Source organism: Saccharothrix deserti, from assembly GCF_009769385.1.
GTDB lineage: Bacteria > Actinomycetota > Actinomycetes > Mycobacteriales > Pseudonocardiaceae > Actinosynnema > Actinosynnema deserti.
This window is the reverse complement of record NZ_VKAB01000040.1, coordinates 1-57,671: the sequence shown is the minus strand read 5'-3', so window position 1 is coordinate 57,671 and position 57,671 is coordinate 1. Positions and strand designations below refer to the sequence as shown.

Sequence of the window (57,671 nt, the reverse complement as noted above, 5' to 3'; positions counted from 1 at the left end):
ACGGTCATCGCCCGGCGCGCCACTCGTGATCGTGCGCCTACGGGGTTCGTGCCACCAACTGGCGGCGAGGTAGTCAATGGCCAGCGACGCGGCCGCAACCCCGGCCAGCGAACAGCACCGCCTATCGAGAGGAGAACGGCGAACAGTCGCGACCACCACATCGACCTCGTGGGATCCCACTTGCCGGCTGAGCCTGTCCAGCAGGGCGTCCACTGTCGGCTCTATCCCGAGCGCATCCCGCACACCTTCAGCGGCCGTCGCCCTCACGCTGGAACGGTCCGTACCCACGACTTCAGACTATCCGAAGGCTGCGCCCAAACCCGCTTATCGGCGGAGGAGTCGGCACGCCGCCGGCCCCGTTCATCCCCACCGACGGCGACCACCGCCCTTGCAGGCGTCGTGGACCCGGATGGGCACCTCGGACCGGTCGAAGTCACCGGTGTCCGCAGCGCCCTCGGCTGCCTTCGCGATGGCGTCGGCACGGTGGTCGACAGCGCGGACGGCAATTGCCGCGAACTCCGCGCTTTTGTCGCGGCGTGCGCCCGCCGACCACCCGGAACGGGTTGTCCTATCGCCCAGGACGTTCGCGGGCGTCACTGCTTGTAGCCGCTCTGCTCCGATCGGGCCGGCGTTCCTGAAGGATCGGACGAGACCGGCGTCTCCCCGGCATCATGGCGGAGTGAAACACGAACCCATCACGCAGCCGTCCGAGACAGCAGGCCCTACCCGTTCGATCGGGACAGTCCTTCTCTCGTTCTTGGCCGGATCCGTGTTCCTGCCCCTGCTTGAAGGCATGGCGGGGAAGGTCGGAGAGGATCTCTACGCGTGGTTACGCAGGATCCTGCCGGGAGGGAAAGCCAAGACCGCCGAGGAGAAGCTGTTGGACGACGGCCAGGTCGTCCTGGTCGACACGGTGCGTCGCGTGATCTTCCAATTGCCCGCCGATCTGACGGCCGCGCAGGCGACGGCCATTCTCAACCTGCGGCTTCCGATCGACGACGACGCGTGGCTGCTGGTCCGGAAGGATTACGCTCGTGGCGCCTGGGTGATCGAGCCGGTAGCCGATCCGCCCACGGGGAGCATCGAGGCGACGACCGACGATCTCCCCGAGGAGGGCATCGGTAGATGACACGGGACGAGGCTGTCGCCCGGGTCGTGCTGCTCATCGAGCAGTACCAACGGCTTCTCGCCGAGCCGAACCAGGGTGCCGTCGGCGAGTTCGTTCGGGCGCTGTTCTCGACCGAGACCGACATCGCGCGCAACCATCTCGCCGGCCATACAGGGCTGGATCACCCCGGAGAGGGACGGGAGGTACTCCTCGACGACCTCGACCTGGAGGTGATCACCGCCTTCGGGTGGCTCCAGTTCATGCGAGCCGAAGTCCTGCCCGAGGAGTCGGGCGGCGCCGAACGCGGGCTGGCCATGTACTTCCTGTTTCTGACATACCAGTCCGATCCTGCCTCCGTCCCGCACATGACCCTGCGGACGTTCATCGAAGCCTCCCCCGACCTCGCTCTCGACCACGGCTCTCGGAAGCTCGACCACTACCACCGGACCAGTGATCCCGAGTCGCTCTTCCTGGCCGTCGATCTGCTGGAAGGCGCAGCAGCAGTTCCTACCGACCCCGCAGACCTCGACCGAGAGGAACTGCTGCACCACCTCGTGGCCGCGCATTCGGCTCTCTCCTTTCACCATTTGATGGCGTACATGCAGATCCGGGAGGCCGAGCAACTTGAAGGGGCAATCGCGGCGGCACGTCTGGCCGTGGCCAACAGCCCTGCGGAGGACTGGCCGACTCTTGCCGACCAGCTGTCGGATTGCCTACGGGTGAAGGCAGAGGCAGACGGGGACGTGGAGGCGATCGAGGAGGCGGTGACCCTCAGCCGAGAAGCGATCGCGGCCGCTGCCACGGGCGGACGAATCGACCCCCGGTTCCTGTCCCGGCTGTCGGTGGCCCTGAGGGTCGCCGACGGGCTCTCCCCGGATATCAAGCGCCTCGACGAGGCCGTCCACTACGGACGTCAGGCCGTCGGGCAGACGCAGGCGGACGACGTGAACTGGCCCGCGCGGGTGGGGAACCTCGCCTCAGCCCTGACACAGCGCTTCCGCGTGACGGCCCGGACGAAAGACATCGACGAAGCGATCGAGCTGCACACGCTCGCCGCGGCCCGGCAGCGCCCCGAGGACCCCGATCCGGGAATGGCCTACTCGAACCTCTGCGAAGCCCTGAGACTGCGGTTCCTGCCGACCACTGACGCGACCGGGCACGAACGGGCGGTCGAGGCCGCGCGGCGCGCCGTCGCGGTGACCCCGGCGCAGCACGTCCACTACGGGATGTACTGCGGGAACCTGGCCGTGGCCCTGACCGCCCTCATGGATCTGACCGGCGACGAGAACCACGTCGAAGAAGCCGTCCGCATGGCGCGGACGGCTTTCGCGGTGACACCTCCGGGGCACCCCGAGCACCACACCCGCCTCGGGGGCCTGTTGGGTGTGCTGCGGAAGAGCTACCGCGCCGGCGACATCGGGGCTCTCGACGAGTGCCTGACGCTATCGCGTCGCGGTCTTGCCGATCTGTCGCCGTCCCACCCGGCATACCCGAGCGTCCTCGCCAATCACGCGGGTTTGCTCGTCGAGTGCCACCGGCTCACCGACAGCCCGGACCTTCTGACGGAGGCCGTGGACTCGCTGAGAAAGGCCGGCGAGGCCGTCACCCCGGATCGCTTCGGCAAGGCGAGGATCCTGCGCGCCCTGGTCAACTCGTGGAAGGAGGCGATCGCGGTAGGCGAGGCGTCCCCCGACGACCTCGCGCGGCTCATCCCCGTGATCCGCGAGGTCCTGAAGACGGCCGAACCCACGTCAGCCGAGCACAGCGAACTTCTCGTCGCCCTGGTGGACGGGTTGACTTTCCTCGTCCAACTCGACCCGCGCCCGGACCTGCTGGACGAGGCCGTCGCCGCCGCATCCGAACTCACCCGCTCCGGAACAGACCACCACGTCCACGTCACCGAGTACCTGATCGCCATATCGGAGCCGTTCTTACGGCTGTTCGAGACCTACAGCGACCACACCGCGCTCGACGAGGCGATCCGCGCGTTGCGACGCGCCCACGAACTCCTTGGCGGGCTCGACCAGAGCAGGGCGGACGTCGCGCACCGGCTCTGCGTCATGCTGATCGCCGCAAAGGGCTTCCGCGGCCCGACCGCGCTGACGGACGCCATCAGGTTCGCGCGGCAGGCCGTCGAACTCCTCCCACCCGGCAGCCCCAGGCAGCTCAACGCGCGGACAGCCCTGAGCAGCGCGCTTCAGGATCACGCGATCATGACCGGGAACATGCGTCATCTTCGCGAGTCGTTGGAGATCTCCCGCGCACTGGTCGAACAGACACCGGAAGGAACGGACGAACTCGACAGCTACCGGTTCGACCTGGCACTGGGCCTACAGATACTGGCCGACCGCGAGGGGGAACCACAGCACCTGGACGAAGCCATCCGGATCTTCCGCGCCCTCGCCGCGGACCGGGCGGTCGATGACGTCAAACGCTCTCGACGCCTGTTCCACCTCGGTCGTCTCCACCTCGACCGCTACCGGGCAACCGCCAACGCCGCCGATCACAGGGCCGCCATCGCGGCCTTCGCCGAGGCCGCGCGCTTGCCGAACGCCTCTCCGCTGCAACGGCTGACCGCCGCACGCAGCAGCGGGCAACTGAACCACGAGCGCCGAGACTGGGCCGCTGCCACGAGTGACTACGCCCTGGCCGTCGACCAACTGCCGTTCGCCGTCGGCCCGCGCCTGACCGACGAAGCCCGGGAAACGATGCTGTCGGACACGACCGGCATCGCGATCGCGGCAGCGTCCTGCGCGTTGGAGTCGGGTGATCCGCTCCGGGCGGTGCAGTTGCTCGAAGCGGGTCGCGCCACACTCATCACCCAGGCGCTCGACCTGCGCGGCCTGCTCTCGGCCGTGCGTGAACATGCTCCCCACCTCGCAGCCCAGTGGCAGCAACTGTGGGGAGCCTCGGCGGCCTCGGCGGACGAGACGCTGACCCGACGCCATCGTCGCGCCGCATGGTGGAACGGGCTGCGCAAAGACCTGCTCGCCCTACCCGGCGTCGAACGTCTCCTCGCGCAGCCGTCCCGCCAAGCGCTCACCGATGCCGCCGCCGACGGGCCACTCGTCGTCATCAACTCCTATGGATCACGCACCGACGCGATCGTCATTACCGAGAACGACGTCGATGCGCTCAGGCTTCCTCTGTCCGAAGAGGACGCCGCACACGCCGTCAACACACTGTTGCGCATGGAATCAGACGTCAACATCAAGGACCGCGCGGCGGGGAAGCTGTTCGAGATCCTGGAATGGCTGTGGGACTGCACAGCTCAACCTGTGCTGCGCACCTTGGGCATGGGGAACCCGCACAGCCCTGCGGAGGCCCCCCGGCTGTGGTGGTGCCCGACCGGGGTGTTCACCTTCCTGCCCTTGGCCGCGGCCGGCCACCACGGCACCACCGACACGGTGCTCGACCACGTGGTCTCGTCGTTCACGCCCACGATCCGCGCGCTCGTCCACGCCAGAAGTCGACGGCCCGCGCGCACCGATACCTTCCTGGGCGTGGCCGTGCCCGACGCTCGCGGGTGGCCCTCCCTGCCCGGCGTCAAGCGCGAAACCGAGTTCCTCCGCGGCATCTTCCCCGATGGCGTCTTTCTGGCCGACACCGACGCCGCTCGACATCAAGTCCTGACACAGCTGACCGACGCCGATCGCGTGCACTTCGCCTGCCACGGCGTAACCGACCCTTACCGCCCGTCGTCCAGCCGCCTGATCCTCCACAGCGGCGCCGAACTACGAGTGGGCGACATCAGCCAACTCGAACTGAACGCCGACCTGGCTTTCCTGTCCGCATGCAGCACCGCACAAGGCGGTTACACCTTGCCGGACGAAGCCATCACCATCGCCTCGGCGTTCCTGCTGGCCGGTTACCGAAACGCCGTCGCCACCCTCTGGCCCATCTACGACACCGAAGCCCCGCGCACCACCCAGGACTTCTACCAAGCGCTCACCTCGACCACCGAGCCTGCCCGAGCACTCCACCAGGCACTCCACCGCGCTCGTACCCGCAACCCCGACCGCCCCGACACCTGGTCCTCCTACGTCCACTATGGAGCCTGACCCCGCTCAACGGGCCGTCGCTCAGCCCGTGCGGTGCCAAATCAGCCACAGCGAGGGCGTCACGCAGCCAGTGGCGCACTGAACGCCGACGCGTCGCTGGCTGCACTGGCGCTCTACGCCGCATGACAGCGCATGGTGGCACCGACATACCGCGGGATGCGGCGGCGAGACGGCCAGTTCCTTGAGGAACTGAACCGATCAGCACGGCGCGTTCTCTTGCTTGGTGCCGAGAAGCCCGTTGAAGGCCAAGGGCTACCCGTTGGATACGTGGCGCTCGGCCGAGATCGGCGCTGCCCCTTGCGTCCACGCCATCGGTTTCAACGCCCTGTGGGGTGCCAGAACTCTGCGCTGGGTCGTTGAGCTGCGGTGATCGTGCACCATGGGCCATAGGGCACGATCGTGAAGCGTGGCGTTACGACTGCTGTATCTGATCTTCGTCCGGCTCGTCGGCTGGTTGGTTCTGGTCGGCCGGTCCTCCGCGGCCAAGGACATCGAGCTGCTGGTGCTGCGACGTGAGGTCGCCGTGCTGCGCCGGGCCAATCCCCGCCACGGCCGGATTGGGCTGATCGCGCGGTGCTCGCCGCGTTGGTGCGCCGACTGCCTCGTCTGCTGCGCGGGCACCGGTTGGTGACACCGGGCACCGTCCTGCGATGGCATCGGCGTCTGGTCGCGGGGAAGTGGACCTGCCCGAGCCGGACCGGGCGCCCGCCGGTCGACGATGCCGTGGTGGCGTTGATCGAGCGCACGGCGCGGGAGAACAGCGGTTGGGGCTACCGCCGGATCCAGGGCGAGCTGCTCAAGCTCGGCCACCGGGTAGCCGCCTCAACCATCCTCCAATCGAGCCTGACAACCAGGGTGAAGCGTCCGGTATGCGACCGTTACTCTCCAGGCAAACCGATCAACAGGGGGAGGCTCGGGGTGGCCGACGCAGAGCTCTACGACGAGATCGGCACGGGATACTCGCTGGGACGGCGTACCGACCCGCGGTGGATGGCAGCCATCCTCGCCGCTCTCGGCGACTCGCGCTCCATCATCGATGTGGGCGCGGGCACAGGCTCATACGAGCCAGATGACCGAACAGTGCTGGCCATCGAACCTTCCGTGGAGATGATCCGTCAACGACCGCATGGCACAAGCCCCGTCGTTCGCGCGGTCGCCGAGGCCCTACCAGTCCGCGATCACGCGGTCGACGCCGCGCTGGCCGTGCTCACCGTCCATCATTGGACCGACTGGCGACGCGGGCTCGCCGAGCTACGTCGGGTAGCGCCACGCCAAGTCGTCCTCGCCTACGACACTCGTCGACACACCGAATTCTGGTTCGTCCGCGAGTACGTGCCCGAAATCGCCGACCTGGAACTCACGCGGCCCTCCGCGGCCGACATCGCGAACGAACTGGGCGCCGACAGCGTCACTCAGCTGCCGCTGCCCTGGGATTTCACCGACGGGGTATTCCCCGCGTATTGGCGGCGCCCAGCCGCCTACCTCGATCCCCGCGTCCGGCGCGCCTGTTCCGCCCTGGCACAAACAGATCCCGATGCCGTCGAGCGGGGCATCCGCCGCCTGCGTAAAGACCTGCACAGCGGCCGATGGCACGAACAACACCAAGATCTTCTCAACCTCGACCACTGGGACGCCGGCTTCCGCCTCGTCGTGTCGTACAACCGAGCGCAGGCGGGTTGACCATCAGTGCTCGTGAGGTGGGCACTCGGGGCGCTGCTCGGGTTTCGGCAGGGGTTCTACGGGTGCCTGACCGCGCGGGCCGATGCGTTGTTCGAACTGGCGGACGCGGCGCTGTGCACCGACGGTCCGGTCGCTGGTGGAGTTGTCGCTGGCACCGAGCATAGGCGTGGGCACGGCGCTCTCTACGACACGGTGAACTCCGGCCGGGTCGACATCGCACGCTTGCGGAACCTTGTTGCAACACAACAGTTACCGAAGTCGGCAGATGACCGCATCGTGCTGGCGGTGGATGTGTCGCCGTGGCTGAGGCCAGACGCCAACACCTCACCGGGGCGCTCGTTCTGGCCATTGGGGCGTAAGTGCTTGTGGTCGAGCACCAGAGGTGCCGTCAAACGCACGGTAACGGCAAATTACGGCTTCGCGCCTCTTGTCGGTCGAGGGGCCATCCGACCGGCACGCCTGCGGCCCCGGTGACGGGCCGCGAGCACGATCGGGTCCACAGCGGATTCCGCGGCAGGTTCCCCGGTGGACTTCACGGCGTCCCGGCCACTGATGTGGGCGGCCAGTGCGCGGATCGACGGATGGGCGAACAGGTCGAGCACGGTCAACGCGGGCGCACGGGTCGCGCGCAGCTCGCGATGTGCCTTGACCAGCAGCAGCGAGGTGGCGCCCAGTTCGAAGAACGTCCGCGTCCGGTCCAGTCGCTGTGCGGGCACGTCCAGCAGCCCGCCGAGCACCTCCGCCACCGCGGCTTCCACCGCCGGGTCACCGTGCTGCGCGAGCCGTGCGGGCACCGGCCGGCGCGGCACCGGGGCACGTGCGGTCAGCGCGCGGGCGGCCAGGCCCGCCGGATCGACCGTCTCCCACGCCGCCGGCTCCGCGAGCGTGGTCGCCAGGTCGAGGTAGGCGGTGAAGAGATGGTCCAGGTAGCCATCGGGGAAGGCGGCGTCCACGCAGTCCCAGTTGATCCGCAGGGTACCGTCCTGCTCGAAGACCTGGCAGTCCAGCAGCACGTGCGGGGTCTGGCTGATCGCGTAGGCGGTGCGGCCGAAGCCGGCCAGCAGCTCCGAGGCGTCCGCCGTCGTGCTGCCCAGCCCGCTCGAGAACACCGCAGGCAGCAGGACCTGCCCGCCCCTGTGGGTGGCGAGCTCGCGCAGCACCTCGTTGCCGTGCACACCGGCGCTGTGATCCAGGTCAGTCCAGAGCCGCTGTTGAAGTGCCTGCGCGCGGTCGGCGAACGAGCCCGCGCCGGCACGCACGTCCAGCAGCAACGTCGAGGTGTAGTCGCCGATGACGCCCACGTGCTCGGCTGGCCGGTCGAACGCCGTCATCACCAGGGTGAAGCGGTCGCCACAGCCGCCCGCGCGCAGAACGTCCCCGAACGCGGTGACGAGCAGCCCGGCCGGGGTCACGCCGCGGGCGCGGGCGTGCCGGCGCAACGCCGCCCAGGCGCGCTCGTCCAGGACGGCGCGACGGCGGGTGAACCGGACCGCACCGGGGCCCGGCGGCAGGGCGGGTAGCGCGGGGCCGTCGGCCATCTCCGCCGCGGCACTGCGCCAGTACTGGAGTGCCCGCTCGGCGGCGGGGCGCCGTGACGTGACCCACTGCTCGAACGTCACGGCCGGTGCGGCGGGCAACCCCGCCGGATCGCGGTAGGCCGTCATCAACTCCTGCGCGAGCACGACCGCGCTCTGCGCGTCGCAGAAGAGCAGATCCAGTCCGAAGTGGACACGCCAGGTGCGCTCGGTCAACCTGCTCGCCACCACGTGCAGCATCGGGCACCGGGCCGGGTCGAGCACCCGGTGCGAGCGCTCCTCGCGCAGCCGCAGCAACGTTCGTTCCCGACTCGTCTCGTCGTGCGCACGCAGGTCGAGCACGTCGATCCGGGGAGCGGGCACCTCGCCGTGCACCTGTTGCAGCGTCTCGGGAGTCACGGTCGCGCGCAGCATCGGATGCCGGGTCACGACGGTCCGCAGCGCGTCCGCGAGCCGGTCGACGTCGAGGTCGTCCACATCGACCTCGGTGTAGTAGTGCGGTGCCACGGCGTCACCGAGCCACGTGTCGGCTCGTCCCACCAGGTAAGCGAGCTGCATCTCGGTGAGGTGGAACGGTCCCGGCGTGGCGGCCGGAACCTCCGGACGGGTCTGCCGCGCCCAGCCGTGCAGCTCGCGCAACCACCGCGCGGCCTCGGTGAGCGCGTCCGCGAGGTGCAGCGCCGCGTCCGGCACCGGGAACGGGCCGACCGGCGCGGGTGAGACCGGCGCGGCGGGCTGGAGTTCGGCAGGGCGGGCGGCCGGTGCGGACAACGAGCGCACCAGCGCGTCGATCGAGGAGTGCGCGACCAGGTCGAGGAACGACGGTCGGACGCCGGTCATGTCCTCGACGGCGTTGGCGATGCGCACCACGTCCAAGGACGTCGCACCGGCGGTGATCAGTCCGGTGGAGAAGTCGGCCTCCTGGCCGAGCACCTCCCGCAGCACGGCTTCGATCGGGTGGACGGGTGCCGACGGCGACGGCGTCTGCCGTGGCGCGGACCGGAAGGGGTTGGGCAGTGCCTTGTGGTCCACCTTCCCGTTCTCGGTGACGGGCAGGGCGTCGTGCCACACGAACCTCGACGGGACCATGTAGTCCGGCAGTCGCTTGCCCAGTGCCTCGGTCAGCACGCGGTCGGCGTTCGCCAGCGGCGCCACGAGCGCCACGTGGGCGATCAGTCGCGGCCGGTCGTCCGGGCCCGGCACCGCCGCGGCGACCGCTTGGCGGACCTCGGGTAGGCGGTCGAGCGCCGACTCGACGTCACCGAGCTCGATGCGGTGGCCCCTCACCTTGACCTGGCGATCGGTGCGACCCAGGAACTGGATGGTGCCGTCGTACCGCCACTTGCCGAGGTCGCCGGTCCGGTAGAGCCGATCGCCGAGCACCGGGTGGACGGCGAACCGCGCGGCGGTCTGCGCCTCGTCGCCGAGGTAGCCCCGCGCCACGCCGGCACCGCCGATGAACAGCTCACCCGGCTCGCCGACGGGACAGGGCCGTCCCTCGTCGTCCAGCACGTGGAAGCTCTGGTCGCGCAGCGCCCGGCCGTACGGGATGCTCGACCAGTCCGGGTCGACCTCCCCGATCGGGAACGTGATGGACCAGATCGACGCCTCGGTCGCGCCGCCGAGGCTCATCACCTCGACGCCGGGCACCAGCGCGCGCAACCGGTCGGGCAGGCTCACCGGAATCCAGTCGCCCGAGAGCATCGCGAGGCGCAGCGACGACAGCTGCGCGGCGGCGACCGGATCGGCCTCGGCGTACTCGACGAGGATCTCCAGCAGTGCGGGCGCGGTGTTCCACACGGTCACCCGGTGCGTGCCGATCAGCTCGCACCAGTGCTGGGGGTCGCGCTGCCGTGCGGAGTCGGGCACCACCACGGCGCCACCGGTGCCGAGCACGCCGAAGACGTCGTAGACGGAGAGGTCGAAGCTCAGCGCGGACAACGCGAGCACCCGGTCCTCGCCGGTGATCGCGAACCGGTCGGTGACGTCGTCCACGGTCGTGCGCGCCTGGCGGTGCTCGATGGCCACGCCCTTCGGCACACCGGTGGAGCCCGACGTGAAAATGACGTAGGCCAAGTCTGCGGGGTCTGGCGCGCCGAGCCCGACCGTGCCGGGCCGGGCCGCGCCGGTCGCGAGCACCGTGGGCGCGCCCCGTTCGTCCACTTCGGACACTTGGATGTCGTCGGGCAGTGCCGGGCGGTGCCCTGCCGCCACCACGGCGTGCCTGATCCCGGCACGCTCGCAGACCGCCTCGATGCGGGCGGCGGGCCAGCTCGGGTCCACCGGTACGTATCCGGCGCCGCAGCGGTGCACGCCGAGCACGGCGACCAGCTGCGCCGGGCTCTTGGGCAAGGCGACCAGCACCAAGTCCCCCACCCCTACGCCGGACGCGGCCAGGTGCCCGCCGAGCACACCGGCGCGGTCGGAGAGCTCGGCGTGGGTGACCGCACCTGCGGCGGACAGCAGCGCGGGTGCGGTCGGCACGCGCATCGCCGCCTGCCGCACCGGCGCGTCCAGCAGCGGACCGCAGTTGCCGAACGGCGTCACGTCCAGCGGTTCTCCACGCGCGAAGGACGGATCCCAGCCGAGGTCGACCGCCGTCCACAGCGACGCGTCGCGGGCGAGCGAGCGCAGCAGCGTGCACTGCGCTTCGGCCAAGCCGTCGACGAACCCGGCGGGGAACGCCGCCTCGACCGCGTCCCACACCAGCCGGAGCGTGCCGTCCTCCTCCCAGACGAGGTGGTCGAGCAGCACCTGTGGCGTCTGGGAGACACCGAAGACCTCGGTGCCGAGCCAGGCGGCGGGCGGTGCGCCGTCGCCGATGCCCACGCCAGAGGTGAACACAACCGGGTAGGTGCCCGCGGCGAGCACGTCGCCTCGCCGCGCGGCGAGTTCGCGCAGGACCTCGACCCCCGCGAACGCGCGGTGGTCGATGGCCGTCCACAGCTCGACGTTGACCTGCTTGGCGAACGACGCGAAACCCGACCACCCCAACGGGTCCAGCCCGGACATCCCGACCAGCGCCGTGGTGGTGAAGTCGCCGACGACGTGCTCGACGCCGGGCACGTCCTCGGGCCGGTCGAACAGCGTCGCGTTGAGACCGAACCGGTCACCGGCGCCCCACCTGGACAGCACGAGGCCGTATGCGGCGAGCAACACCGCGGTCGGGCTGACCCCGTGCTCGGCCGCACGCGTGCGCAGGTTCGCCCACTCCTGATCGGTGAGCCGGTGGGAGCGCCTGCCGAACCGCGGCGCGCCGGTGAACTCGACGACCGGCAGCCGCGGCCCGTCCGGGAGCTCGTCCAGCTTGGCGAGCCAGTGGGAGCGGTCGCGAGCCCGCCGCTCGCGGTACGCGGGATCCACCTCGCGGTGCGCCACGATGTCGAGGAATTCCGCGGACGAGGTGGGCAGCTGCGCGGTTGCGTCGGCGAGGAGTTCCCCCCACTGCCGCATCAGCAGCCGCCAGCTCGCGAAGTCCAGCACCAGCACGTCGAACCCGACGAACAGCCGGGTGCGGCCGTCCGGGAGCAGCGCGGCGTGCAGGTCGAACAACGGCCACTCGTGCGCGGGACGCACCTGGTGGGAGCGTTCCTCCCGGAGCCGGTCCGCGTCGGCGACGTCGCGCAGCTCGGTTCGGCCGATCCGGTAGGGCGGGACCGAGGCCGGCTCCCGCTGCCTGCCGTCCCTGCCGATGGTGGTGCGCAGCATCGGGTGGTGCGCGACGAGCCGGTTCCAGGCCGCTTCCAGCACGTCCAGGTCGACGCCGGGGGCGAGGTCGTACTCGTGGTACCAGAACGTCGCCACGCCACCGAGCGCGAAGTCGGCACCGCGGCCGGCCCAGTAAGCCGCCTGCACAGGGGTGAGCGGAACCGGTTCCCCCGCCGTCACGGACGGGATCTCGACGGCGGCCTGCCGAACCCCCGCCGGGGTGTTCGCGAGCTCGGCGACGACGTCGTACGCCGGGCGGTCGCCCAGGAAGCACGTCAGCGGGAGCTCGACGCCCGTGCGCGTCGCCACCAGCCTGCGCAACCGCAGCGCCTCCAGTGACTCCACACCCAGCTCGGCGAACCGCCGGGTGAGGTCGACCTCGTGCGGCGGCAGACCGACCAGATCGGCAACGGATTCCCGGACCAGCGCCTCAACGGAGAGCATCACAACTCCAGAACGTGAAGAACTTCCCCACCCGATCGGGCGTCCCTTCACCCTTGTCGACATTGATAACGATTGTCAACTAGGCTGGGCGACATGATCCTGATACGGCCGGTGCACGGCCGGTTGATCACTGGAATCGCCTGTCAGGCGCTGGCCGCGCTGGCAGGCGTCGTCCCCTTCGTCGCCGTGGCCGAAGTCGGTCGAGCACTGCTCAGCGGTGGCCCGTGGTGGCACCACGTGATGCTCGGCGTCGCCGCGCTCCCCGTTCGGGTGGTCCTGCTCACTGCCGCCACGACGCTCACCCACCTCGCGGACAACGACCTGCAGCTGCACCTGCGCCGCAAGCTCGCCGCCCATCTCGGCCGACTGCCGCTCGGCTGGTTCTCCGCACGGGGTTCAGGCGCGGTGAAGCGAGCGGTCCACGACGACGTCGCGGCGCTGCACCACCTGGTGGCGCACTCGCTGCTCGACCTCGTCACCGCTGTCGTCGTGCCGGTGACTTCAATGCTCTACCTGCTCGCGATCGACCCGCTGATGACGGTGATCACCCTGTTGCCGCTGGGCGCGGGGCTGCTGCTGCACGCCCGCGCCATGCGCGACGTGACCGCGCGCATGGCGGAGTACCACCAGGCGACCCAGCGGCTGGACAACGCCGTGGTGGAGTTCGTGCACGGGATCGCGGTGGTGAAGGCGTTCGGCCAGACGGGCAAGGCGCACCGGCGGTTCCGCGACGCCGCACGCTCCTACGGCACGTTCGTGACCGGGTGGGCGGAGCAGGTGACGCCGTCGCTCACCCGCAGCCAGCTCGCCCAGGCGCCGCTGGTGGCGCTGCTCGTCGTGCTGACCGCGGGCACCGCGCTCATCGGCGCCGGTCTGCTCACGCCCGTCGACCTGATCCCGTTCGTCGTGCTGGGCATCGGCTTGAGCACGCCCACCCTGGCAATCAGCTACAGCGTCCAGGACCTGCGGGCGGGCCGGGCCGCGACGGGCCGGATCGAGGACCTGCTCGCGACGCCGCCGCTGCCCGAGCCGGCGCACCCGCGGGAGGTGCCGCTCGGCCCGGCCCGCGTGGAGCTGGACTCGGTCCGGTTCCGCTACGACGACGGCGCCGAGGTACTGCACGGCATCGACCTGGTGCTCGAACCGGGCACCGTCACCGCACTCGTCGGGCCGTCGGGATCGGGCAAGTCGACGCTGGCCGCGCTCGTGGCGAGGTTCCACGACGTGCCGGAAGGAGCGGTGCGGATCAACGGCGTGGACATCCGCGACCTGCCCAGCGCGCAGCTCTACCGCTGGATCGGCTTCGTGCTGCAGGATGTGCGCCTGCTGCGCACGACCGTGCTGGACAACATCCGTCTCGCCCGGCCGGACGCCGACTTCGACGAGGTCGTCCGGGTGGCACGCGCCGCGCGGATCCACGACCGGATCACCGAGCTTCCGGACGGCTATCTCACGGTTCTCGGCGACGACGTGCGGCTCTCCGGTGGCGAGGCACAGCGCGTGTCGATCGCGCGGGCACTGCTCGCCGACACCCCGGTGCTGGTGCTCGACGAGGCGACGGCGTTCGCCGACGCCGAATCGGAGGCCGCGATCCAGGAAGCGATCAGCGAACTGGCCGATGGCCGGACCGTGCTGGTGATCGCGCACCGACTGTCCACAGTGGTCGATGCGGACCAGATCGTCGTGCTGGACGGAGGAGTTGTCGTGGAACGAGGCAGGCACACGGAGTTGCTCGCGGCCGGTGGCAGGTACGCGGCGCTGTGGGCGGTGCACGCGTGATCCGCCGGTTGCTGTCATTGATGGGTCCGGGGCAGGCCACGCAGCTGCGCCGTGCCGTGTGGTGCCTCGGTGCGGCCGCCGCCGTGCAGGGCGTGGCGTTCGGCGTGCTGCTCCCGGTTCTGCGGGCGCTGGTCTCGGGCGAACCGCAGCGGGCGTGGCCCTGGCTCGCGGTGCTCGCCGTCGCCGTCGGTGCGTACGCGCTGCTGCACAGTCGAGGGGTCGTGGCGGGCAGGCGGGCGGGATACGCGCTTGGCGGCGTGCTGCACGAGCGGCTCGGCGACCACGTCGTCACGCTGCCGCTGGGCTGGTTCACCACCACGCGGGTCGGGTCGCTCGGCCGCGTCGCCACGCAGAACGTCATGAGCGTCATGGGCGTGCCGGGGCACCTGCTCGATCCGCTCGCGCACGCGGTGGTCACACCCGCGACCGTCGTCGCCGTGCTGCTGTTCGTCGACTGGCGGATCGCGGTCGGCGCGCTCGTCGCCGCACCCGTCGTGATCGCGGCCCACCGCTGGACCGGAAGGCTGGTGCAGCGCACGGACCAGGCCGCGGACGCCGCCGGCGCCGAAGCGGGCGGCCAGGTCGTCGAGTTCGCCCGCAACCAGCCGGTGCTGCGGGCGTTCGGCCGCTCCGCGCACGGGTTCGCCCTCCTCGACGACGCGCTGGTCTCCGCGCGCAACGCGGCGCGGCGCATGCTGCGCACGGCGTTGCCCGGACTCGCAGGCTTCGTCCTGGCGGTGCAGACGGCGTTCACCGCGCTGCTGGTGCTCGGCGCGGCGCTCGCGGCCGGCGCGGACGTGGACCTGCCCGCGGTCGTGGTGGCGCTGGTGCTCGCGGTCCGGTTCACCGAACCGCTGCTCAGCGCGGCGGAGCTGGGCGCGGCACTGCGCATGGCCGCGGGCTCGCTGGACCGCATCGAGGCGGTGTTCGCCGCACGGGCATTGCCGGAACCCGAGCGGTCGGCACCGCTCGGCTCACCTTCGATCGAGTTCGACCGGGTCCGCTTCGGCTACGACGACCGGCCGGTGCTCGACGACGTGAGCTTCACCGTCGCGCCCGGCACCACCACGGCGCTGGTCGGGGCCTCGGGCGCGGGCAAGAGCACGGTGGTCCGCCTGGTGGCGCGGTTCTTCGACGTCGACTCCGGCTCGGTGCGGGTGGGCGGCGCGGATGTCCGCGAGTTGCGCACGGCCGACCTGCTCGGCCTCATCGCGCCCGTGTTCCAGGACACCTACCTGTTCGACACGACCCTGGAGGACAACATCCGCCTCGGCCGGCCCGACGCAGGCGAGGAGGAGGTGCGCGAGGCCGCGCGGCTGGCCGGTGTCACCGAGATCGTGCGGCGCCTGCCGGACGGATGGCAGACCCGGGTCGGGGAAGGCGGAACACGGCTGTCCGGTGGTGAGCGGCAGCGCGTGGCGATCGCGCGCGCACTGCTCAAGGACGCCCCGATCGTGCTGCTGGACGAGGCCACGGCCGCGCTGGACGCGGAGAACGAGGCGGCCGTGACGACCGCGCTGGCGACGCTCGCGAGAGGACGGACCCTGCTCGTGATCGCGCACCGGCTCAGCACCGTGCGCAACGCGGACCGGATCGTCGTGCTCGACGGCGGTCGTGTCGCGGACGCAGGCACGCACGAGGAGTTGCTGGAGCGCGGTGGCCGGTACGCCGATTTCGTGACCCAGAGGGAAAACGCCCGTGGCTGGCGCATCGCTGCGGGGCGGAATTGAACGAGAGGACGAACGTGTTCGATGTGATCGTCGTCGGTGGTGGGCCCGCCGGCCTCAACGCCGCGCTGACCCTGGGCAGGCAACGCAGGCGCGTGCTGGTGGTCGACAGCGGCACCTACCGCAACGAGCCGGCGGAGGAGATGCACATGTTCCTCTCCCGCGACGGCTTCCCGCCCGCCGAGCTCCGGCGGCTGGGCCGCCAGGAGCTGGCGAACTACCCGACCGTCGAGATCCGCGAGGACCTCGTCGTGGCCGTGACCGGAACCGCGGACGACTTCGCCGTCGAACTGGCGGGCGGATCGACCGAACGCGCCCGGCGGCTGCTGCTGGCGAGCGGCCAGGCCGACGTGCTGCCCGAGGTCGACGGGGTGGCCGAGCGGTTCGGGCGCGGCGTGTACCACTGCCCGTTCTGCCACGGCTTCGAGACGGCGGGCAAACCGCTCGCGGTGCTGGGCGGTGACTTCTCGCACGCGATGCTGGCGCTGTACGTGGCAGACCGGTTCAGCGATGACGTCGTGCTGTGCGCGAACGGCCCGCTGGAGGTATCCGAGGAACTGCGTGCCGCGCTGTCCGACCGCAAGATCGAGGTGCGCGAGGAACCCGTCACCCGCGTCGGCGGCGTGCAAAACGCGCTGATCGTCCACTTCGCCGACGGCACGCCGCTGGAGCGCGGCGCGGTCTTCCACCGGCCGGTGTCGCGGCAGCGGTCAGACCTGGCCGCCTCACTGGGCTGCGAGCTGCTGCCGGACGGCTGCGTTCGGGTCAACGCCATGCAGCAGACCACGGTGGCAGGCGTCTACGCCGCGGGCGACACCGCGCGTCTGGCCGAGCTGGTGGGTCCGACACCGTTCGTGATCACTGCGGCGGCGGACGGCGCGAAAGCCGCGATCTGGCTGGAGCAGGACCTGTTCCGCTCGTCCGTGAACGTGCCGATCCCCGGCTGATCCCCTTGGTCGTGAGTGGTTTCCCTTGCCAGAGCGACGGAAACCACTCACGACCACAGCCAAGTCGGTCACTGGCAGGGAGTGAATGGGCGGCTCACGCGGCCTGCAGGACCGCGCAGGAGAAGGTGAACCCGCCGCCGACGCCGATCAGCACGACCTTGTCCCCCGGTGCGAGCAGGTCGCCGCGCAGCAGGTGGTCCAGCGCGTACAGGTGGTCAACGCCGCCCATGTGGCCGGTACTCAGCCCCAGGTCGACCAGCGTTCGCGCCGGGTCGAGCCCGAGCGGCTGGGCGTAGCCGAAGCGGAACGAGGTGCGGCCGACGAACGGCGGCACGGCCCAGCGCGCCTCGTCGAGCGTCGTCCCGGCCTCGGCGAGCGCCTGTGCGACGACGGTGCGCACGCCGGTGACGTGCGCGTCGACCACCGAGGCCGGGGATCGCCCGCTCACCGCGTAGAACTCGCGGGCCAACCGGCGCAGCACGAGCGGCTTCAGCACCGCGGGCGACGCCGCGTGGAACGGCTCGTTGCCCCGTTGCAGCCCCTCCAGGGACGGGTCGGTCCAGGACACGCACGACAGCAGCCGCAGCTGTCCGCCGCCACGGCCGAGCACGGCCGCTGCCCCGCCGTCACCCAGCAGCACCCCGGAGTCGAGGTTCCACCGGTCGACCGCCGGCTCGGGGAACCAGTCGGCCACGGTGATCAGTGCCTCACGGAGGTCCTGGCGTGCGGTGAGCGTGGTCGCGGCGAGTTCCAGTGCCGCGAGTCCGCTGTTGCACAGCGCGTTGACCTGCATCGACAGCCCCGCCAGCGGTCCGGGCAGCAGCCGGCTCGCGATCCAGCAGGACGCCGACCACAGGTCGATGCCCTGGAAGCGGGCCGCGCCGTGCAGGTGCAGTCCGGGCGAGGCGGTGCCGAGCGCGAGCCGCCCGGCGCGAACAGCCATCTCCGGCGGCGACTCGACGGACACCGACACCGACGTCATACCCGCCTCCGCCGCGTCAGCGGCCGCGTACCTGCCGTCGGTGACGGCCTGCCGCACGGGCAGCAGCTCCCCGAGCACGCCACCGGTCCCGGTGATCCACACGTCGTCGAACCTCACGTCGACACCCTCTCCGCACATCGGCCGTCCACCACCTCGAAGACCCGGTCGGCCCTGGCCGCCACGTCCTCGTCGTGGGTCACGAAGAACACCGCCAGACCGGCGGCACGGCGTCGGTCCAGCACTTCCAGCACCGCGTCCGCGGTCGTCGCGTCCAGCGCCGAGGTCGGCTCGTCGGCGAGCAGCACGTCCGGGTCGCTCGCCAGCGCTCGCGCGAGCGCGGCGCGTTGCCGCTGTCCACCCGAGCACTCGCCCGGCCGGCGATCGGCGAACTCCGGTCCGAGCCCCACCTCGGCGAGCAGCTCCACCGCCCGGTCCCGTGCTTCCCGGCGCCGCAGGCCCGCCAGGCGCAGCGGCCGTGCGACAGCGGATCCCAGCGAGTGCACGGGGTTCAGCTCGGCCACCGGGTCCTGGCCCAGCAGCGCCACGGTTCCGCGTGCCTCGACCCGCCCGATCACCGGATGCAGCCCGGCCACGGCGTGCAGCAGTGTGCTCTTGCCCGCCCCTGAGGGACCGACGAGGACGAGCAGTTCACCGCGCCGCAGTTCCAGGTCGACGCCGCGCACCAGCTCCCGGCCGCGCCGCGCGACGGCCACGTCCTCCAGCCGCAGCACGGGCGCACCGAACTCGACGACCGCAGCCCGCGGCCGGGTGGGCGTCTCCCCCACCGGTACGAGCGCCCCGTGCCGCAGCTCGACCACGCGATCGCACACCGACCGGGCCCAGCGCAGGTCGTGGGTGACGATCACGGTGCTGCGGCGCCTCGCGGTGATCTCCTCGGTCACCAGACGCCGGGTCGCCGCGTCCAGTCCGCTGGTCGGTTCGTCGAGCAGCAGCAGCTCGGGATCGGCCGCCAGCGCTCTGGCGAGCACCACCCGCTGGGCCTGTCCGCCCGACAGGGCGTGCGGGTGGCGTCGCCCGACGTCGGACGGGAGCCCCAGCCGGGCGAGCACGTCTGCCGGGGCCACCGCCCCGACGCGCCGCAACGGATCCAGCGTCGCGGCCGGGTCCTGTGGCAGCAGGCCGACGTGGGCGCGCCGCCACCGCCGCGCCACCCGGCTGCCGAACACCACGGGTTCCCCGTGCCACAGCAGCTGTCCCGTGACCACCCGCGCGCCCGGCCGGACATCGCCCAGCAGCAGCCTGAGCAGACTGGTCTTCCCGGCGCCGGACGGGCCGACGACACCGACGATCTCGCCTTCGGCGACGGTCAGGTCGAGGCCTGCGAACAACGGCACCCCCGGCTCGGACTCCACCGTCACGCCGCGCAGTTCGACCACACCGGTCACCGGGCGCGACGGGCCGGGTGGTGGTGGCGCGTGCCTGCGCGGCACGGTGCGGGGCACGATCCGGGTGCCGAGCAGGTCGAGCCCGAGCAGCAGCGCGGCTGTCAGCGCCGCGACGGCCGCGGCCGGGGCGAGCACCGACCACGGGTTCAGCGCGACGCCGGGCAGGTTCTCCCTGATCATGACAGCCCAGTCCGGCGCGGGTGGCTGCGGACCGAGACCGAGCGCGTGCACGGCGACCGTCAGCTGCACCGCGGCCACCACGCGCAGTCCGGCGTCGGAGAGCACCGTCGCGCCCACCACGGGCAGCAGCTCGCGCATCAGCACCGCGCGTGGGCGTTCGCCCCGCACGACTGCCGCCAGCACGAAGCCCGCGCGGCGCAGCGGCGTGGCGGCGGCGTGCACCACGCGCGCCGAGAGCGGCGTGCCGAGCAGCACCATGCCCGCCAGCACAGCGGCCCACGCGGGCAGTGCCACCGCGCACGTGAGCACCACGAGCAGGCCCGGTACGGCGAGCATGCCCGCGCTCGTTCGCAGCACCAGGCGTTCGACCCACGGGGTCCACGTCGCGGCCAGGCCCGCGACCGTGCCGAGCAGGCTCGCCGCGAGCCCGGCGGGCACGGCGACGGCCAGCAGTCCCGCGCCTCCGGCGAGCAGACGGGAGAGCACGTCGCGGCCGAGCACGTCGGTGCCCAGCAGGCCCTCAGCCGACCACGGCACGCCGACCACCTCGGTGACGTCGTGCGGGGCGAACCACGCACCGCACAGGACGACCGCCGACACCGTCAGCAGCCCCATCACGAGCAACCAGGTCCTCATCGGGCGCCTGCCCGTCCGGCCGGCACGGCAGCCACCGCGTCGGCTGCGAGCACCGCGATCAGCACCACCACCGCCACGAGCGCCGCCAACCCCTGGAGCACGGGGCTGTCCCGCGTGCCGACCGCGGTGGCCAGCAGCTGGCCCATGCCGGGGTAGGCGAACACCGCCTCCACCACGGTCGTCGCGGTGAGCACGCCCCCGGCCAGCACCGCGCCCGCCTGCGCCAGCGGCGGGACCAGGTGCGGCAGCACGTGCCGCACCGCCACCGTCGGCACCGGCACGCCGCGCAGGAGCGCGTCGGTGACGAACGGCCTGCCCACCACGTCGCTGACCGGGCCGCGCAACAGGCGGGCGATCCACGCGGTCGCAGGCAGCGCGAGCGCCAACACCGGCAGGACGAGCACCTCCGGCCGGTCCGCCGCGGTGCCGCCCGCCGGGACCAGCGACACCGCGGGCAGCCAGCCCAGCCAGGTCGCGAAGACCACGACGAGCCCACCGGCCAGCACCACCTCCGGCAGTCCGGCGATCGCGGCGAGCAGCGCGGAGCTCGCGCGGTCGGCACGCCAGCCGAGCAGCATCGCGACAGGCGTGCCGACGCCCAGCGCCAGCACCCAGACCGGCACCGCGATGAAGAGCGTCGCGGTGAACCGCGACCACAGCAGCGGGGCCACCGGACGCCCGTCCACAAGTGACACGCCGAGGTCGCCTCGCACGGCGCCGGAGAGCCACCCGGCGAACCGGGTCCAGACCGGCTGGTCGAGCCCGAGCGCCGCCCGCAGCTCCGCGATCCGCTCGGGCGTCGCGTGCTGCCCGGCGGCGATCACGGCCGCGTCACCGGGCAGCGCGGTGGTGATGAGGAAGACCAGCAGGCACACCAGGAAGAGGGTCAGCGCGGCGCGCCCGACCGTCAGCGCCGCAGCCACACACCGTCCAGGAAGATCCGGGCGAAGCCGGTGCTCGTGGGAAGTCCCTGCACAGCGGGCGAGGACACGTCGAGCCCGTCGCCGAAGCCCCACACGAGCCAGCCGCCGTCGGCGGCCATCCGCTCGCGCAGCTCCTTCAGCTGCGCTTCACGCTGGCCCTGGTCCACCACGGCCATGGCGGCGGCGAACTCCGCGTCGAAGTCCGCGTTCTTCCAGCCGGTCTCGTTGAACGCCGATGTGCTCAGCGCGGTCTGGCGCACCCACACCGGGAACGGGACGTCGGTGTAGTAGCCCATCGCGAGCGGCTCGACGGTGTAGACCTGGGTCCAGTACGTCTCCGGCGGGTGCTGGCGCACCTCGACCTTCATTCCTGCCTCGCCGAGCTGCGTGGCGAGCAGCGTCGCCGCGCTCACCATGCCCGGATAGGCGGTCGTCGTGTGCAGCACGACGCTGCCCACCGACGAGAGCACGCGGCGTGCCTCGGTGATGTCACGCGCGGGCGGTGGCACGTCGGGGCCACCGGGCACGTCACCACCGGTGGTGCCGTAGCCGAGCAGGACGCCGTCCACGAGCGCCTGCCGGTCGACGGCGAGCTTGACAGCCCTGCGCACCTCCGGCCGGTCGAACGGCGCCTTGTCCAGGCGCATCAGCATCGGGTAGGTCGTCGCACCCGGACGGCGCGACACCACGAGGTTTCCGGTCCGCTCCGCGGTCTTCGCGGCGGCGGGGCTCACGTTCGCGGCCACGTCCACCTCACCGGAGGTCACGGCGGCGGCCAGTGCCTGCGGGTCGGCGAACCCACGGATCTCCAGCTGGTCCAGGTGCGGTCGCTTGCCCCACCACTTGTCGTTGCGCGCCAGCACGGCCGTTTGTCCATCCATGGTGGACAGGGTGAACGGTCCGGAGCCGACCGGGTTCTCGAAGCTCTCCACGCCGTCTGGCACCACGAACGTCACGCCCGCGAGCGTCCTCGGCAGGTCGGCGTCGGGCTGCGTGGTGCGCAGCACCACCGCGTGGTCGCCGTCCGCCGTGGACTTGTCGATGTCGACCGTGCCGAGCCTGCCGCCGTTCTGCGCCGCCTTGGCCGCGATGCGGCGCAGCGAGTGCAGCACGTCCGCGGCACGCACGGGCTTGCCGTCGCTGAACACGGCGTCCGTGCGCAGCTCGAACCGCCACCGCGTCGCGTTCTCCTCCGACGTCCACGAGCTGGCGAGCCGCGGCAGCACCGCGCCGTTGTCGCCGGGCACCGTCAGCACGTCGTAGAGCGCGCCCATCCGCACCCAGTCCGACTCGTTGAACAAGCTGCCGTGCGGATCGGTCACGGCGGTTCCGCCGCTCGCGGCCACAGCGCCGTAGCGCAGTGTTCCACCGTCCACCGGTGTTCCGGGGGCACCACCCGGCTGGGTCGCGCCCCCGGTGGCGCAACCACCGAGCGCCAGGAGGAGAGCAGCGCCCACCGCAGTCCGGCGGGACATTTCGAGCATCACTCACACCCTTCGAAAGAGGACCAGTCCCCCACGAGCGAGCGGGCGACCCGCTCGGACCACTCGGGGGCGTCGAGCACGTCATCGGCGAGCGTCGCGTGGACGCCCCCAGTGGGGTCGTCCACACCCAGCAACGTCTGTGCCGCGCCGCGGACCACGGCGTGGAAGCTCGCGGACACCGTGGGGTCGACGTCACGACCCGTCATCGCGAAGACGTCGAGCATGCTGAGCACCCGCAGCAGAGCGGCCTGCGCCGTCAGCACAGCGGTGGCCGCCTCACCCACCTCGCGGGTCTGGCTCGGCGCGGCCTGGCGCACGACGGTCGACGCCACGCCGACCGCCGCGGACACGAGCAGCGCGGCACGCACCAGGTACGGCCGGGGCGCGTCACCGCGGTAGTGCTGGGCGAGGTGCTCGGCGAACTCCCTGCCGATGCCGGGAGACGCCGCACCGAGTGCCGCAAGGCCGCGACCGATCTGTTCCCATTCCCGGTGGCCCACGTCGGCGAGCGGGCTCGCGGACAACCTGGCGAGCACCTCCGCCCGGTCGGCGGCCGGGTCGGCGGCCTGCGCCGCCAGCTCGACCGGCAGCACGCTCTGGGTGTAGAGCCAGTTGGGCAGCATCAGCTCTCCTTCGCGATCCGGGCGAGCGCCGAGGAGATCGCGTCGGCGACGTGCTTCACGGCGGGATCCCCGAGGATCGAGTAGTGGTGGGCGTCGACCTCCACCACGCGGAACTCACCCGCCACGTGGCCGCTCCAGCCGAGGTCGTGCTCGTCGAACGCGTCGTCCACGCCCATGCCGATGCGTGCGTTGCGCGGTGACGTGCGTCCCGCGCGCAGCAGCAGCACGGGGGTCTCGGCGTCCAGCGGGCTCGCGTGATGTGAAGCGAGGCCGCGCAGGTGCCGTGCGAACACCGCGTAGCGGGCGGGGGTCACGGTGACCCCGCGCTCGGCCAGCGCCCGCTCCAGCTCGTCGGCGCCGTGGTCGGTGCCGCAGTCGACGTCGAGGTACGCCTCCACCGACCGCAGGTAGCGCAGCCGGACCTCGTCGTCGGTGCGCTGCCGGTCCAGCCCTTCGATCGCGACGATCCGCTCCGGGCTGTTGGAGTCGATCATCACCAGCAGCGCCACCCGCTCGCCGCGCTCGCGCAGCGCGCACGCCAGTTGGTGCCCGACGGTGCCGCCCATCGACCAGCCACCTAGCAGGTACGGTCCGTGCGGCTGATGAGCCCGCAGCACCGCGAGGTACTGCTCGACCATCGCCGCGATCGACTCGGGTCCGCCGTGTCCGGAGAGCCCCGGATCGGCCAGTGCGATCACCGGGTTCGGCGCGCTGATGCGCCGGGCGAGGTCGGCGTAGCACAGGACGTCGCCACCCGAGGGGTGCAGCAGGAACAGCGGCGGTCCGTCGCCGTCGCGCAGGGGCACCGCGATGTCCGCCACCGGGACCGGCTCGTCCGCGCGCACCGCGGCGGCGAGCCCGGCGGGCGTGGGGGCGGCGAGGAAGGCGCGGGGTTGCGCGCTGCTCCCGTGTTCCCGTGCCAGCCTGCCGAGCATCCGCACGGCGAGCAGCGAATCGCCGCCCAGCGCGAAGAACTCGTCCGACCTGTCCACTTCGGACACACCGAGCAGGTCGGCCCACAGCGCCGCGATCCGCCGCTCCAGCTCGTCGCGGGGCGCGCCGGGCTCGACCCGCCCGCGTTCGGTGGTCGGCTCATCGGCTTGCCCGGTGCCGGTGTCGGCAGGCAGCTCCACGACATCGTCCCAGCCCAGTCCGGCGGCGAGTTCACGGACCGTGCCCACGACCTCGCCGAACAGCCGGTCGACCACCTCCGTGCCGAACAGCTCCTCGACCACGGCGAAGTTCAGCACCAGCTCGCCGCGCAGCTCGAACACCCGCAGCTCCAGGAACACCTGGGGAGTGCGGATGTGCTGCACGTAGTCGGAGATGTCGATCCGGCCGAGCGGTCCGGCGGTCAGCGGCCGCTCGCCACCCAGTGCCGCGTCCATGCCGATGGTGCTCTGGAACACCACCGGCGCGACAGGCCTGTGCGTGCCCCGGTGCCGGGCCAGCTCACGCGACACCTCGACGCCGCTGACCAGGTTGTGCGCGAGCGACTCGGTGATCTCGCCGCGCACGGCGGCGGCCAGGTCGGCGAGCCGCCCGCCGTGCGGCAGATCGATCGACAGCAGCGCGGTCGACGAGAACGCGCCGATCATCCGGTCCACGTCCGGGTGCAGCGGCAGCCGGCCCGCTTGCAGGCTGTTCAACAGGAACCGCCTGCCGCCCGCGAGCCGGGCGAGCGCGATGGCGTAGACCGCCAGCACGGCAGCGGTCGGCGTGACCTCGTGCTCGGCGCAGCGTTCCCGCAACGCCGACCAGTCTGAAGGCACCAGGCGCGCTTCCCGTGCCGCCATCGCGGTCACGTCCAGCCCGTCGGGGTCGGCGATCATCGGCAGCGCGGGCGCGGCGGGCAGCTGCGGCAGGCGTCGCGACCACCACTCGTGGTCGGCCCGCCACTGCTCTCCCCCGCGCACCTCCTCCAGAGCGGTGGCGTAGTCGCCGAAGTCGACCAGCAGCGGGGGCAGCACGGCGTTGGGATCGGCCACGTAGGTCAGCAGTTCACGGTCGAACACGCCACCCGACCAGCCGTCCACCGCGAGGAGGCTGAACGCGGTGTGCAGCCGCGCCCGCCCGCCGGGCAGCAGGGTCAGCCTCATCTCCAGCGGAGGTCCCGTGGCGGGGTCGGGTCCGCGCAGGCTCATCTCGGCCCGGATTCGGTCGAGCTCGACGGCCACGACGTCGTCGTTCGCGTCTCGCAGGTCGCACACCTCGGGCACGACCGCGGTCTGCGGGTCGTCGGCGGCGAGGATGCGCTGCGTGCCATCGGGCGTGATCCGCACCCGCAGCATCGGCTGGTGTGCGATCACCCGGCGCAGCGCGTCGGCCAAGGCCGCCGGAGCGCGCTCGGCGTCCACATCGGACAGTGCGATGTCGGTGCACACGTGCGCCGAGGAGTAGGACAGCTCCCACTCCCCCTGCTGGCCGACGAAGTAGGCCTGTTGCAGTGGGAGCAGCCCGAACGGCTCGGCAGGCTCGAACCTGCGGCGCACGGTCACGTCGAGCGCCCTGCGAGCAGCGCCGCCCTCGCCACGTCGGCGCACCAGCTCGACCAGATCGGTGAGGGTCAGCTCGGCGCGGATCTCGGTCAGCGCGAGCACGACGTCCAGCTTCTGCCGGATGATCGAGGCCATCCGGACGACGAGCAGGGAGTCACCGCCGAGACCGAGGAACGAGACGTCCGCCGGGATCGCACCCGGTTCGAGGTCGAGCAGTTCCGCCCAGATCCCGGTGAGCACGTCGATGACGTGGTCGCCCTGGGACTCCCCTGACGCCGCGTCGCCGCCGGTCGAGGCGTCGTCGTCCGCCGCGCCGACGACGTGCTCGTCCTCGGACGGCGAGGGCGCGAACTCCCCGTGCGGCATCGGGCCCGCTTCACCGCCGGTCCAGGCGTCGCCCGACTCGGCCAGCGCGGTCAGCCACGTGACGTAGGCGGTGAAGGCGGTGTCGGCCTCTTCGGCGTCCAGCGATGTCTCGGCCACGTCCCACTGCAGCACCAGCGCGCCGCGGTGCTCGTAGGCCTGGTGGTCGAGCCACACCTGCGGGGTCTGGCTCACGCCGAAGTCGACCGGCCCGAGCCACTCGTGGTCGTGCGGCTCACCGCCGAGGCGGTCCAGCCCCAGCATGCCGGTGAACACGACCGGCACGTTCTGCTGCCTGCCGGTGCGCCGCGCCTGCTCGGTGAGCACTTCGAGACCGGAGAACGACCGGTGGTCCAGGTCGTCGAACAACCGGTGCTGCGCCGCTTTCGCCCGCTCGGCGAACGTCGCGAGCCCGCGGTGATCGGCTTCGAACAGCAGCAGTGACGAGAACTCGCCGACCACCCTGTCCACGTCGGGGTGCACGTCGGGCCGGTCGAACACGGTGAGCGTGAGGCAGAAGTGGTCCGTGCGCGACCACGCGGCGAGCACGTCGGCGTAAGCCGTCAGCAGCACGGCGGTCGGCGTCACGCCCATTTGCCCGGCCTGCTCACGCACCCGGTTCCACAGCGGCGCGGCCAGCCTGGCGCTGCGCCGGGCGAACCGGGGCGCGCCCTCGCTCTCGCGCAGTGGCAGCGGTGGCGCGACCGGGAGCGCGTCGACGCGGCGCAGCCAGTACTCGGCCGCACGCCGGTGCTCGGTGTCACCGCGGCGGCGGTCCATCGCCCGCGCGCACTCGGCGAAGGTCGTACCGATCGGGGGCAGCTCGGCCTGCGGGTTCTCGTACAGCGCGCGCAGCTCGCGGTCGAGGATCAGGTAGCTCGCGGAGTCGCAGACGAGCACGTCGACCGAGACGAGCACCCGGTGCCGCCCGCCGGGCATCCGCACGACGTGGGCTTCGATCAACGGCCAGCGGCCGGGGTCGGCGACGCGGTGGGACAGCCGTGCCCGCAACGCCTCCAGCTCGTCCGCATCGGACAGCTCGTGCACCGGTACCCGGTAGCGGGGAACCTCGGTCAGCACCACGTTGTGGCCGTCCGGGCCGACCACGCAGCGCAGCATCTCGTGCCGCTCGATGAGCCGGTTCCACGCGTTCTGGTAGCGCTCGTGGTCCAGCTCCGCGCAGTCGTGCTCCAGGTAGAAGTGGCACCCGACCTCGCCGAGCGCGAACGCGGCGGACCGGCCGACCCAGTAGGCGTGCTGCACCCTGGTGAGCGGGAACGGTTCCCCCGCGGCGACCGGTGCGGCGGCAGGCTCCTCCCGGCGGGCGGGGCCGGTCGTCGTCGTGATCAGCTCGGCGAGCCCCGCGACGGTCGGCCGGGCCAGCAGGTCGCGCAGCCGCAGCTCGACGCCGTGGTCGTCGCGCAGCCGGGCGAGCACGCGGGTGGCGAGCAGGGAGTGCCCGCCGAGTGCGAAGAAGTCGTCGTCGCGGCTGGTCACCGGACGGCCCAGCGCCTCGCCCAGCACCTCGGCGACGAGACGTTCCTCGGCGGTGGCCGGCGCGTCGCCGCCGGACTCGGCACGCGTCTGCCGCGCTCCGATCGCGAGAGAACGCGTGTTGAGCTCGGCCGGGGACACGGCCACCTGGTGCGGAACGGTCCCGGCCAGTGCGAGACCGGCCACCCGCAGCAGGGCCCGCACCGCGTCGGCCGCGTCGAGCGCGTGCCGCATGGTGATCTCGGCCGCCGCCTCGTGTTCCTGGGCGGTCCCGAACCGCCAGCGGTCCCAGTCGATCGCGACCCAGGTGGTGCCAGGTGTGCCACCGGCGGCGAAACCGTCGAGGAACCGGCTGGCCGCGACATAGGCGCCGAGACCGAAGCCGCCGATCGTCCCGGCCGCCGAGGACATCAGCACGACCGCGCGAGGACGCCCCCGGGGTGGCAGGGCCTCGACAGCGGAGCGGAGGTTGAGCGCGCCGGTCACCTTGGGCGCCAAGGCGTCCGCCACCACCTGATCGTCCATTTCGGACAACGCCGCCAGCTCGATCACGACCGGGGCGTGGACGACGAGGTCGATCGTGCCGTGCTGGTCGGCCACGTCCGCGAGCAGCGCGCGCAGCTGGTCGGCATCCGTGACGTCCACCGACGGCGTGGTGCTGCGAGAAGCGAGCACCACCCGCGCCGAGCCGCGGGCGTGCAGGGCGTCCGCCAGCGCGCGGGCGACGTTGCCCGAGCCACCGGTCACGACAACGACCGGGTCCGAGGGCAGGTCCTCGGTGTCGTTGGGCTGCCACGGTTCCCACTGGCGGATCCACCGCTGTCCGGCGCGCAACGCGAGTTCCCACGCCCCACCGTCGGGGGTGGCGAGCAGATCGGCGGTCTCGGCCAGCACGGCGGCGACACCCGCCTCGCCTGGCTCGTCGTCCGGCAGGTCGAGGGTGCGCCAGCGCAGGCCGGGCACCTCCTGGGCGAGCACCCTGGGCAGACCGCGCACACCGGCGGCGACCGGGTCCACCACCTCGTCACCGATCACCCGCTCGCCGCGCACGGTGAGCTGTACCAGAGGTGTGCCGTCGAGTCGGCCGTATGCCAGCACCTCGTCATGCAGCGACGTGCCCGAGTGGACCGCGATCACCGCGTCCGCGTCGCCGTCGACCACGGGCAGAGCGGCGCGCAGCGCGTCCGCCCAGTGCCCGTCGCCCAGCACGGCCCACCGCCGGTTCGCAAGGGCGGCCACCGGCGCGAGCGGCGGCAGCCTCCGCCACGACGGCAACTGCAGCGGTTCCGCCACATCGGGCTCGGCCGCGACCGGGCCGACCACCGCGCCCGTGCGCGTGCGCTGGGGCTCGATCCAGAACCGTTCGCGCTGGAAGGCGTAGCCGGGCAGCGGAACCCGCGTCCTGCGGCCTCGGTGCGTTGCGGTCAGGTCAACGGGAACACCGTGCGCCCACAGGGTCCCGGCCGCGTCGAGCAGCGCGGCACGGCCGGCGGTGCCCTCGCCCGCGCGCGGGAAGGTCGTCACCGCCGCGCGGACGGACTCGTGGCGCGCGGCGAGCGAGGCGATCATGCCGCCGGGACCGACCTGCACGAGGACCGGGTCACCGTCGCCCAGCGCGGTGTCCAGCGCGTCGGCGAAGCGCACCGTGCCCCGCAGGTGCCGCACCCAGTGCTCGGGATCGGCGAGCGCCGCGCCCGTGGCCACCTGGCCGGTGAGCGTGGTGACCAGCGGGATCGTGGCCGGTGCGGCGGTCAGCCGCGCGGCGACCGCGCGCAGCGCGGGCATGGCGGACTCCACCAGGCGGGAGTGGGCGGCGACATCGACGCCGACAACGTGCGATTCGACGCCCCGTGCGGCGAGGACGTCCCGCAGGACGGTGATGGCGTCGCTCGGCCCGGACACCGCGCACGAGTCGGACGCGTTGATCGCGGCGAGATCGAGAGCCGGATGTGCGGCCAGCAGGTCACGCACGTCCGCTTCGCCGAGCGGCACCGAGAGCATCGCGCCCTGCGGCAACTCCTCCATCAGCCGCGACCGTTCGGCCACCAGCAGTGCAGCGTCCTGCCACGAGAGCACGCCCGCGACAACGGCGGCGGCGTACTCGCCGACGCTGTGCCCGAGCACCACGTCCGGGCGCACACCCCAGGACTCCAGCAGGCGGGCGGTGGCGAGACAGGCGGTGAACAGTGCGGGCAGGCCGCGGCGCGGACTGCGGGCGGCCGCGGTGGCCACCGGGTCGAGCAGCACGTCGCGCACGTCCGCGCCGGACAACGGCAGCAGGAACTCCGCCAGTTCGTCCACTGTGGACGTGAAGACCTGTTCGTCGCGGTACGGGCCCTCGGCCATCCCGGCGTACTGGGCACCGCCGCCGGGAAAGGCGAACACCACGCGCGGCGGCGTGCCTGCCGCCTCGACAACGACGGCCCGGCGCAGTGCCTCGGCGACGTCCTCACCGGGCGCGACCGTCACCGCGGCCCTCGCGGCGAGCTGCCGCCTGCGGGTCAGGGTGTGCGCGACATCGGCGACGGGCGCCGAGGTGACGGCGTCGGAGAGTGCGCGAGCCGTGGCGCGGCAGGCCTGCGCCGTCGCCGAGGAGACCACCAGCACCTGCGCCCGCTCGTCACGGTCCGGCTCCGGCGTGACCGGCGCCTCCTCCAGCACGACGTGGCAGTTGACGCCGCCGATGCCGAACGAGCTGACACCCGCGCGGCGCACTCGCTCGGTCTCCCAGCGCTCGGTGCGGTCGACGATCCGGAAGGCGGAGCCCTCCAGCCCGACTTCGGGGTTCACCGGATGCGCGTGCAGTGACGCTGGGAGCGTGCGGTTCCGCAGCGCCTGAACCACCTTGAGGAATCCCGCGATGCCCGCCGCCGAGTCCGCGTGACCGATGTTGCCCTTGACCGATCCGAGGCCGCACCACGGGCGGTCGGCGTCGCCGAAGACCCGCCGCAACGCTTGCACCTCGATGGGATCGCCCAGGATGGTTCCCGTCCCGTGCCCTTCCACGTAGGACACGGAACGAGGGTCGACGTCGCCGACGGCGAGCGCCTCTGCGATCGTGCGCGCCTGCCCCGCGGACGAGGGGGCGGTGAAGCCGGCGCGGTCCGCGCCGTCGTTGCCCACGGCGGAGCCGAGGACGACGGCGTGCACGTGGTCGCCGTCGGCCAGCGCGTCGGACAGCCGCCGCAGCACGACGACACCGGCCCCCTGGGTGAAGACCGTGCCCCTGGCTTGCGCCGAGTAGGGGCGGGTGTGGCCGTCCGCGGAGAACGGACCGTCCGGCACGTGCAGGTAGCCCAGTCCCTGCGGCACCCGCAGCGACACCCCGCCCGCCAGCGCGGTGTCGCACTCGCCCGCGAGCAGCGCCTGCACCGCGATGTGCACGGCGACCAGCGACGTGGCGCACGTGGCGCCCACCGCGACCGCGGGTCCTTCCAGGCCGAGCCGGTGCGCGGTCCGCAACGGCAGGTAGTCGGCCACGTTGCCGGTGTGCAACTGCAGGCTGCCCGCGGGGTCCGCGCCTCCGAGCGGGTCGAAGCGGTGCGCGAGGTTCGTCGCGAGATAGGCGGAGAGCGCGGCGCCCGCGAACACCCCGGTCACGCCCGCACCGCGGGCAAGTCCGGCGTGCTCGAGCGCGTGCCACGCGCACTCCAGGAACACGCGCTGCTGCGGGTCGAGCAGCTCCGCCTCGGTGCGCGACATGCCGAACGGCGCCGGGTCGAACCGGTCCTGGTCGGCCAGCAGACCACCCACCGGCACATAGGCCGGGTTGCGGCGCAGCCCGGTGGGCACGCCGCGCTGCGCCAGCTCCTCGTCGGTGAACCGGGTCAGCGCCTCACGGCCGTCGACGAGCAGCTGCCAGAACGCGTCCGCATCACCGGCACCGGGGAAACGACAGGAAAACCCGACGACGGCGACGGACTCGTTCACGGGCTCACTCCCAGGCGACGACGGTCGTCACTCGGACGAGTGACGACCGTCGTCAGCTTACGGAAACGACAATCATTGTCAATCAGCGCATCGCGGAGAACACGTGCTGCCCGATCCGGCTCAGCGGGTGGTCCACACCCGGCACGCAAAGCGGATCCCGGAAACCTGCCGCGGCGAGCTCGCCGAGCCACTCCTCCCGCGTCGGGAAGATCCGATCGGTGCCCCGGCGGAAGTCCGCGAAGTCCGCGTCCGGCTCGGTGGCGGGCGGCGACATCAGGAACTGCATCGAGGTCATGAGCTGGTAGTGATCACGACAGGTCTCGATGAACACCAGGCGCCCACCCGGCGCGAGCAGGTCGCGGATCGCCCGCAGCGTCCGCCCCGCGTGCCGCGCGTTGTGCAACACGTTGGCCGCGAGCACCAGGTCCACCGATCCCGGCGGGCACCCCTGCTCCGAGGCGTCGCGGTTGAGGTCGAACAAGCCGTAGCGCACCCACGACCGAGACGCGAACCGCTCCTTCGCCGCCATCAGGAAGAACCGCGTCACATCGGTGAACAGGTAGTCGACTTCCAGCCCGTCCAGCTCCGGCAGCACCTCGACCGTCGTACCGCCTACACCCGCCCCGATCTCCAACACCCGCACCGACCCAGGTCCCGCGTGCCGCTCGGCGAACACCCTCATCACCGCCGCGGCGGCGTTGTTGGTGTACCTGCTTGCCAGGTTGCGCCGGTACACGTCGTCGGCCACGTCCAGGTCACCGTCGGCGAACAGCAGCGCCTGCAACGAGATCTCGTCGCGCAGCAGTTCCGGCAGATACGACACCGACAGCTGGAAGAAGCGCGCCAGCCCCGGACCGTGCTCGAACCCACGGGCCACAGAGTCCAGGCGGGCGCGCGCCCCTTCGACCTCCGCGGCCCCCACCCGGCGCAGTCCTCGATACCGCGCCGCGTCCCGCGCGAGCATGTCTTCGCGCTCGAGCGCCGCGAGCCAACGGCGCACGATCCGGACGTGCCGAGGAGCGACCTTCATGGCAGTGACGATCTCGCGGAGATCGTGCGCGGCGTCGGGCGCGTCGAACAGTCCCTGACGTCTCACGGTGTACGCGATCGCGAGCAGCGCGGCCCGGTCGAGCAGATCGGCCAGATCACCGAGCGCGGCGAGATCGGCCGCCGCCACCGCCGCTTCACCGGCCGTCGCAGCCCGGCGAACGAGTTCCTCCATCACGCCTCCCGAGTCGGTCGGGAGCATGCTAGTTCGACAATGATTATCGTTACAAGTTGCGTGCGTCTGGTTGTCGCGAGTCATGACATTGGTGACGGAGGTCTGTCAGTCGAGCTCGTTCGCAGTCCCGGCACCCGTACGCACGCTCTGCCAGAACTCGTGGTTTGCCGGGTTGGCGCAGGTCACCGGTCACACCGGCGTTCCGCTCGTCGTGATGTCACCCGGTTCCTCCGTCGATTGAGGACTGTCGACGCCGCGGGGCAGCAGCAAGATGGCCAGCGCCGGGATCGTGGCGAGGACGAGCCAGGGCACGGCGTGCGGGAGGCCCAGGTCGAGCAGGGAGCCGGTTGCCGCGCTGCCGACGAGGACGATCAAGCCGGAGACCGAGGACAGGGCGCCGACGTAGAGGCCGAGCCTGCCCTCCGCGGCGAGGTCGGGAACCCACGCACGGGCTGTCGGGACCACCAGCATCTGGCCGACGGTGAGCAGGACGACGAAGCCCGCCGCCGGTGCCAGTCCGGCGACTCCCGTCCACGCGGCCGGCCGGGCGGCGACGACGACGAAGCCCGCGGAGATGAGCAACAGCCCGATGGCCATGGACCTGCGCAGGTCCAGCCGGTTCCCGGCCCAGCGGGTGACCGGCAACTGGACGGACACGACGAGCAGGGAGGACAGGGCGAACAGCCACGCCAGGGGCGCCTGTGAGCCCGCGGCGCGCGCTACTTCGTCCGGCAGCGCGAGGTAGAACTGGTTGTAGGCCAGCAGGTAGGCGCCGTACGCGCCGCACAGTGCCAGGAAGCGGCGGTTGCGCAGCATCGCCCGCACGCCGCCCCGCCCGGAGACCCGGGTTCGGCCGGGGATGTGTTGCGACATCAGCCACGCGTGCCCGGCGAGGACGAGGACGAAGACCACGGCGCCGGCGAGGCAGACGGTGCGGAAGTCCACGGCGAGCAGCAGCGCGCCCAGCAGCGGGCCGACGAACGCCCCGGCCTGGCCCGCCACGGTGAACAGGGCCAACACCCTGGTCCGCGGCCCGTTGCCCGCCTGCTCCCAGCTCACCGCCTGCCGGGCGACCTCGGATTCGACCGCGGGGGAGAACAGCGCGGCGGCGAAGCCGATCAGCAGCACCGCGCCGATGACCGCCGCGGGCCGCTCGGCGTACCCCAGCCAGGCGAACCCGGCGATCCGCAGCGTGCAGCCGGCGAGCACCACCGGCCGGACCCCGTAGCGGTCGACGAGCGCACCACCCAGCACGAACAGGCCCTGCTGGCTGAAGGTCCGCAGCCCCAACACCAGCCCGACCAGCCAGCCGACCATGCCGATGGAGCCGAGGTGTTCGGAGAGGAACGGCAGGACGGCGTAGAAGCCGACGTTGAAGGCGAGTTGCGTCAGGATCAACAGACGCAGCAGCGGGGACAGGGTCTTCCAGGTCCGCTCGCGCCGTGGCCCTCGTTCCCGGGAACGCTTCACCGCTCCGGAGATCAACTCTGTCATGCGAAATCCTCACGGGCTGTGACGGCTGCGGTGTGCCGCATCGGGGTCGCTCCACGTTCCGGTTGCCGCGGTGTCGCCGAGGACCCGCGTACCCATGTCCACTGTGGTGGGCGGGGAAGACGAGCTCCGCCGGCTGCGATGACCGCCAGCGCACCCAGCAGGGCGAGCGCGGCGGCGGGGACCGGCACCACCCACGGGGCGCGCTCGGCGTAGGGCAGGTTCTCGGCGAGCAGCAGACCCCACTCGGGTGACGGCGGTTGGCCGCCCAGACCGAGCAAACCCAGGGCGGCCAAGGCGAGCGCGACGCCGGGGATGCGGAGCAGGGCATGGCGGGTGACCGGCGGGAGGACGGCGGCCAGCCGGTGACGACGGTGAAAACGCATGGCCCTGGTTCTCCGCGGTGTCATGAGCGGTCAGTGTAGATGACATTCATTGTCATTAAGGAAGGGGCACTTCGAAGTGGACGACTCCACTCCCGCCACCGGGCACCTCGTGCCGCTCGTCGCACACCACCTCGCCCAGCGACTGCCACAGGGCCAACGCGCCGGGCGCATGCGGGTAGGCGTGCAGGTACACCACGCGGTAACCGCCGTCCGCCTTCGCGAAGTCCAGCAGCTCGCCCACCATCCGCCGGGCCAGACCCCGCCGCCGATGCTCGGGGCGCACGTACACACGCCGCAGCTGGGCGGTCTCCCCCGACGGGTAGCGCTCGGCCAACCACCGCGGATTCGGCGGATGCGCGGGCCCCCGCGAGTCCAACGCCCCGGTGGCGACCACCGTCCCGTCCTGCTCGTCGACCGCCACGAGCAGGGTGTGCCGCTCAGACCGCAGGTAGAACGCCTCGGGATCCATGATGTCGCGGTGCCAGCGAGGCACGTAGCCGGTACCGAAGTCCCGGTAGACGGCGTCGAGCATCACCACGCGCGCACCGTCGAGGTCATCACGCGTCGCCACCTTGATGCAATAATTATGCACCTGCAAAGAATAGGCAATAAGCTCGGCGTAGTGAAGACGCGCCAGTGACCAGCGGCTTGAGGGACTGGAACACCCGGGCACCCGGTAGGCGTCACCTATGGACACCCGCACGAGGCGAAGCCTGCGTGCCCGTCAACCGACCGTGCCCGGACCGATCGGCCGGCACCGGGCGGGACCGTGCCCGGAACGATCCGGCAGCGCGGCCGGACCTTTCGTACCGGCCCACACGTGACCTCCGATGTCCTCCCGCCGAGACAGGCGAGGACCCTTCCCCGTGTCCTGACCCGACGCGACATCGTGTGCCGCGCCGGCCTGCACGAGTTCGACGGATAACTGGCCGTCCGACGGGCCGGACCAGCCCGGCGTGGTCAGGTCCGCGCGCAGGTACTCCACGTCGGCCCGGTGGCACGGGCCAGTTCCAGCAGGAACGGGTCGGCGTCCACACCGACGACACATCCGGTGACGCGCTCGCGCAGCCTCGCGTCACCGGCCTGACGCCGCAACAACAACGCCAGGTCGCCACCGCGATCAAGAACGCACGAGAGATGGCACTACTGCCCTACCCCAGCCAAGGACGTTGACCGGACGGGCCGCCGCCACCGGCGGCCCGCATCCGCCACCGTCCCCCCACCGAGATTGATGATCATGTCTGTTGCGCCCACTCCCCCACGCGTACCCGTCACCGTCCTGTCCGGCTTCCTCGGCGCGGGCAAGACCACCCTGCTCAACCACGTGCCGGCCAACTGGGAAGGACGCCGGGTGGCCGTGGTGGTCAACCACATGAGCGAGGTCAACATCGACGCCGCCGACGGAACCAGCCGGAGCCCTCTCGGGGCAGCGGGCGCGCACAGCAGCGAGGACTTCCCACTGCCGGATGGGCCGAACACTGCCAGGACCGCCGCTGCGACAACCCGGGCCGGCAGCTTCCCCCAGCAGCCGCTCGCGGCCGAAGACCCGATCGCCATCCTCGGACTGGAACCTCGCCGACCCCACGTGGGGCGGCGACGACTCGCCCAGAGGAGGAGGTAGGTCCTCGTCACGCGGATCGAGGGCGCCTTGCCCCGGCGCACCGCCCTACTACCCCTGATGGGCCTCCGTGTCAGGAGCGGTGTCAGCGCGATGGCTGTTCGCTGTCAGGGCGGCGACCGATCCTGGTCCCCACGATCTGGTCCCGCCGCAAGTGGAGCTTGCACCGCCGGCACTATTCAGTTTTACTAGGTACCGGTAGTCAGCAACACTAAGTAGCCTGAAGGAGGGTGTTCCATGGGCAAGCAGGTGACGGAGATGCTCAAGGGAACGCTGGAGGGCATCGTCCTCGCGATCCTGTCCGGCCGGTCCGCGTACGGCTACGAGATCACGGCGTGGCTGCGGGATCAGGGCTTCTCCGACATCGCCGAGGGCACGATCTACGCCCTGCTCATCAGGATCGAGCAGCGCGGCCTCGTCGACGTGGAGAAAGTCCCGTCCGAGAAGGGACCGCCGCGCAAGGTGTTCTCCCTCAACGCTCAGGGACGGGAACACCTCGAAGAGTTCTGGAGGACCTGGAGCTTCCTCACGGAACGACTGGACAAGCTCCGCGAAGAGGGTAAATGACCATGAACATCGCAGATCTGGCGTCGAAGGTCATCGGCGACAAGCGGCGCTGGCGGGCGTACAAGGCGCGCACGCGGCAACTTCCCGCGGACTACCGCGCGGCGGTCGACGCGCTGGAACGGTACCTGATGTTCTTCGGGGCGTCGGACGGCGACAGCGCGGCTTCGATGTTCGAGGACCTGGCCGACCTGTTCGAACGGGCCGCGGCGGACGGAACGCCCATCCGCGAGATCGTCGGCGAGGACCCGGTGGAGTTCGTCGAGGCGTTTCTCCAGAACTACACGAAGGGCGGATGGGTCACCCGGGAGCGGGACCGGCTGACCAACGCCATCAAGCGCGCCGAACAGGAATCCGAGGAGGGCAACTCATGACGACCCGAACGGCAGCCGGACCCGCGATCCGCGTGCAGGGCTTGGAGAAGTCGTACAAGACGCTGCAGGTGTTACGCGGCGTGGACTTCGAGGTGGCGCGGGGCAGCATTTTCGCCCTGCTCGGCTCGAACGGCGCCGGCAAGACCACGGCGGTGAAGATCCTGTCCACGCTGCTCAAGGCGGACGCGGGAACCGTCACCGTCAACGGCTTCGACGTCGCCACACAGGGCGGGGACGTCCGCGAGTCCATCAGCCTCACCGGACAGTTCGCCGCCGTCGACGAAATCCTCAGCGGGCGGGAGAACCTCGTGCTGGTCGCCCGGCTGAGGCACCTCAAGAACCCGGGAAGGATCGCGGACGACCTGCTCGACCGTTTCTCGCTGACCGACGCGGCCGCGCGGAAGGTGTCGACGTATTCGGGTGGCATGCGCCGCCGCCTCGACATCGCGATGAGCCTCGTCGGGAATCCGCCGGTCATCTTCCTCGACGAGCCGACGACCGGCCTCGATCCCCAGGGGCGCATCGAGGTGTGGCAGGCCGTCAAGGAACTCGCCGACCAGGGCACGACGGTGCTGCTCACGACGCAGTACCTGGACGAAGCCGAACAACTCGCCGACCGGATCGCGATCCTCCACGAGGGTCGGATCATCGTGAACGGCACCCTCGCCGAGCTGAAGAAACTGCTCCCGCCCGCCGAGGTCGAGTACGTCGAGAAGCAGCCGACACTGGAAGACGTCTTCCTCGCGCTCGTCGGCGACAAGAGGTAGGCAACGATGATGGCCAAGCACTTCTTCGGCGACACCAACGTCCTGTTGGGACGATCACTGCGCCACATCGCCCGCAGCCCCGACACCATCATCACCACCGCGATCATGCCGATCGCCATGATGCTGATGTTCGTATACGTCTTCGGCGGCGCGATCGACACCGGCTCGGACTCGTACGTGCAGTACATGCTGCCCGGCATCCTGCTCATCACCGTCGCCTCCGGCATCTCCTACACCGCGTTTCGACTCTTCCTCGACATGAAGGGCGGCATCTTCGAGCGGTTCCAGTCCATGCCGATCGCACGGTCGTCCGTGCTGTGGGCGCACGTGCTCACATCGCTGGTCGCCAACCTGATCTCACTCGTGGTCGTCCTGCTCGTGGCGCTGCTCATGGGCTTCCGCACGAACGCGGGAGTGGCCGAGTGGCTCGCGGTCGCGGGCATCCTGTTCCTGTTCACCCTGGCGCTGACCTGGCTCGCCGTCATCCCCGGCCTCACCGCGAAGTCCGTCGACGGCGCGAGCGCGTTCTCCTACCCGCTCATCTTCCTGCCGTTCCTCAGCTCGGCCTTCGTGCCCACCAACACCATGCCCGGCCCGGTGCGCGCCTTCGCCGAACACCAGCCGGTCACGTCCATCGTCAACACCATCCGCGGCTTGTTCACCCAACAGCCGATCGGCACCGACATCTGGATCGCCCTCGCCTGGTGCGTCGGCATCCTCATCGTCGCCTACATCTTCGCCACGATCACTTACCGCCGCAGGATCTCCTAGCCTGCCGCGGCCCAAGGGCGGTCAACGACGTCCACGTCGAACGCCGCTCGCTGCCGACCCGCGGGTTTCGATTCCCTGAGTTCCCGATCTCCGGAAAGGATCACAGCATGGCAAGCACGACAAGCCCGGGTGTCGAGGACGGCTGGGGCAAGGTCGCCGACGTGTTCCGGGCGAACTTCGAGGGCAACCCCGGCGAGGTCGGCGCGGCGTGCAGCGTCTACGTGGACGGCCGTCCCGTCGTCGACCTGTGGGACGGCCTCGCCGATCGCGAGGCCAACCGACCCTGGACCGAGGACACCGTCGTCCAGGTCGCGTCCACGACGAAAGGCGCAACCGCGATCTGCGCCCACCTGCTGGCACAGCGCGGTCAGCTGGATCTCGACGCCCCGGTCGTCCAGTACTGGCCGGAGTTCGGCGCAGGAGGCAAGGACCGCATCCCGGTGCGCTGGCTGCTGTCCCACCAGGCGGGTCTGCCGATCGTCGACGGACCGCTGACGTTCGAGCAGGCGTGCGCCTGGGACCCGGTCATCCGTGCGCTCGAAGCGCAGAAGCCCGCTGTGGCAGCCGGGCACCGAGCACGTCTACCACGCCGTCACGTACGGGTTCCTGGTCGGGGAGGTCGTGCGTCGGATCACCGGCAAGTCACTCGGCACGTTCTTCGCCGAGGAGGTGGCTGCCCCGCTCGGACTGAGCGCCTGGATCGGATTGCCCGAGCAACAAGAGCCGCGGGTGGCCCGGTTCGAGGACGCCGCTCCGTTCACCCTGGAGGAGCTGCTCGCCGGGATGATCGCGACGACCGGGCTCGACGCGGACACGGTCACCGCGTGGGTCGAATCCATGTGGAGTCCCGACGCGGTCCAAATGCGCGCGGGTGTGCTCGGCGGCGCCATGGATCCCACGTCCGGATACTTCCGGACGCGTGCCTGGCGCGCGGCGGAGTTCCCGGCCGCGAACATGGTCTCGGACGCGCGATCACTGGCCCGGATGTATGCCGCCACGGTGAGCGACGTCGACGGCGTGCGGCTGCTCGACCCGGCGACGGTCGAGACGATGACAGCCGTCCAGACCGACAAGACCCGGATGTACGGGCTGCCGCCGGGGCTGGACATCCCGGCCGAACGCTCCTTCAACATGTCGCTCGGGTTCTGGCGAGCCGGCCCACCGATGCCGATGGTCGGGCCGGGGTCGTTCGGCCACCCGGGCTCCGGCGGATCGATCGGCTTCGGCGATCCCGACGCCGGTGTCGGCTTCGGCTACGTCACCAACCTCTGGAACTACCGACCCGACGACCCGCGGGCAGCGAACCTGGCCGAAGCCGTCCGATCCTGCCTCGGATGACGGGAAGACTCCCGTAGCGGAACTCCAGGAGACACGGCAAGAGCCGGCACATCGTCACCCCATTCCCGGCACCGTGACGGGCGTCACCGAGGACGGACAGGTTGAGATCGGGGCTGTCGGCATCGCGAGCCCGAACAGCGGCGTCGACATGACACCGGACAAGCTGTTCCCGACCGGCTCGATCACCAAGGTATGGGCCACGACGCTTTCCACGTCCTCGGCCAGGATAAACCCTGCGGATCTCGATGCGCTGGCGAAGTGCCGGATGCCAAGCCGGGCAAGCAGAATCGGTCGACGAAGCCGTCGACGACAAGTCGGCTTCGAACGTGCAGAGCCAAGGCCGAGCGCTCCGCTATCGACCAACCCGGCAGCCTCTACAGCCGACACCGACGCCGAACGCAGGATCTTGCACACCTACGCCGACCGCTACCTCCGACTCGGCCCGACATCCCGGCACTGCTGCCCCAGGCGTACCTGCATGTGCTGCTTGACCTGCAACCAGCCGTCGAACAACTACGACGACTACCTCCTGAAGACCTACCTCCAGCCGGCGGCCACCGGTTACCTCAAGGGCCTGTCGGACGCGGACCGCGCCGCCTACCTGGCCGCGAACCCCCGGGATCACGTGGTCCGGCAACCGGGCGGTCTTCGACTGGGCGGGTTTCCTCCGGCACGTGGGCGCGCGGAAGAAGAACGTGCCGTCGTTCGACGCCTTCGACCTCTCCACCGGCGAGAACAACCTGTGCGGCCTCGGCGCCACCAAGGCCCGGCACTTCACGCTGTACAGCCCACGTCACGCGACCGGCGACAACCGGGCACGGCTCGACCCCGACCTGCGCGGCAAGCTCGACCTGATGAACCCGATGCACTTCACCGAGCAACGCAACCCCGGCCGGGCGAGGCACTGGTGGATCCGCGTCGGCACCAAGGACACCGACACCTCCCTCACCGCGGTCGGCAACCTCGCCGCCGGCCTGGAGAACCTGGGCGACAACGTCAACACCGCCCGGATGCCATCGAGTCATCGCGTTGCTGACCGGGGACGCGTCGGCAAAGTTGACCAGCGCCGACTTCGTCAAGGAGATATCCGCGTCCTGGCTACTTGTTCCAACAGGCGGGGTGTGCGGGCGGGGTTACCGTGCTGGTGCTCCCAGTTGGCTGCTGCGAGCCGGCGCAGCAGCACGTAAAACGGAATCAGCTCGTCGAAAGCGGCCGCTTCCGCCCTCGTCGGCGCGTATCCCTCCAGCACCTCGGGCAGCAGGTCCTCGTCGGCGACTGCGAGCACCGCCAGATCCATCGCGGGGTCGCCGGCGCTGACGTCTTCCAGGTCGATCAGGCCGGCGATCCGGCCATCGCGCACCACGAAGTGGTCGGGGCGGCCGTCCAACAGCGTCAGCGTGCCGCGGCCGGTCATCAGCGGCTGGAGGCGTCGGCACCAGGCCCGGATCTCGTCGCACCGCTGCGCCGGCACACCGGCGAAGTCCGCCAGCCAAGCCAGGATCCAGGTGGTCCAGTCCGTCATCCACTCACCGATCGTGTCCGGTCTGCTCTCGGGCTCGGCGTGAACCCGACGCAGCAGCCGGCCCGCCTCGCGCCGCACCGATGGCGGGCCGGCCATCGACAGTGGCTCTCCCTCGATCCACCGCAGCACCAGATGGGACGGGGCGTCATCGCGACTGGCGTGGACTTCCGACACCGGCAGGCCCGCCGCGCCGAGCCGGGCGATCGCCGCCCGTTCCCGCACGAACGCGTCCGGCCGCTCGTCGACCTTCACCGCGAAGCCGCCGACCCTGGCGACCAGCCGGCCGGGGCGATCGACGTGGATCGTGACCGGCCCGGTCGGCAGACCGTGGCCGGCCACGACGGCGTCCGGGGCGACGAGCACACGGCCGATTCTGGGTGAACGATCGAGCCGACTCCAGCGAATTTCGCCGCCCGCCCGCCGCGAGCAGAACGGTGCCGGGCATCGCCACGCTGATCAACGCCAACGCGGTGGCGCCGGAACCGCTCAACGGGAACGCTCATCGGCATGAGCGCACGTTCGTGACCGCCCGCTGAGCGGCATGAGCGTAGTGCGCCGCGATGAGTTTCCGATCTGCCGCATGGCAACCCGTTGGACAGGTGCGTGCGTGTCGGGTGCGGCGGTGGAAGGTTTGGCCTCGATGCTGTGTCAGGGTTGAAGCCTTGGCGCATGACGAACGACAGCACTTCTGCGGGTCAGTCCGCCGGTCGCAGTGACGATCTCGCAACGCTCGGCGGTCACGCACTCGGCGGGATGGTCGGCAGGTCGAGCATCGCTGCGGCGACTTGGTCGGCTGCGGCGTCGGGAAGCGCTGTGGCCATGTCGTCCAGGACGAGCAACCGCGCGCCGGGGATCTGGGCGGCGAGCGCTTCGCCGTTGCCGACTGGGAAGAACAGGTTCGCGCGGCCGTGCACGACAAGCGTCGGTACGGCCAGATCGCCGAGCCTCTCGCGCCACCGCGGCGCGCAGTCGAGTCGGGCGAACACCATCCCGAGCTGGTTCGCCTCGTGCGCTGAAGGGGCGCTCGACGGTGTGCGGTCCCACATCCGCGCCGCGGTCGTGCGCGCTTGCTCCGGGTCGTCGCCGAGCAGCGCCGCCCGGTCGGCGGCGTACGCGGCGACCGCGGCCCGGTCGCTCCAATCAGGCATCGGGAGGGAGAACAGTGCGCCCATCGCCTCCGCGTCGTGATCGGGCAGATCGTCATCGACCGGGCCCGGCGCGACCGGGCGCGTCCCGATCAGGGTCAGCGCCGAGAACACACCCGGGTGGTCGAGTGCGGCGACCTGCGCGACCATGCCGCCGACGCCGATGCCGCCGAGGTGGGCGGTGGTGGCGCCGAGCGCGTCGACGAGCGCCGCCGCGTCGGCGGCGAGATCGCGGAGCGTGTAGCCGGGTGCCTCCGGATCGACGGTCGTGGAGCCCCCGCAGTCGCGCAGGTCGTAACGGACCACTCGACGTCCGCCGGCCGCGAGCCGCTCGCACAGCGCGTCCGGCCAGGAGAGCATCGTGGTGCCGCCGGCCAGCAGCACGAGGGGATCGGCATCGCGACCGAAGATCTCCACACCGAGTTCGACGCCGTTGGCCCGTACCGGAAGCATGCGTCACCGTAGCAAGGGCTGACCTGATCCGAACCGACCTGATCGGATCGGGTCCGGTGGAAACGCCGGGCACGACGACTGAAACCGGCAACCGGCATCCCGGTCACGTCCGACAGTTGCTACACGCTCATATCGGCTACTTCAGACTGGCGGTACGGCCGGTGCCAGGCCAGGCTCGGTCGAGGTGTCCGGCGGGACGCTCACTTTTCGGCTGTTCGTTCTTTGTTGCCACCTGCGCCTGTTTTCGCGTGGCGGGCGGACCTCAACTCTTGACGGCCTCTGCGATCTGCAGGGCGGCCTGGGTGGGCGTGAGGTGCGTGGTGTCGACGACCTCGGCCTCGCCGTGTAGCCACGTGCGGGCCGCCTCGGCGTAGGGCTCAAGGTATTTGAGACGGAATGGGGAGGGGATGGGATGGTCCCCCTCGATGCGCCCGCGGAGGGTGTCTTGGTCAGCGTGGAGGACGAAGTGCCGTACCGGAATGGCATGTCGGGCGAGGCCCGTGCTGATCTCGCGCCAGTACTGCTCGACCAGGACGGTCATGGGCATCACCAGAGTGCCGCCGGTGTAGTCGAGTACGCGGCGGGCGGTCTCGACCACGAGCTGCCGCCACGGCGGCCAGTGCTGGAAGTTGTCCGTCCCGGGCAGCCCCGGCGTGATGTCCATGAGTGTCTCGCCGACCTTCTCGGCGTTGAACACCCGTGAATCGGGGATCAGCTGCTGCACGGGTGCACTGGTCGTCGTCTTGCCTGCGCCGTGGGTGCCGTTGAGCCATACGATCATGGAACCCAAGCTACCGCTGTGCGGACCGCGGGAACGGGCACAGCAGAAATCCGGTCCGGCTTCGGCATTTCTCAGGGTGGCGTCAACCACCGAGATCAGGTGTCACCTATCACGAAAGGTCGCACGACAAGTGCGGCTGCCCTACTAGCGTGGCGTTCATGACCGATCACCTTTCGAACGGCGAGAAGCTCGTCGAGATCCGCGATGTCGAGCTGTGCGTCGAGACCTTCGGAAACCCCCGGAACCCGGCCGTCCTGCTCATCGATGGTGCGGCCGCCTCGATGCTGTGGTGGGAAGCCGAGCTGTGCGAACGGATCGCGCGCGGCGACCGGTTCGTGATCCGCTACGACAACCGGGACACCGGCAGATCCACCAGCTACCCGCCGGGGCGGCCGGGCTACACGTTCACCGACCTGGCCGGGGACGCGCTCGGCATCCTGGACGCCCTGAACGTCGAACGCGCGCACGTCGTGTGCCGGTCCATGTCCGGCGGAATCGGGCTCATCCTCGGGGTGGACCACCCCGACCGGGTCGCGTCGCTGACGTTCGTCTCCACCTCCACGGGCGAGGACGGCCTCCCACCGTCGTCGGACGAGCTCACCGGCAACACCCCCGCCGACCCGGACCCCGCCGATCCCGCCGCGGTGGTGGACTTCGTCGTCGCATCGGCGAAGGCGTGCTCGGGCGGCTCGCCGTACTTCGACCAAGCCGCCACGCGTGCGCTGGTCGAGCGGGACGTGGCCCGCACCCGCACCATCGCGTCCACCCTCGCCAACCACTACGCGATGACCTTCGACGGGCCGTCCCGCGGCTTTGGCGACATCACGGCGCCGACCCTGGTGGTGCACGGGGACCACGACCCGCTTTTCCCCCTCCCCCACGGGCAGGCACTGCGCGACGCGATTCCCGGCGCGAAGCTGCTGATCCTGGAAGGCGCGGGGCACGACCTGCCGAGGCCGCTGTGGGACGTGTTCGTACCGGCTCTGATCCAGCACACCGGAGGTGGCCGACCATGACCCGGTTGCGTTCGGCGCTCTGGCTGCCGATCTTCGACGATCTCGCCGAACCGGCGGTGGTCGCACGGCTGGCCGCCGAGGCGGAGGAGGCCGGCTGGCACGGCGTGTTCGTGTGGGACCACCTGCGCTGGCGGGCGCCGGTCCGGCAGGTGGCCGACCCGTGGATCACGCTGACCGCGATCGCCACCGCCACCGAACGCCTTCGGTTCGGCCCCATGGTCACACCCCTTGCCCGCCGCCGGCCACCCAAGGTCGCCAGGGAGACCGCGACGCTGGACCGGCTCAGCGGTGGCCGCCTCACCCTCGGCGTCGGTCCCCGACCGGTTCAGCGGCCCGGTGTGCCGGTGTGGGCCGCGGGACTTCCCGGCAACGTCAAACCGCTGCGCCGCGCCGCCCGGCACGACGGCTTCTTCCCGGTCAACCTCGAACGCCCCGACCAGCTCGCCGACATCGTCACCACCATCACCGATCTCCGCCGGCCGAAGACGACCCCGTACGACATCGCCGTCGCCCTCCCACCCAGCGCCGATCCGGCGCCCTACGCCAAGGCGGGCGCCACCTGGTGGCTGGCGGAGTTCCCGCCGGAAACAGTGTCGCTGGACCAGGTGCGAGGCGTACTCCGCGACGGCCCGATAGAGCCTTGAGACATCGACATCCACAAGACCGACAAACATGTTGAAATCGGTATCGAGAGGATCCGGTGACGGTGATGTCCGACCAGCAGGGTGCCCAGACGCGGCCGAACTCCGAGCCGACCGCGGGTGAGCACGGAACCAGGCACACCGACCTGTTCGACTACGACGCAGAGTTGCGCCTGCACAACGAACTCTTCCGCGCCGCTGCCCGCGTCGGCTCCCGTGACCGTGTGCTCGACATCGGCTGTGGCACGGGCCAGTCCACACGCGAGGCCGCCCGCGCCGCCGTCGCCGGAAGCGCGGTAGGCGTGGACCTCTCCGCACGAATGCTCGAACGGGCCCGTCAGCTCAGCGAAGACCAGGGACTGCCCAACATCACCTACCAGCAGGCGGACGCCCAGGTTCACCGCTTCCCACCGGCGCATTTCGACCTCTGTATCAGCAGGTTCGGAGCGATGTTCTTCGCCGATCCGGTCGCCGCGTTCACCAATATCGGGCGCGCCCTGCGCCCCGCAGCGCGCCTGGTGCTACTGGTCTGGCAAGACCGCGACCGCAATGAATGGGCCTCCGCGATCCGCCGGACCCTCACCGCCGCAACAGCCACACCCACCGGCGGTGCGGACCCGTTCTCACTCGCCGACCCGACCGTCACGGAAGGCATCCTGGCGGCGGCCGGCTTCACGGAAGTCAGCTTCACCGACGTGCACGAGCCCGTCTACTACGGCCCGGACAGCGCCACCGCCTTCGATGCCGTGCTCCGCCTATGGGAATTCAAAGACCTGCTTGCCAACCTCGACGCCGCGACGGCCGAGCAAGCACGCACCCGGCTACGCGCCACCCTCGACGCCCACAACACCGACGACGGCGTGTACTTCGACTCGCGTGCCTGGCTCATCACCGCCCGCCGTCACCGACCACCGCACCCCATCTGTCCCAACCATCCATCCGGCGCCAATGAACGCCTGCCCTAACCGACCGCACAACAGCCCGCTCATCGGCATTGAGGCGATCTCATCAAGATCATGTTGGTGAGGGACCGCGAAGCTCGATTTGCGAAGATCAAGTCCGATGGCAAGGGCTCCCCTTGATCACCTGTCGTGCCTGTGACGCCTTGAGTGTGAACCATGCCGTCACGGCAACCTCCGATACGACACGCGTGCGGGCGGTCGATGTCGAACGACATCGCGAAAGTGATCAATTCCGACCGTGTTCGGCGTCGTAGAGGCGTTGCAGCTCGGCGGCACGCTGCTCGTCGCAGGTGAGGCCCGGCAGTTCGGGATCGCACCGCAGCCGCAGCAGCCGTGACCGGATCGCTCCCGGAGTGCGCCCGTAGCGAGCAGCGATCTCCTTGCGGCGCGTCTCGGCGACCTCCCGCGGATCGGCGGCCAACCACTCGTCACGCAGTGCCGCGTCCTGGTCCGGTGTCCAGGAGGCGTGCGAGTTCGCCACGCCACCGGGCCGAGGCGGCAAGCGACGGCGGGTGTTCTCCACTTGAGCCGTCGCGTCGGGCAACAACGGCCAGGAGCGGGCACGCGTCCGAACATCCGCCGCGCGGGCACCGAGCCGCTCGGCACCGACGCGATCGCCGCGGGCCGCCGAGCCCGCGGCGCGTCGCTCGAGCTTGTCGGCGTAAGCGAACTCGCTGTCGCGGTACCAGCGGGCCTGGTGGCTGTGCAGGACGTGCGGAGCGACCCGTCCCACGGCGTCGGGGTACACCCTGGCCAACCGCCAGGCCAAACGCGCTGTGGCGATCGCGTCACCCGAGCTGGTGTGGGCGTCGTCGAGCCGCACCTGGTAGTGATCGCACACCGCGGCCAGCGTGCGCTTGCCCTCTCGCCGGGGATCGAGCTGCCGGTCGATGCACAGCGGATCGACCACGGGACCGCTGAGCGGCAAACGGCGACCGTGATGCCGCTGGAGTTCGGCGTCGAGCATCGTCAGGTCGAACGCGGCGTTGAACGCGCACAGCGGCGTCGTCGGCGTCCACACCTCGGTGAGCACAGCGGCCACGTCGTGGATCACCTCAGCCGCGGGACGGCCCTCGAGACGGGCCACCTCGGTGGTGATGCCGTGGATGGCGGTGGCGTCGGCGGGGATCTCGACTCCGGGATCGGCCAACCAGGTACGGGTGTCGACCTCCGGTCGCGTTCCGGGTCGGCCTGGCGTGATGGCAATGATGGCGGCGGTCACCATCCGGTCCCGGCGTGGGTTGACGTCCGTCGTCTCCAAGTCCAACGCGACGATGGGTCCGTCAGCCCACGACCGCAAAGCTTCGATCATGCGCCCACCGTAGTAGCCGGCCGACAAATGTTGCTCTACGCACAACCCGTCGCCCGCATCGTCAAACTCACCTCGGACGACCTGCACGTCACACCGAGCGCGGTGGCATGGTCCACCGGCTTCGCAAGTCGGGTGTCTATGGTCTCGGAGTGCTCAAGACGCGGCTTGATCTTGATCGGATTCACGCGGCCCGCCACGTGATCGACCCCATGTTCCTGAACACTCCGATGTACCGGTGTGACGCACTGGGAAGCCGGCTCGGCTGCACGGTGAGCATCAAACTGGAAACGGCGAATCCGGTCCGCAGCTTCAAGGCCCGTGGTACCGAGCTCGTGGCGAGCCTGCTGACCGAGCAGGGCCGCACTGCCGTGGTGTGCGCCAGCGCGGGCAACCTCGGCCAGGCGCTCGCTTGGTCAGGCCGCCGCCGTGGCCTCGACGTGACGGTAGTGGCATCGCGGCGGGCACCTGTCGCCAAGCTGGATCGGATCCGCGCGCTGGGTGCGGAGTTGCAACTGGTGGACGGCGACATCGAAATGGCCCGCGAACGGGCGGCGAGCACCGCGCAACAGCGCGGCATTCGGTTGGTCGAGGACAGTCTGGACGTCGAGACCTGTGAGGGCGCCGCGACGATCGGTCTGGAGTTGGCGGACGAGGGGTCCACGTTCGACGCCGTGCTGATCGCCCTGGGCGGCGGCGCGATGGCCACCGGCGTGGGCCACGTCCTGAAAACCCTGGCACCCGGAGTCGAAGTGATCTGTGTGCAGCCCACAGGTGCACCGGCGATGACCCGCTCCTGGCACGAGCGCCGCGTCGTCACCACCGAATCGACCGACACCATCGCCGACGGCGTCGCAGGCCGGTTCCCCATCCCGGAAGTCCTGGACGACCTGCTCACCGTGGCCGACGACGCCGTCCTCGTCCACGAGTCGTCGATCATCGCGGGTATGCGGATGCTCCTGGAGCACACGGGCCTGATCGTCGAGCCATCAGCCGCCCTCGGCGTCGCCGCCGTCCTGGAAGACCGTGACCGTTTCGCCGGCCGCCACGTCGTCACCGTCATCTGCGGCAGCAACGTCGACCTGGATGCCTATCACCGTTGGGTTCATCGGTGATCCGCGCCGACGCACTCTCCTGCCGCCGAGCGAGCGCTGTACAGCCGGCGCGTCGACGTGGTCTTCTCCGACGACATCGCCCTCACGGGCTACGTGGCGGAGCGACCGGGCATGTACGACACAGTCCGGTTCTCGGCGGCGAGCATCAACAGGTACGGCATCGGCCTGGCACTCGACGACAAACCACTGCGCGACCGGATCAACGGCATCCTGACCGAAGCGCCGGCCGACCGCACCTGGGGGCAGATCTACGACCGCACGCTCGGGGTCACCCCGATGACGCCCGTCATCCCCACGGTGGAGCCGTACTGACGCGGGTGCCGGGAGGGACCGCCGTCCCTCCCGGCACGCACGCCCTAGCTCGTGATCTTGTAAGCGCGGATCACCGTGTGCTCGAAGGTGTTGCCGTCGCTGTCGGAACCTGAAGCGCGCAGCGAGGCGTAACCGGCCGAGTTCGGGTGCCGCACCAGCGCGGCACCGCCCGCGACGGGCACCCGCCGCCAGGTCTTGCCGTCGTCGAACGACACGTCGACCCGGATCCGGCTCACCTCGCCGTTGTCCGCGCCGTCCTGCTGCTCCACGGTCAGCGGCACGCTCAGCACCCGACCGGCGGGCGCGCCACCGGCGGCGTCGAGCTGCGGGGTGAACCGCACCACCGACAACGGCAGCCGGCGGCCGTGACCGTCGGGCAGGGTGTCCGTGCGGAACGTCCACGCCCCGCTGACCCGCGTGGTCAGCTCGTTGGCCGTCGCGTCCCGGACGACGTCGTGCTCGACCCGGTAGTCGGCCTCACCCGGCGGCACGGTGAACTCGCCCCACTGGTCACGGATCTGGCCGACCAGCCGCCCGTCGCGGTACACCGAGGTGCGCGCCGACTCGTGGCCGCCCCGGCCCAGGTTGCCGTCGCGGTCGTTGATCAGCGGCACCTGCGCGGTCACCCGGTCCTCGTGGATGCCCAGGTAGGTGGCCGAGTAGCCGGCCAGACCGGGGCCGAGCACCGGGTACAGGAACCGCTCCGCGTAGCTCCCGCCCAACGCGTACCTGCGGTTGAACGAGGAGTAGTCGGCCTCGGTCCGGTACTGCGGTGACAGCCGCTGGTAGGCCCAGCCCCAGGTGAGCTGGTCGGGCGTGATCAGGTCGACCACCGCGCCGCCCGCGGGCACCGGCAGCATCACCGACCAGCCGCCCGAGCCGTCCGGCGGGCTGGCGTTGCCGCTGTGCAGGTGCTGCCGGTCGGCCGGACCGGGGGCGAACGTGGTGCGCACCTCGACCAGCTCGTCCCGCGTGGGCGCGCGGGTGAACCCGGTGGGCACCGCGCCCGGCACGACCCAGCGGAACCGGTGGTGCGTCGGTGTCCCGTCGAGGGGCGGGCTCTGGAACTGGGCGCCGATCGAGACGTTCAGGTCCTGCGGGGGCAGGGTCGGGCCGGAGTGGCCGAGCGACATGTCCACGAAGCCGGACAGGAACGCGGTGTTGAGCACGACGCGCCGGCCGTTGAGCACCCTGGAGACGTTGATGTCGCCGATCATCGGGGTCGCGGTGGGATCGGGCGCGGTGACGCGGAGCGGTTGGGCCACGCGGGCGTCGAAGGTGAACCGGGTGTGGTCGGCGTCCACGGTCATGGTCGGGCGGGCGAGCACGGCGGCCTGTGCGCCCGTGCGGACGACCGAGCGGGCCATGTACTCGCCCTTGGGCACGCGTGCGGTGGCGATGCCGTCGGGGCCCCAGAGGGTCGTGTAGACGTCGTTGTCCATGCCGACGAGCGCGGTCGTGTGGTCCAACGCGGGGTCGCCCTCGGCGTCGAGGTGCTCGACCGCGATCTCGTAGCTCTCGACCTCGCGGGCGAGGCTGACCGGGGTGCGCGTGGGTCCGCCGATCACGGCGCCGGAGTAGACGCCGTCGAGCGTGCCGACCCTGGTGTCCGCGGTGACGACCACGGCGGTCGTGCCGCCGGCGGGCACGGTGACGTGCGCGGGGGTGACGGTGAGCAGGCCCTCGGGTGCGGCTCGGCCGTCCGGTCCGCGCAGGTCGGCGGTGAGGTCGAAGGTGACGGGTTCCGGGCCGCTGTTGCGGTAGGTGACCGTCTTGGCGACCGGGGTGTCGTCGTCGTGCGGCCAGCGCTGTTCCTCGAACGTGAGGCTCACCGGCTCGGCGGCGACGGTGGCGGTGATCGCGCGGGTCAGGTCCACCCGGCCGGTGCCCTGGTCGAACACGCCCAGGTTCGGGTTGGGCTTGGCCGACGCCATGAGGGCGGCCTTGAGCTGGGCGCCGGTCCAGTCGGGGTGCTGCTGGGCGAGCAGGGCCGCCGCGCCCGCGACGTGCGGGGTGGCCATCGACGTGCCGGACAGGGCGAGGTGCCGCCGGCCGACGGGGGTGCCGATGGTGGCCTTGGCCGCCTTGGCGGCGACGATGTTCAGGCCGGGCGCGGTGATGTCCGGCTTCACCGCGCCGTCACCGTTGCGCGGGCCGCGGCTGGAGAAGTGGGCGAGGTCGTCGTCGTACCGGACCGCGCCGACGGTGAGCGCGGCGTCGGCGCTGCCCGGCGAGTCGATCGACTCGGACCGCCCGCCGTTGCCCGCCGCGACCACGAACAGGGTGCCGGTCTTCGCGGTCAGGTTGTTGATCGCCTCCTCCAGCGGGTCGACGCCGGGTGAGTCGTAGCCGCCGAGGCTGAGGTTGACGATGTCCGCGCCCTCGTCCACGGCCCACTGCACGCCGGCCAGGATCCAGGACTCGGGGCAGCCACCGTTCATGCAGACCTTGCCGTCGAGGATGCGGGCGTCGGGCGCCACGCCCCGGTACGTCCGGTTGCCGCTGGCGATGGTGGCCGCGACGTGCGTGCCGTGGCCGTCCGTGTCGGTGTTGTCCGGGTCCTCGGTGAAGTTGCGCTCGGCGACCTCCTTGCCCGCGAGGTCGGGGTGCGCGCCGTCCACGCCGCCGTCGAGCACGGCGACCTTGACGCCCTTGCCGGTGTACCCCGCCTGCCAGGCGGTGGGTGCGCCGATCTGGGTGGTGGAGCGGTCGAGGGTGGGGCGGAGCAGGCCGTCGAGCCAGATCCTGGTCACGCCGGGGTCGGCGAGCAGGTCACGGAACGCGGTGCCGGCGTCGGCCTTGGGTGCTCGGGTGGCCACCGCGCCGGGGAGGGTGCGGGCCGATCGCAGGCCGCTGGTGGGTGTGCCGGTGATGATGAGCGGCACGTGGTCGGTGCGGGCGTCGTCGTAGCCGGCTTCGATCAGACCGGTGATGTCGAACAGCCTCGGGTCGAGCCGGCCCGCGGCGATGGCCTTGACCGCGTCCTCGGGTCGGTGCGGGCGTCGTCGTAGCCGGCTTCGATCAGACCGGTGATGTCGAACAGCCTCGGGTCGAGCCGGCCCGCGGCGATGGCCTTGACCGCGTCCTCGGGGACGACGTGCAGCCGACCGGCCCGGTGGGTCGAGTGGAAGGTGACCCTCTCGCGGCCGGGACCGGGGTGGAACGCGCCGACCGCCTCGCCGGTCACCACGACCCGGTCGCCGGTGATCAGCGTGACGGTGCGTGGCTGCGGTCGGTTCGTGGGCGCCGGTTCCGCACCGGCCGTCCCGGTGGCCGGCACGGCCAGGAGCCCGACCGCCAGCACGACGGCTCCCAGGGCTTTACCGCGCTTTCGTGGTCTGAACACAGGTCCTCCCGAACTCGGTGGTGCGCTGTGGATCGCGCGGCCGGGAGGCACCGCAGACCCGCGGTGGCGGTGGACCGGAAGTGACGACGCCCCCGACGACCTCGACGCTATCCACCCCGGGAGGGTGAGGTCAGCGTCTCTTGAGGGGTGTTCGGTCGTCCGTGTGGAGGATCAGCAGGTGGTGTCGCGCGCGGGCGCGGTGCCGAGCAGGTGGGCGTCGGCGGCGGTCCGCGTGCAGTCGTTGGCGTGGTAGACGCCGTGGCCGGGGCCGTCGAAGGTGACCAGGTGCGAGCCCTCGGCCTGCCGGTGCACGTTCCGCGCCCACGCGTACGGCGTGGCCACGTCGTAGCGGCTGGTCAGCAGGAGGAGCGGTGGTGCGTGGTCGACGTCGAGGCGGTGCGGCGGGTTGGTCGGGTGGTCGGTGAAGCCGACGCAGGTGGCGGCCTCCTGGTGACCGATGAACGTGCCGCGCAGCGTGGGGGCCGCGCGGAGTTCGGCTTCCCGCAATGCCCGGTACTCGCCGAAGTCCCGGAACCGCAAGGCGAAGTCCTGGCACACCACGGCGTAGCGGAGCGAGTTGTAGTTGTACTCGAACGACATCCGCGCGCCGCCGACGTCCGCGATGAGCGACGCCAGGCTCTCCCACGCCCCGCCGCGGATCTCGTGGAACGCCGACAGGATCAGGTTCTCCCGCCCCCACCCGATCTCGTCCGCTGCCTTCAGTGCCTTCTCCCACGCCGCGTAGACGTCCTGCCCGTGCAGCGCGCACGTGGTGTTGTCCGCGCACCACGCGACGAACACGCCGAACGCCTCCTCCACCGCCCGTGCCCGGTCCAGCACGAACCGGCGCTTGTCGACGCTGTGGTCGATCACCCCGTCCAACACCATGGACCGCACCCGTGACCCGAACATCTCCGCGTACTGCTGGCCCAACAACGTGCCGTAGGAGATGCCGTAGAAGCTGATCCGCCTCTCCCCCAACGCTTTCCGCACCGCGTCCATGTCCCGAGCGGACCGCTTGGTGTCCACGTGATCGAACACGGGATTGTCGGCCCGACAGTCCTCACGCACCGCCCGGTTGTGCCGCGCCAACGCCTCGAACGCCGCCTCGTCCTGCGGATCGTCACCAGGATTCAGCGCCATCAACTCAGCCGAACACCGAATCGCCGAACTGCCGTTGGTCCCCAACTGATCAAATCCCACAACATCAAACCGCGCCCGCACTTCCGCACTCAGATACGGCGCACGCGCGAACTCCGCCCCGGACCCACCCGGCCCACCCGCGTCAACGAACACCACCCCGATCCGCCGCGCGGGATCGGTGGCCCGAACCCGGGACACCGCCAACTCCACCCACGGCCCACCCGGATCCGCCCAATCCAACGGCACCCCCACCGTCCCGCACTCGGCCGTCGGCTGATCAGGGCAAGGCACCCACCCGATCCCCGCCGCATCGGCCTCGGGTGCGGCGACCAGCAGACTCCCGAACAGTGCAGCAACGACCAATGTCCGCAAGGCGTCCCCCAACCGTGAACGGAGACGTGCAGTCTCGCCGGCCCAACACACCCACCGCAACCCTGTGCCTGCCGAGAACCTCGTCCGTGCGTCGCGGAAGCTCTGTCCGTCCACGGTCATTGCTTCTGCAGCAACGCTTCATGGCCGTTGGTGACCAGGTACTCGCGGTACTCCGCGAACGCGGGCTGGAACGCCGGCAGCATGCCGATCAGCTTCATCAGCGGCCCGGAGAACTTGACCCGCCGGCCGGCCATCGCCTTGGTCACGTTCAGCCGGCCGAGCCAGAACTGGTGGCTGTCGTCGGCGGACATGGTCAGTTCGATGTCCGCCTGTTCCGCCGCCGCGGCGTCGCCGACCTTGACCACCGGTGGGTCCTGGGTGCAGTCCATGAACACAATCGAGTCCGGATCGGTGTTGTGCACCTTGAAACTGGCTTTGATCGACAGGAACTTCTTCTTCAGGTGGCCCTGGCTCACCTGCTCGAGGAACGGGACGAAGAGTGCGTACAGCTCTTCGGCGGAGGCGAAGACAGCCATGGTTCTCCTTCAGTTCCAGTGGTTCCGGAGGGCGGTGACGAACTCGTCGGCCCGGTCGTCGACGAAGAACAGCCGCCCACCGGGGATCGGCACCACGTCCGTGGCGCCGGGTATGAGGTCTTTCAGCCAGGACGCCCAGCGCGGTGCGAAGAGCGGATCGCCGGTGCCCCAGATGAGCGCGACGGGGATCCGGCATTCGCGCAACGCGGGGTTGATCCGCGCCAGCCGGCGGGAGTCCATGGAGGACAGGAGTTCGCGCATGAACCGTCTTCCGGACGGGGAGCCCAGCACGGGGCCGACGAAGCTGCTGATGATCTCCGGCGGTGCCGGGTGCTGGTAGCCGATCCGGTACGCCTGGCGGACGACGCGCGGCGCCTTTACCAGCGGACGCAGCAGGCTGAGCAGGCCCAGCCGGGCCAGGTGCACGGCAGGCCGGAACAACGGCGGCGGGAAGTTCCCCTCGGTGTCGCAGTTCGTCAGGACCAGCGAGGCGAACCGGCCGGGGTCCGCCGCGTACACCAGTTGGCAGACGGCACCGCCGGTGTCGTTGCCGACGAGGTGCACGTCGGTGAGTTCCAGCGCGGTGAGCACGGTCCGCACCGCCGAGGCCAGCCCGTCGACCGAAGCGTCCGCGACCGGCGGCGTGTGGCCGTGGCCGGGCAGGTCGATCGCGATGCACCGCCGGTGACCCGCCAGCCGGCGCAGGCAGTTGCGCCACAGCAGGGCGTTGGTGAACACCCCGTGCACGAACACGGTGACCGGTCCCTCGCCGACGTCGAGGTAGCTGATCTCTCCCACCGACCGCCGGTGCGCGGCGAACTCGTCCGTCATGCCAGGGCCTTCCGCACGGCCGTCGCCGCGGCGCCCGCGTCGAGCTCGTCGAGCCGGTACAGGTCGACCAGCGCGTCGGCGTGACCGCCGCTCGCCGTGAACTTCGCGGCGACGAGCTCCTGGTGGGTGTCCCGAGTGGGCGGTCCGGCCATCCCGGTGGCCTGGCCGAGCTCCTCGACCAGGGTAGTGCCGTCGCGCAGCTCGACCTCCACCCTGGCACCGATGGCCATGGTGGCGTCGGCGAACGACTCGGACGGCGGCCCGAGCTCCGCGAGCAGCTCTTGTGCCTCGTCACCGAACGCGGCGATGGCGGGCACCTGCATGGCGCGCGGGCCGGCCTGCCGCAGTGCCTCACCGAGCGGCACGGTCGCGGCGACCATCCGCCGGGTCAGGTTCTTGTCGTGCCGCACCTCGACCTTGTCCGCGAGGGCCCAGCGGACGGGGTCCCGCAGGCCGTCGCCCGCCAGGTCGGCGGTGGTCAGCGAACCCGTGAGCAGGATCGTGGCGATCCCGTAGCCGACGGAGAAGGTCAGCGCCGCGGTGGCCGTGTCCGCCTCGGCCAGGAACGGCGCGGCCTTGTGCTGCAGGAGGAACGTCAGGATCGATCCGTCGACCCGGACGACCGCCACGTCGTCCGGGTCGATCGCGCCCGCCCCGGCGGCGATGCGTTCGGCGCACTCGAACGCGGCCTGGAGGTACGCGCTGGCCGGATACCGCTTGAACGACAACGTGTCGGTGTGCCAGCGGCGACCGAGGCCGGCGACGACCGCGTCGGGCATCGGCACGTCGGACAGCGCGGCCAGCACGCCGTCCGGTCCCTCCAGCACGTCGTGCGGCCCGGCGAGCCCGGCCACCGCGGCGTCGCAGGCGTCCAGCGCCATGCGCACCGGGGTGGCCGCGACCAGCACCTTGGCGTCGCTGTTCAGGAACGCGTGCTCCACCGGGGTCGGGAGGATGCCGAAGGCGAGGCCCACGGCGTCCTCCCAGATCGCGGTCTTGTGCTCCTGGGCGTGCAGCCGCGCCACGGCCGCGCCGAGCAGGTGGGTGTACGTCGCGCTCTGGCCGCGGAAGAACGAGCCGAGCAGCATGCCCGCCTGGAACCGGGTGGCGCACTCGTTGGCCGCGACCACCGCGGTGATCAGCTGCCTGCCGTCCAGCTGTTCCTGCCCGGCATAGGCCAGCGCGACGTTCACGCAGGACGCCGACGGGTGCCCGGAGTACGCGACCTCGTCGTACTCCAGGCACATGGACAGCGCGGCGAGCACGTGCGCGGTCTGCCGGGCATCCCCCTCGAACGGGGTGCCGAACGCGGCGACGATCTTGCCGCCCAGCGGGTGTGCGGCCGACGCCCGCACCGCGGCCAGGTTGGAGATGATCTGACTGCGGGCGAGCGCCGCGGTGTGCGCGGGGATGTCGTCGTAGCGCAGTCCAGCGGCCCAGGACACGAGCTGGTGAATCAACTGACTGCCCACGGTGGGTCCTCTCACTGGTTCATCGCGAAGTCGATGAGCTCGTCCACGTCGAGCTCGGCGATGTCCTTGCCGTTGTCCGGCTCGGCGACCGGCGCCTGCTCCACGGTGGGGGCGAGCCGCAGCGCGATGTCGACCATCCCGGACGCGCGCAGCGCCTCGATCGGGATCCGCTCCAGCAGCTTGCGGACGTAGGACTCGGAGTACTCCGCGCTCGTGCCGTTCGACTCCCCGACCCCGGACAGGTTCTGCCGGACGTATCCGGCCAGCGCGAGCGGTGTCGGGTGGTCGAACACGGTGGTGGCGGGCAGGTTCAGCCCGGTGCCCGCCTGCAGCCGGTTGCGGAACTCCACGCCGGACAGCGAGTCGAACCCCAGTGCCTTGAACGTCTCGTCCGGGGTGATCGCGCCACTGCTGTCGTGCCCGAGCACCACCGCGGCCTGCGTCCGGACGAACTCCAGCACGATCCGATCCTGCTCGGCCGGGGATCGCCCGGTCAGCTGCGCGGCCAGCTTCGACTCCTGCCCGGCCGGCACGTCGTCCACGACGCGGCGAGCCCGCACCAGGCGGCGCAAGACGTCCGGCACCACACCGGACTTCGCGATCGCCGCCGTGTCCAACCGCGCCGCGACCACCACGGGTTGACCACTGGCCACCGCGGAGTCGAACAACGCCAGGC

General features: G+C 71.1%; 42 protein-coding genes and 4 pseudogenes. 23 read left to right on the top strand and 23 right to left on the bottom strand.

From position 1 onward, the window contains the following. Positions 1 to 679 precede the first annotated feature (679 nt). From FM051_RS40625 to FM051_RS50950, 5 genes are all read left to right on the top strand, one after another. The gene (locus tag FM051_RS40625; RefSeq protein WP_158852444.1) at positions 680 to 1,129 is read left to right on the top strand and encodes a hypothetical protein; all 450 of its coding nucleotides are present in this window, start codon (positions 680 to 682) and stop codon (positions 1,127 to 1,129) included. Further along, positions 1,126 to 5,169 carry a CHAT domain-containing protein gene (locus FM051_RS40620; protein WP_158852443.1) on the top strand — a complete coding sequence of 1,348 codons (4,044 nt, stop codon included), beginning with the start codon at positions 1,126 to 1,128 and terminating at the stop codon, positions 5,167 to 5,169. Before FM051_RS40625 ends, FM051_RS40620 begins: the two co-directional genes overlap by 4 nt. Before the next feature lie 406 nt (positions 5,170 to 5,575). Further along, entirely contained in the window at positions 5,576 to 5,800 is a 225-nt protein-coding gene (locus tag FM051_RS52385; RefSeq protein WP_238412998.1) for a hypothetical protein, read from the top strand. 359 nt (positions 5,801 to 6,159) lie between these two features. Further along, complete coding sequence (locus FM051_RS40610; protein ID WP_158852464.1) at positions 6,160 to 6,849, top strand: class I SAM-dependent methyltransferase; 690 nt, start codon at positions 6,160 to 6,162, stop codon at positions 6,847 to 6,849. 6 nt (positions 6,850 to 6,855) lie between these two features. Further along, complete coding sequence (locus tag FM051_RS50950) at positions 6,856 to 7,323, top strand: transposase (RefSeq protein ID WP_338019520.1); 468 nt, start codon at positions 6,856 to 6,858, stop codon at positions 7,321 to 7,323. Here the strand turns inward: FM051_RS50950 and FM051_RS40600 are convergent. Next, positions 7,260 to 12,536, bottom strand: a complete 5,277-nt coding sequence (locus FM051_RS40600) for a non-ribosomal peptide synthetase (protein ID WP_158852442.1) — start codon at positions 12,534 to 12,536, stop codon at positions 7,260 to 7,262. The two genes, FM051_RS50950 and FM051_RS40600, sit on opposite strands and share 64 nt — an antisense overlap. A gap of 93 nt (positions 12,537 to 12,629) precedes the next feature. Between FM051_RS40600 and FM051_RS40595 the strand changes: the two genes are divergently transcribed. Genes FM051_RS40595 through FM051_RS40585 form a run of 3 tightly spaced genes read left to right on the top strand, consistent with a single transcriptional unit; the run spans position 12,630 to position 16,989 of the window. Beyond that, positions 12,630 to 14,315 carry an ABC transporter ATP-binding protein gene (locus FM051_RS40595; RefSeq protein ID WP_158852441.1) on the top strand — a complete coding sequence of 562 codons (1,686 nt, stop codon included), beginning with the start codon at positions 12,630 to 12,632 and terminating at the stop codon, positions 14,313 to 14,315. Further along, positions 14,312 to 16,045: an ABC transporter ATP-binding protein gene (locus tag FM051_RS40590; RefSeq protein ID WP_158852440.1), complete on the top strand. Its 1,734-nt coding sequence runs from the start codon at positions 14,312 to 14,314 to the stop codon at positions 16,043 to 16,045. The genes FM051_RS40595 and FM051_RS40590 overlap by 4 nt, the downstream gene beginning before the upstream one ends. A gap of 14 nt (positions 16,046 to 16,059) precedes the next feature. Next, on the top strand, positions 16,060 to 16,989 hold the full coding sequence (locus FM051_RS40585; RefSeq protein WP_158852439.1) for an NAD(P)/FAD-dependent oxidoreductase: 930 nt from the start codon (positions 16,060 to 16,062) through the stop codon (positions 16,987 to 16,989). Positions 16,990 to 17,083: 94 nt separating this feature from the next. Here FM051_RS40585 and FM051_RS40580 read toward each other — a convergent pair whose 3' ends face one another. The 11 genes from FM051_RS40580 to FM051_RS50175 all read right to left on the bottom strand — a co-directional run bounded on the left by FM051_RS40580 (position 17,084) and on the right by FM051_RS50175 (position 35,708). Further along, positions 17,084 to 18,088 (bottom strand): ketoacyl-ACP synthase III family protein, encoded by a 1,005-nt coding sequence (locus tag FM051_RS40580; RefSeq protein ID WP_158852438.1) that lies wholly within the window; start codon positions 18,086 to 18,088, stop codon positions 17,084 to 17,086. After that, positions 18,085 to 20,193, bottom strand: coding sequence for an ABC transporter ATP-binding protein/permease (locus FM051_RS40575; protein WP_158852437.1), 2,109 nt, complete (start codon positions 20,191 to 20,193; stop codon positions 18,085 to 18,087). Before FM051_RS40575 ends, FM051_RS40580 begins: the two co-directional genes overlap by 4 nt. Beyond that, entirely contained in the window at positions 20,190 to 21,116 is a 927-nt protein-coding gene (locus FM051_RS40570; RefSeq protein ID WP_158852436.1) for an ABC transporter permease, read from the bottom strand. The genes FM051_RS40575 and FM051_RS40570 overlap by 4 nt, the downstream gene beginning before the upstream one ends. Continuing rightward, positions 21,101 to 22,600, bottom strand: a complete 1,500-nt coding sequence (locus tag FM051_RS40565; protein ID WP_202919265.1) for an ABC transporter substrate-binding protein — start codon at positions 22,598 to 22,600, stop codon at positions 21,101 to 21,103. The genes FM051_RS40570 and FM051_RS40565 overlap by 16 nt, the downstream gene beginning before the upstream one ends. Continuing rightward, positions 22,600 to 23,223, bottom strand: coding sequence for a hypothetical protein (locus FM051_RS40560; RefSeq protein ID WP_158852435.1), 624 nt, complete (start codon positions 23,221 to 23,223; stop codon positions 22,600 to 22,602). The genes FM051_RS40565 and FM051_RS40560 overlap by 1 nt, the downstream gene beginning before the upstream one ends. Beyond that, entirely contained in the window at positions 23,223 to 31,508 is an 8,286-nt protein-coding gene (locus FM051_RS40555) for a type I polyketide synthase (RefSeq protein WP_158852434.1), read from the bottom strand. Before FM051_RS40555 ends, FM051_RS40560 begins: the two co-directional genes overlap by 1 nt. Before the next feature lie 82 nt (positions 31,509 to 31,590). Beyond that, complete coding sequence (locus tag FM051_RS40550; protein ID WP_158852433.1) at positions 31,591 to 32,730, bottom strand: class I SAM-dependent methyltransferase; 1,140 nt, start codon at positions 32,728 to 32,730, stop codon at positions 31,591 to 31,593. A 189-nt stretch (positions 32,731 to 32,919) separates the two neighbouring features. After that, positions 32,920 to 34,224, bottom strand: a complete 1,305-nt coding sequence (locus tag FM051_RS40545; RefSeq protein ID WP_158852432.1) for an MDR family MFS transporter — start codon at positions 34,222 to 34,224, stop codon at positions 32,920 to 32,922. Beyond that, on the bottom strand, positions 34,221 to 34,631 hold the full coding sequence (locus FM051_RS50945; RefSeq protein WP_202919264.1) for a hypothetical protein: 411 nt from the start codon (positions 34,629 to 34,631) through the stop codon (positions 34,221 to 34,223). Before FM051_RS50945 ends, FM051_RS40545 begins: the two co-directional genes overlap by 4 nt. Positions 34,632 to 34,662: 31 nt before the next feature. After that, on the bottom strand, positions 34,663 to 35,178 hold the full coding sequence (locus FM051_RS40535) for a GNAT family N-acetyltransferase (protein ID WP_202919263.1): 516 nt from the start codon (positions 35,176 to 35,178) through the stop codon (positions 34,663 to 34,665). A gap of 389 nt (positions 35,179 to 35,567) precedes the next feature. Continuing rightward, positions 35,568 to 35,708 carry a hypothetical protein gene (locus tag FM051_RS50175; protein WP_162470790.1) on the bottom strand — a complete coding sequence of 47 codons (141 nt, stop codon included), beginning with the start codon at positions 35,706 to 35,708 and terminating at the stop codon, positions 35,568 to 35,570. Here FM051_RS50175 and rpsR point away from each other — a divergent pair. The 10 genes and pseudogenes from rpsR to FM051_RS52370 all read left to right on the top strand — a co-directional run. Next, a pseudogene (rpsR, locus tag FM051_RS40530) lies at positions 35,679 to 35,780 on the top strand (30S ribosomal protein S18); the annotation flags it as partial. The gene FM051_RS50175 and the pseudogene rpsR overlap by 30 nt on opposite strands. A 64-nt stretch (positions 35,781 to 35,844) precedes the next feature. Next, a pseudogene (locus FM051_RS40525) lies at positions 35,845 to 36,024 on the top strand (GTP-binding protein); the annotation flags it as partial. Between the two features lie 438 nt (positions 36,025 to 36,462). Further along, a complete protein-coding gene (locus FM051_RS40520; protein WP_158852430.1) occupies positions 36,463 to 36,792 on the top strand; it encodes a PadR family transcriptional regulator in 330 nt (109 codons plus the stop codon). Positions 36,793 to 36,794: 2 nt separating this feature from the next. After that, positions 36,795 to 37,163 carry a DUF1048 domain-containing protein gene (locus tag FM051_RS40515; protein WP_202919262.1) on the top strand — a complete coding sequence of 123 codons (369 nt, stop codon included), beginning with the start codon at positions 36,795 to 36,797 and terminating at the stop codon, positions 37,161 to 37,163. Continuing rightward, positions 37,160 to 37,930, top strand: a complete 771-nt coding sequence (locus FM051_RS40510) for an ABC transporter ATP-binding protein (RefSeq protein ID WP_158852428.1) — start codon at positions 37,160 to 37,162, stop codon at positions 37,928 to 37,930. The genes FM051_RS40515 and FM051_RS40510 overlap by 4 nt, the downstream gene beginning before the upstream one ends. A 9-nt stretch (positions 37,931 to 37,939) precedes the next feature. Next, complete coding sequence (locus tag FM051_RS40505) at positions 37,940 to 38,701, top strand: ABC transporter permease (protein WP_158852462.1); 762 nt, start codon at positions 37,940 to 37,942, stop codon at positions 38,699 to 38,701. Between the two features lie 107 nt (positions 38,702 to 38,808). Then, positions 38,809 to 39,216: pseudogene (locus FM051_RS52380) on the top strand (serine hydrolase domain-containing protein); the annotation flags it as partial. A 16-nt stretch (positions 39,217 to 39,232) separates the two neighbouring features. Continuing rightward, positions 39,233 to 40,039, top strand: coding sequence for a serine hydrolase domain-containing protein (locus FM051_RS40500; protein WP_238412997.1), 807 nt, complete (start codon positions 39,233 to 39,235; stop codon positions 40,037 to 40,039). Next, positions 39,942 to 40,229 (top strand): annotated as a pseudogene (locus FM051_RS54160) (hypothetical protein); the annotation flags it as partial. The gene FM051_RS40500 and the pseudogene FM051_RS54160, both read left to right, overlap by 98 nt. Before the next feature lie 484 nt (positions 40,230 to 40,713). Beyond that, positions 40,714 to 41,226 carry a hypothetical protein gene (locus FM051_RS52370; RefSeq protein WP_238412995.1) on the top strand — a complete coding sequence of 171 codons (513 nt, stop codon included), beginning with the start codon at positions 40,714 to 40,716 and terminating at the stop codon, positions 41,224 to 41,226. Here FM051_RS52370 and FM051_RS40485 read toward each other — a convergent pair. From FM051_RS40485 to FM051_RS40475, 3 genes are all read right to left on the bottom strand, one after another. After that, positions 41,115 to 41,924, bottom strand: a complete 810-nt coding sequence (locus FM051_RS40485) for a phosphotransferase family protein (protein WP_158852427.1) — start codon at positions 41,922 to 41,924, stop codon at positions 41,115 to 41,117. The genes FM051_RS52370 and FM051_RS40485 overlap by 112 nt on opposite strands. A 374-nt stretch (positions 41,925 to 42,298) precedes the next feature. Continuing rightward, positions 42,299 to 43,159, bottom strand: a complete 861-nt coding sequence (locus FM051_RS40480) for an alpha/beta fold hydrolase (protein WP_158852426.1) — start codon at positions 43,157 to 43,159, stop codon at positions 42,299 to 42,301. Between the two features lie 262 nt (positions 43,160 to 43,421). Next, positions 43,422 to 43,940 carry an AAA family ATPase gene (locus FM051_RS40475; protein ID WP_158852425.1) on the bottom strand — a complete coding sequence of 173 codons (519 nt, stop codon included), beginning with the start codon at positions 43,938 to 43,940 and terminating at the stop codon, positions 43,422 to 43,424. Between the two features lie 158 nt (positions 43,941 to 44,098). Here FM051_RS40475 and FM051_RS40470 point away from each other — a divergent pair, with 158 nt between their 5' ends. The 3 genes from FM051_RS40470 to FM051_RS40460 all read left to right on the top strand — a co-directional run bounded on the left by FM051_RS40470 (position 44,099) and on the right by FM051_RS40460 (position 46,562). Further along, positions 44,099 to 44,956, top strand: a complete 858-nt coding sequence (locus FM051_RS40470; protein WP_158852424.1) for an alpha/beta fold hydrolase — start codon at positions 44,099 to 44,101, stop codon at positions 44,954 to 44,956. Further along, positions 44,953 to 45,600 carry an LLM class flavin-dependent oxidoreductase gene (locus tag FM051_RS40465; RefSeq protein WP_158852423.1) on the top strand — a complete coding sequence of 216 codons (648 nt, stop codon included), beginning with the start codon at positions 44,953 to 44,955 and terminating at the stop codon, positions 45,598 to 45,600. The genes FM051_RS40470 and FM051_RS40465 overlap by 4 nt, the downstream gene beginning before the upstream one ends. Before the next feature lie 65 nt (positions 45,601 to 45,665). Continuing rightward, positions 45,666 to 46,562: a class I SAM-dependent methyltransferase gene (locus tag FM051_RS40460; protein ID WP_158852461.1), complete on the top strand. Its 897-nt coding sequence runs from the start codon at positions 45,666 to 45,668 to the stop codon at positions 46,560 to 46,562. Between the two features lie 223 nt (positions 46,563 to 46,785). Here the strand turns inward: FM051_RS40460 and FM051_RS40455 are convergent, their stop codons facing one another. After that, the gene (locus FM051_RS40455) at positions 46,786 to 47,871 is read right to left on the bottom strand and encodes an exonuclease domain-containing protein (RefSeq protein ID WP_158852422.1); all 1,086 of its coding nucleotides are present in this window, start codon (positions 47,869 to 47,871) and stop codon (positions 46,786 to 46,788) included. Between the two features lie 149 nt (positions 47,872 to 48,020). On the opposite strand from FM051_RS40455, the gene FM051_RS40450 reads away from it, so the two are divergent. Together FM051_RS40450 and FM051_RS40445 are read left to right on the top strand one after the other, a co-directional pair. Then, entirely contained in the window at positions 48,021 to 48,983 is a 963-nt protein-coding gene (locus tag FM051_RS40450) for a threonine ammonia-lyase (RefSeq protein WP_158852421.1), read from the top strand. A 57-nt stretch (positions 48,984 to 49,040) separates the two neighbouring features. After that, complete coding sequence (locus tag FM051_RS40445) at positions 49,041 to 49,295, top strand: type 2 periplasmic-binding domain-containing protein (protein ID WP_158852420.1); 255 nt, start codon at positions 49,041 to 49,043, stop codon at positions 49,293 to 49,295. A 44-nt stretch (positions 49,296 to 49,339) separates the two neighbouring features. Here the strand turns inward: FM051_RS40445 and FM051_RS40440 are convergent, their stop codons facing one another. From FM051_RS40440 to FM051_RS40410, 7 genes are all read right to left on the bottom strand, one after another. After that, positions 49,340 to 52,180 carry a S8 family serine peptidase gene (locus FM051_RS40440; RefSeq protein WP_158852419.1) on the bottom strand — a complete coding sequence of 947 codons (2,841 nt, stop codon included), beginning with the start codon at positions 52,178 to 52,180 and terminating at the stop codon, positions 49,340 to 49,342. 35 nt (positions 52,181 to 52,215) lie between these two features. Beyond that, positions 52,216 to 52,641, bottom strand: a complete 426-nt coding sequence (locus FM051_RS40435) for a hypothetical protein (RefSeq protein WP_158852418.1) — start codon at positions 52,639 to 52,641, stop codon at positions 52,216 to 52,218. 171 nt (positions 52,642 to 52,812) lie between these two features. Then, positions 52,813 to 54,276 (bottom strand): alpha/beta hydrolase, encoded by a 1,464-nt coding sequence (locus tag FM051_RS40430; RefSeq protein ID WP_238412994.1) that lies wholly within the window; start codon positions 54,274 to 54,276, stop codon positions 52,813 to 52,815. Continuing rightward, positions 54,273 to 54,692: an SCP2 sterol-binding domain-containing protein gene (locus FM051_RS40425; RefSeq protein WP_158852416.1), complete on the bottom strand. Its 420-nt coding sequence runs from the start codon at positions 54,690 to 54,692 to the stop codon at positions 54,273 to 54,275. Before FM051_RS40425 ends, FM051_RS40430 begins: the two co-directional genes overlap by 4 nt. Before the next feature lie 9 nt (positions 54,693 to 54,701). Then, positions 54,702 to 55,523, bottom strand: a complete 822-nt coding sequence (locus FM051_RS40420) for an alpha/beta fold hydrolase (protein ID WP_158852415.1) — start codon at positions 55,521 to 55,523, stop codon at positions 54,702 to 54,704. Next, the gene (locus FM051_RS40415; RefSeq protein ID WP_158852414.1) at positions 55,520 to 56,995 is read right to left on the bottom strand and encodes an MmgE/PrpD family protein; all 1,476 of its coding nucleotides are present in this window, start codon (positions 56,993 to 56,995) and stop codon (positions 55,520 to 55,522) included. Before FM051_RS40415 ends, FM051_RS40420 begins: the two co-directional genes overlap by 4 nt. A gap of 11 nt (positions 56,996 to 57,006) precedes the next feature. Next, on the bottom strand, positions 57,007 to 57,671 hold a 665-nt coding region (locus FM051_RS40410; protein WP_238412993.1), incomplete at its 5' end, for an acyl carrier protein.

Bases quoted from the DNA above. Each gene is read 5' to 3' on its own strand.
- FM051_RS50945 (WP_202919264.1), bottom strand. From the start codon at position 34,631: ATGACACCGCGGAGAACCAGGGCCATGCGTTTTCACCGTCGTCACCGG.
- FM051_RS40560 (WP_158852435.1), bottom strand. From the start codon at position 23,223: ATGCTGCCCAACTGGCTCTACACCCAGAGCGTGCTGCCGGTCGAGCTG.
- FM051_RS40475 (WP_158852425.1), bottom strand. From the start codon at position 43,940: ATGATCGTATGGCTCAACGGCACCCACGGCGCAGGCAAGACGACGACC.
- FM051_RS40510 (WP_158852428.1), top strand. From the start codon at position 37,160: ATGACGACCCGAACGGCAGCCGGACCCGCGATCCGCGTGCAGGGCTTG.
- FM051_RS40620 (WP_158852443.1), top strand. From the start codon at position 1,126: ATGACACGGGACGAGGCTGTCGCCCGGGTCGTGCTGCTCATCGAGCAG.
- FM051_RS40515 (WP_202919262.1), top strand. From the start codon at position 36,795: ATGAACATCGCAGATCTGGCGTCGAAGGTCATCGGCGACAAGCGGCGC.
- FM051_RS40430 (WP_238412994.1), bottom strand. From the start codon at position 54,276: ATGACCGTGGACGGACAGAGCTTCCGCGACGCACGGACGAGGTTCTCG.
- FM051_RS40470 (WP_158852424.1), top strand. From the start codon at position 44,099: ATGACCGATCACCTTTCGAACGGCGAGAAGCTCGTCGAGATCCGCGAT.
- FM051_RS40565 (WP_202919265.1), bottom strand. From the start codon at position 22,600: ATGCTCGAAATGTCCCGCCGGACTGCGGTGGGCGCTGCTCTCCTCCTG.
- FM051_RS40460 (WP_158852461.1), top strand. From the start codon at position 45,666: ATGTCCGACCAGCAGGGTGCCCAGACGCGGCCGAACTCCGAGCCGACC.
- FM051_RS40420 (WP_158852415.1), bottom strand. From the start codon at position 55,523: ATGACGGACGAGTTCGCCGCGCACCGGCGGTCGGTGGGAGAGATCAGC.
- FM051_RS40550 (WP_158852433.1), bottom strand. From the start codon at position 32,730: ATGGAGGAACTCGTTCGCCGGGCTGCGACGGCCGGTGAAGCGGCGGTG.
- FM051_RS40595 (WP_158852441.1), top strand. From the start codon at position 12,630: ATGATCCTGATACGGCCGGTGCACGGCCGGTTGATCACTGGAATCGCC.
- FM051_RS40575 (WP_158852437.1), bottom strand. From the start codon at position 20,193: ATGAGGACCTGGTTGCTCGTGATGGGGCTGCTGACGGTGTCGGCGGTC.
- FM051_RS40610 (WP_158852464.1), top strand. From the start codon at position 6,160: ATGGCAGCCATCCTCGCCGCTCTCGGCGACTCGCGCTCCATCATCGAT.
- FM051_RS40465 (WP_158852423.1), top strand. From the start codon at position 44,953: ATGACCCGGTTGCGTTCGGCGCTCTGGCTGCCGATCTTCGACGATCTC.
- FM051_RS40545 (WP_158852432.1), bottom strand. From the start codon at position 34,224: ATGACAGAGTTGATCTCCGGAGCGGTGAAGCGTTCCCGGGAACGAGGG.
- FM051_RS40505 (WP_158852462.1), top strand. From the start codon at position 37,940: ATGGCCAAGCACTTCTTCGGCGACACCAACGTCCTGTTGGGACGATCA.
- FM051_RS40520 (WP_158852430.1), top strand. From the start codon at position 36,463: ATGGGCAAGCAGGTGACGGAGATGCTCAAGGGAACGCTGGAGGGCATC.
- FM051_RS40480 (WP_158852426.1), bottom strand. From the start codon at position 43,159: ATGCTTCCGGTACGGGCCAACGGCGTCGAACTCGGTGTGGAGATCTTC.
- FM051_RS40600 (WP_158852442.1), bottom strand. From the start codon at position 12,536: ATGCTCTCCGTTGAGGCGCTGGTCCGGGAATCCGTTGCCGATCTGGTC.
- FM051_RS40425 (WP_158852416.1), bottom strand. From the start codon at position 54,692: ATGGCTGTCTTCGCCTCCGCCGAAGAGCTGTACGCACTCTTCGTCCCG.
- FM051_RS40455 (WP_158852422.1), bottom strand. From the start codon at position 47,871: ATGATCGAAGCTTTGCGGTCGTGGGCTGACGGACCCATCGTCGCGTTG.